Annotated in this window: 52 protein-coding genes and 1 tRNA gene (2 of these 53 only partly in view); 14 read left to right on the top strand and 39 right to left on the bottom strand. The window is 71.5% G+C overall.

Going from position 1 to position 54,803, the window contains the following annotated elements; genetic code table 11:
- The 9 genes in view from hisIE to ACSQ1L_RS06920 are tightly spaced (at most 33 nt apart) and all read right to left on the bottom strand, a layout consistent with a single transcriptional unit that may run on beyond the window.
- Window positions 1-566: the 5' portion of a bifunctional phosphoribosyl-AMP cyclohydrolase/phosphoribosyl-ATP diphosphatase HisIE gene (hisIE, locus tag ACSQ1L_RS06960; RefSeq protein WP_435993316.1), read on the bottom strand. The gene continues 73 nt to the left of window position 1, outside the view; only the first 566 of its 639 coding nucleotides appear in the window; the start codon lies at window positions 564-566; the stop codon falls past the left edge of the window.
- Window positions 563-1,330 (bottom strand): imidazole glycerol phosphate synthase subunit HisF, encoded by a 768-nt coding sequence (hisF, locus tag ACSQ1L_RS06955; RefSeq protein WP_435993313.1) that lies wholly within the window; start codon window positions 1,328-1,330, stop codon window positions 563-565. The genes hisIE and hisF overlap by 4 nt, the downstream gene beginning before the upstream one ends.
- Window positions 1,327-2,061 (bottom strand): 1-(5-phosphoribosyl)-5-[(5-phosphoribosylamino)methylideneamino] imidazole-4-carboxamide isomerase, encoded by a 735-nt coding sequence (locus ACSQ1L_RS06950; RefSeq protein WP_435993311.1) that lies wholly within the window; start codon window positions 2,059-2,061, stop codon window positions 1,327-1,329. Before ACSQ1L_RS06950 ends, hisF begins: the two co-directional genes overlap by 4 nt.
- Window positions 2,058-2,660: an imidazole glycerol phosphate synthase subunit HisH gene (hisH, locus tag ACSQ1L_RS06945; RefSeq protein ID WP_435993309.1), complete on the bottom strand. Its 603-nt coding sequence runs from the start codon at window positions 2,658-2,660 to the stop codon at window positions 2,058-2,060. Before hisH ends, ACSQ1L_RS06950 begins: the two co-directional genes overlap by 4 nt.
- Complete coding sequence (gene hisB, locus ACSQ1L_RS06940; protein WP_435993307.1) at window positions 2,657-4,099, bottom strand: imidazoleglycerol-phosphate dehydratase HisB; 1,443 nt, start codon at window positions 4,097-4,099, stop codon at window positions 2,657-2,659. The genes hisH and hisB overlap by 4 nt, the downstream gene beginning before the upstream one ends.
- The gene (gene hisD, locus ACSQ1L_RS06935) at window positions 4,096-5,403 is read right to left on the bottom strand and encodes a histidinol dehydrogenase (protein ID WP_435993305.1); all 1,308 of its coding nucleotides are present in this window, start codon (window positions 5,401-5,403) and stop codon (window positions 4,096-4,098) included. Before hisD ends, hisB begins: the two co-directional genes overlap by 4 nt.
- Entirely contained in the window at window positions 5,403-6,284 is an 882-nt protein-coding gene (gene hisG / locus ACSQ1L_RS06930; RefSeq protein ID WP_435993303.1) for an ATP phosphoribosyltransferase, read from the bottom strand. The genes hisD and hisG overlap by 1 nt, the downstream gene beginning before the upstream one ends.
- Window positions 6,285-6,289: 5 nt before the next feature.
- Window positions 6,290-6,601 carry a YerC/YecD family TrpR-related protein gene (locus ACSQ1L_RS06925; RefSeq protein WP_435993301.1) on the bottom strand — a complete coding sequence of 104 codons (312 nt, stop codon included), beginning with the start codon at window positions 6,599-6,601 and terminating at the stop codon, window positions 6,290-6,292.
- A gap of 33 nt (window positions 6,602-6,634) precedes the next feature.
- On the bottom strand, window positions 6,635-6,823 hold the full coding sequence (locus ACSQ1L_RS06920; RefSeq protein WP_435993299.1) for a hypothetical protein: 189 nt from the start codon (window positions 6,821-6,823) through the stop codon (window positions 6,635-6,637).
- Between the two features lie 117 nt (window positions 6,824-6,940).
- Between ACSQ1L_RS06920 and ACSQ1L_RS06915 the strand changes: the two genes are divergently transcribed.
- The gene (locus ACSQ1L_RS06915; protein ID WP_435993297.1) at window positions 6,941-8,152 is read left to right on the top strand and encodes an NAD(P)/FAD-dependent oxidoreductase; all 1,212 of its coding nucleotides are present in this window, start codon (window positions 6,941-6,943) and stop codon (window positions 8,150-8,152) included.
- A 7-nt stretch (window positions 8,153-8,159) separates the two neighbouring features.
- On the opposite strand, the gene ACSQ1L_RS06910 is transcribed toward ACSQ1L_RS06915, so the two are convergent.
- The gene (locus ACSQ1L_RS06910; RefSeq protein WP_435993295.1) at window positions 8,160-9,512 is read right to left on the bottom strand and encodes a putative bifunctional diguanylate cyclase/phosphodiesterase; all 1,353 of its coding nucleotides are present in this window, start codon (window positions 9,510-9,512) and stop codon (window positions 8,160-8,162) included.
- Between the two features lie 132 nt (window positions 9,513-9,644).
- Here ACSQ1L_RS06910 and ACSQ1L_RS06905 point away from each other — a divergent pair, with 132 nt between their 5' ends.
- The gene (locus ACSQ1L_RS06905; protein WP_435993292.1) at window positions 9,645-11,894 is read left to right on the top strand and encodes a TonB-dependent receptor; all 2,250 of its coding nucleotides are present in this window, start codon (window positions 9,645-9,647) and stop codon (window positions 11,892-11,894) included.
- 8 nt (window positions 11,895-11,902) lie between these two features.
- Window positions 11,903-12,580 carry a Fe2+-dependent dioxygenase gene (locus tag ACSQ1L_RS06900; RefSeq protein WP_435993290.1) on the top strand — a complete coding sequence of 226 codons (678 nt, stop codon included), beginning with the start codon at window positions 11,903-11,905 and terminating at the stop codon, window positions 12,578-12,580.
- Between the two features lie 6 nt (window positions 12,581-12,586).
- Here the strand turns inward: ACSQ1L_RS06900 and ACSQ1L_RS06895 are convergent, their stop codons facing one another.
- From ACSQ1L_RS06895 to ACSQ1L_RS06865, 7 genes are read right to left on the bottom strand one after another with little or no spacing between them, the layout of a single operon-like run.
- The gene (locus ACSQ1L_RS06895) at window positions 12,587-13,960 is read right to left on the bottom strand and encodes a sulfite reductase subunit alpha (RefSeq protein WP_435993288.1); all 1,374 of its coding nucleotides are present in this window, start codon (window positions 13,958-13,960) and stop codon (window positions 12,587-12,589) included.
- On the bottom strand, window positions 13,957-15,033 hold the full coding sequence (locus ACSQ1L_RS06890) for an FAD:protein FMN transferase (protein ID WP_435993286.1): 1,077 nt from the start codon (window positions 15,031-15,033) through the stop codon (window positions 13,957-13,959). Before ACSQ1L_RS06890 ends, ACSQ1L_RS06895 begins: the two co-directional genes overlap by 4 nt.
- A 14-nt stretch (window positions 15,034-15,047) precedes the next feature.
- Window positions 15,048-15,848, bottom strand: coding sequence for a DUF4198 domain-containing protein (locus ACSQ1L_RS06885; RefSeq protein WP_435993284.1), 801 nt, complete (start codon window positions 15,846-15,848; stop codon window positions 15,048-15,050).
- A gap of 11 nt (window positions 15,849-15,859) precedes the next feature.
- Window positions 15,860-16,366 carry a DUF2271 domain-containing protein gene (locus ACSQ1L_RS06880; RefSeq protein WP_435993282.1) on the bottom strand — a complete coding sequence of 169 codons (507 nt, stop codon included), beginning with the start codon at window positions 16,364-16,366 and terminating at the stop codon, window positions 15,860-15,862.
- 39 nt (window positions 16,367-16,405) lie between these two features.
- Window positions 16,406-17,056 carry a PepSY-associated TM helix domain-containing protein gene (locus tag ACSQ1L_RS06875; RefSeq protein ID WP_435993280.1) on the bottom strand — a complete coding sequence of 217 codons (651 nt, stop codon included), beginning with the start codon at window positions 17,054-17,056 and terminating at the stop codon, window positions 16,406-16,408.
- Window positions 17,057-17,096: 40 nt separating this feature from the next.
- Window positions 17,097-19,115, bottom strand: a complete 2,019-nt coding sequence (locus ACSQ1L_RS06870) for a TonB-dependent receptor (RefSeq protein ID WP_435993278.1) — start codon at window positions 19,113-19,115, stop codon at window positions 17,097-17,099.
- A 43-nt stretch (window positions 19,116-19,158) separates the two neighbouring features.
- Entirely contained in the window at window positions 19,159-20,565 is a 1,407-nt protein-coding gene (locus tag ACSQ1L_RS06865) for a glutamate ligase domain-containing protein (RefSeq protein ID WP_435993276.1), read from the bottom strand.
- 95 nt (window positions 20,566-20,660) lie between these two features.
- On the opposite strand from ACSQ1L_RS06865, the gene ACSQ1L_RS06860 reads away from it, so the two are divergent.
- The gene (locus tag ACSQ1L_RS06860; RefSeq protein WP_435993274.1) at window positions 20,661-21,482 is read left to right on the top strand and encodes an LD-carboxypeptidase; all 822 of its coding nucleotides are present in this window, start codon (window positions 20,661-20,663) and stop codon (window positions 21,480-21,482) included.
- A gap of 57 nt (window positions 21,483-21,539) precedes the next feature.
- Window positions 21,540-22,487: an aspartyl protease family protein gene (locus tag ACSQ1L_RS06855; RefSeq protein ID WP_435993272.1), complete on the top strand. Its 948-nt coding sequence runs from the start codon at window positions 21,540-21,542 to the stop codon at window positions 22,485-22,487.
- On the opposite strand, the gene ypfJ is transcribed toward ACSQ1L_RS06855, so the two are convergent.
- The 5 genes from ypfJ to ACSQ1L_RS06830 form a co-directional block, all read right to left on the bottom strand.
- Entirely contained in the window at window positions 22,484-23,332 is an 849-nt protein-coding gene (gene ypfJ / locus ACSQ1L_RS06850; RefSeq protein ID WP_435993270.1) for a KPN_02809 family neutral zinc metallopeptidase, read from the bottom strand. The two genes, ACSQ1L_RS06855 and ypfJ, sit on opposite strands and share 4 nt — an antisense overlap.
- A gap of 76 nt (window positions 23,333-23,408) precedes the next feature.
- Complete coding sequence (locus ACSQ1L_RS06845; RefSeq protein ID WP_435993268.1) at window positions 23,409-23,792, bottom strand: hypothetical protein; 384 nt, start codon at window positions 23,790-23,792, stop codon at window positions 23,409-23,411.
- A 49-nt stretch (window positions 23,793-23,841) separates the two neighbouring features.
- Window positions 23,842-24,501, bottom strand: coding sequence for a class I SAM-dependent methyltransferase (locus ACSQ1L_RS06840; RefSeq protein WP_435993266.1), 660 nt, complete (start codon window positions 24,499-24,501; stop codon window positions 23,842-23,844).
- A gap of 11 nt (window positions 24,502-24,512) precedes the next feature.
- On the bottom strand, window positions 24,513-25,058 hold the full coding sequence (locus tag ACSQ1L_RS06835; protein WP_435993264.1) for a hypothetical protein: 546 nt from the start codon (window positions 25,056-25,058) through the stop codon (window positions 24,513-24,515).
- A 5-nt stretch (window positions 25,059-25,063) separates the two neighbouring features.
- Window positions 25,064-25,999: a fatty acid desaturase family protein gene (locus tag ACSQ1L_RS06830; RefSeq protein ID WP_435993262.1), complete on the bottom strand. Its 936-nt coding sequence runs from the start codon at window positions 25,997-25,999 to the stop codon at window positions 25,064-25,066.
- Window positions 26,000-26,144: 145 nt separating this feature from the next.
- Here ACSQ1L_RS06830 and ACSQ1L_RS06825 point away from each other — a divergent pair, with 145 nt between their 5' ends.
- Genes ACSQ1L_RS06825 through ACSQ1L_RS06815 form a run of 3 tightly spaced genes read left to right on the top strand, consistent with a single transcriptional unit; the run spans window position 26,145 to window position 27,716 of the window.
- On the top strand, window positions 26,145-26,552 hold the full coding sequence (locus tag ACSQ1L_RS06825; protein WP_435993260.1) for a hypothetical protein: 408 nt from the start codon (window positions 26,145-26,147) through the stop codon (window positions 26,550-26,552).
- Window positions 26,549-26,746: a helix-turn-helix transcriptional regulator gene (locus tag ACSQ1L_RS06820; protein WP_284220220.1), complete on the top strand. Its 198-nt coding sequence runs from the start codon at window positions 26,549-26,551 to the stop codon at window positions 26,744-26,746. Before ACSQ1L_RS06825 ends, ACSQ1L_RS06820 begins: the two co-directional genes overlap by 4 nt.
- A gap of 34 nt (window positions 26,747-26,780) precedes the next feature.
- Complete coding sequence (locus tag ACSQ1L_RS06815) at window positions 26,781-27,716, top strand: alpha/beta fold hydrolase (protein ID WP_435993258.1); 936 nt, start codon at window positions 26,781-26,783, stop codon at window positions 27,714-27,716.
- Here ACSQ1L_RS06815 and ACSQ1L_RS06810 read toward each other — a convergent pair.
- The 5 genes from ACSQ1L_RS06810 to arsH form a co-directional block, all read right to left on the bottom strand.
- Entirely contained in the window at window positions 27,713-28,582 is an 870-nt protein-coding gene (locus ACSQ1L_RS06810; RefSeq protein ID WP_435993256.1) for a PdaC/SigV domain-containing protein, read from the bottom strand. The two genes, ACSQ1L_RS06815 and ACSQ1L_RS06810, sit on opposite strands and share 4 nt — an antisense overlap.
- 11 nt (window positions 28,583-28,593) lie before the next feature.
- Complete coding sequence (locus ACSQ1L_RS06805) at window positions 28,594-29,637, bottom strand: UbiA family prenyltransferase (protein ID WP_435993254.1); 1,044 nt, start codon at window positions 29,635-29,637, stop codon at window positions 28,594-28,596.
- Window positions 29,638-30,351: 714 nt separating this feature from the next.
- Entirely contained in the window at window positions 30,352-32,307 is a 1,956-nt protein-coding gene (locus tag ACSQ1L_RS06800; protein ID WP_435993252.1) for a M1 family metallopeptidase, read from the bottom strand.
- A gap of 91 nt (window positions 32,308-32,398) precedes the next feature.
- Window positions 32,399-33,649, bottom strand: coding sequence for a multidrug effflux MFS transporter (locus ACSQ1L_RS06795; RefSeq protein WP_435993250.1), 1,251 nt, complete (start codon window positions 33,647-33,649; stop codon window positions 32,399-32,401).
- A gap of 81 nt (window positions 33,650-33,730) precedes the next feature.
- On the bottom strand, window positions 33,731-34,456 hold the full coding sequence (gene arsH, locus ACSQ1L_RS06790) for an arsenical resistance protein ArsH (protein ID WP_435993248.1): 726 nt from the start codon (window positions 34,454-34,456) through the stop codon (window positions 33,731-33,733).
- A 22-nt stretch (window positions 34,457-34,478) separates the two neighbouring features.
- Here arsH and ACSQ1L_RS06785 point away from each other — a divergent pair, with 22 nt between their 5' ends.
- Genes ACSQ1L_RS06785 through arsC form a run of 3 tightly spaced genes read left to right on the top strand, consistent with a single transcriptional unit; the run spans window position 34,479 to window position 36,300 of the window.
- Window positions 34,479-34,829 carry an ArsR/SmtB family transcription factor gene (locus tag ACSQ1L_RS06785; protein ID WP_435993246.1) on the top strand — a complete coding sequence of 117 codons (351 nt, stop codon included), beginning with the start codon at window positions 34,479-34,481 and terminating at the stop codon, window positions 34,827-34,829.
- Window positions 34,830-34,832: 3 nt separating this feature from the next.
- The gene (arsB, locus tag ACSQ1L_RS06780; protein WP_435993244.1) at window positions 34,833-35,900 is read left to right on the top strand and encodes an ACR3 family arsenite efflux transporter; all 1,068 of its coding nucleotides are present in this window, start codon (window positions 34,833-34,835) and stop codon (window positions 35,898-35,900) included.
- Window positions 35,890-36,300, top strand: a complete 411-nt coding sequence (gene arsC, locus ACSQ1L_RS06775; RefSeq protein ID WP_435993242.1) for an arsenate reductase (glutaredoxin) — start codon at window positions 35,890-35,892, stop codon at window positions 36,298-36,300. Before arsB ends, arsC begins: the two co-directional genes overlap by 11 nt.
- Here the strand turns inward: arsC and gltB are convergent.
- The 3 genes from gltB to ACSQ1L_RS06760 all read right to left on the bottom strand — a co-directional run bounded on the left by gltB (window position 36,297) and on the right by ACSQ1L_RS06760 (window position 42,465).
- A complete protein-coding gene (gltB, locus tag ACSQ1L_RS06770; RefSeq protein WP_435993240.1) occupies window positions 36,297-40,790 on the bottom strand; it encodes a glutamate synthase large subunit in 4,494 nt (1,497 codons plus the stop codon). The genes arsC and gltB overlap by 4 nt on opposite strands.
- Window positions 40,787-42,220, bottom strand: coding sequence for an NAD(P)-dependent oxidoreductase (locus tag ACSQ1L_RS06765; RefSeq protein WP_435993238.1), 1,434 nt, complete (start codon window positions 42,218-42,220; stop codon window positions 40,787-40,789). The genes gltB and ACSQ1L_RS06765 overlap by 4 nt, the downstream gene beginning before the upstream one ends.
- A gap of 160 nt (window positions 42,221-42,380) precedes the next feature.
- Window positions 42,381-42,465: transfer RNA gene (locus ACSQ1L_RS06760), tRNA-Leu, on the bottom strand.
- Between the two features lie 189 nt (window positions 42,466-42,654).
- Here ACSQ1L_RS06760 and ACSQ1L_RS06755 point away from each other — a divergent pair.
- Window positions 42,655-43,704 (top strand): S41 family peptidase, encoded by a 1,050-nt coding sequence (locus tag ACSQ1L_RS06755; RefSeq protein ID WP_435993236.1) that lies wholly within the window; start codon window positions 42,655-42,657, stop codon window positions 43,702-43,704.
- Here the strand turns inward: ACSQ1L_RS06755 and ACSQ1L_RS06750 are convergent.
- The 8 genes from ACSQ1L_RS06750 to ACSQ1L_RS06715 all read right to left on the bottom strand — a co-directional run bounded on the left by ACSQ1L_RS06750 (window position 43,701) and on the right by ACSQ1L_RS06715 (window position 50,109).
- Complete coding sequence (locus tag ACSQ1L_RS06750) at window positions 43,701-44,708, bottom strand: fumarylacetoacetate hydrolase family protein (RefSeq protein WP_435993234.1); 1,008 nt, start codon at window positions 44,706-44,708, stop codon at window positions 43,701-43,703. The genes ACSQ1L_RS06755 and ACSQ1L_RS06750 overlap by 4 nt on opposite strands.
- Before the next feature lie 45 nt (window positions 44,709-44,753).
- Window positions 44,754-45,455 carry a hypothetical protein gene (locus ACSQ1L_RS06745; RefSeq protein ID WP_435993232.1) on the bottom strand — a complete coding sequence of 234 codons (702 nt, stop codon included), beginning with the start codon at window positions 45,453-45,455 and terminating at the stop codon, window positions 44,754-44,756.
- Window positions 45,456-45,570: 115 nt separating this feature from the next.
- Window positions 45,571-45,843 carry a hypothetical protein gene (locus ACSQ1L_RS06740; protein WP_435993230.1) on the bottom strand — a complete coding sequence of 91 codons (273 nt, stop codon included), beginning with the start codon at window positions 45,841-45,843 and terminating at the stop codon, window positions 45,571-45,573.
- Entirely contained in the window at window positions 45,834-46,346 is a 513-nt protein-coding gene (locus ACSQ1L_RS06735; RefSeq protein WP_435993228.1) for a methyltransferase family protein, read from the bottom strand. Before ACSQ1L_RS06735 ends, ACSQ1L_RS06740 begins: the two co-directional genes overlap by 10 nt.
- Entirely contained in the window at window positions 46,343-47,419 is a 1,077-nt protein-coding gene (locus tag ACSQ1L_RS06730) for an isoaspartyl peptidase/L-asparaginase family protein (RefSeq protein ID WP_435993226.1), read from the bottom strand. Before ACSQ1L_RS06730 ends, ACSQ1L_RS06735 begins: the two co-directional genes overlap by 4 nt.
- A gap of 25 nt (window positions 47,420-47,444) precedes the next feature.
- Entirely contained in the window at window positions 47,445-48,167 is a 723-nt protein-coding gene (locus ACSQ1L_RS06725) for an ABC transporter ATP-binding protein (protein WP_435993224.1), read from the bottom strand.
- On the bottom strand, window positions 48,164-49,165 hold the full coding sequence (locus tag ACSQ1L_RS06720; RefSeq protein ID WP_435993222.1) for a FecCD family ABC transporter permease: 1,002 nt from the start codon (window positions 49,163-49,165) through the stop codon (window positions 48,164-48,166). Before ACSQ1L_RS06720 ends, ACSQ1L_RS06725 begins: the two co-directional genes overlap by 4 nt.
- Complete coding sequence (locus tag ACSQ1L_RS06715) at window positions 49,150-50,109, bottom strand: hypothetical protein (protein WP_435993220.1); 960 nt, start codon at window positions 50,107-50,109, stop codon at window positions 49,150-49,152. Before ACSQ1L_RS06715 ends, ACSQ1L_RS06720 begins: the two co-directional genes overlap by 16 nt.
- A 231-nt stretch (window positions 50,110-50,340) precedes the next feature.
- Here ACSQ1L_RS06715 and ACSQ1L_RS06710 point away from each other — a divergent pair, with 231 nt between their 5' ends.
- Window positions 50,341-52,281 (top strand): peptide MFS transporter, encoded by a 1,941-nt coding sequence (locus ACSQ1L_RS06710; protein ID WP_435993218.1) that lies wholly within the window; start codon window positions 50,341-50,343, stop codon window positions 52,279-52,281.
- 89 nt (window positions 52,282-52,370) lie between these two features.
- On the opposite strand, the gene ACSQ1L_RS06705 is transcribed toward ACSQ1L_RS06710, so the two are convergent.
- Window positions 52,371-54,470 (bottom strand): TonB-dependent receptor plug domain-containing protein, encoded by a 2,100-nt coding sequence (locus ACSQ1L_RS06705; protein WP_435993216.1) that lies wholly within the window; start codon window positions 54,468-54,470, stop codon window positions 52,371-52,373.
- A gap of 264 nt (window positions 54,471-54,734) precedes the next feature.
- On the opposite strand from ACSQ1L_RS06705, the gene ACSQ1L_RS06700 reads away from it, so the two are divergent.
- On the top strand, window positions 54,735-54,803 hold the 5' portion of the coding sequence (locus tag ACSQ1L_RS06700; protein WP_435993214.1) for a hypothetical protein. Its footprint extends 90 nt past the window's final position; the window shows 69 of its 159 coding nt (coding positions 1-69); it begins with the start codon at window positions 54,735-54,737; its stop codon lies off the right edge, out of view.

Genomic DNA, 54,803 nt, shown 5'->3' with positions numbered 1-54,803 from the left:
AACACCATGTGACGGGCCCGCAGCAACACCAGCAGATGATAGACCAAATCCGCGGCCTCGGAGGCGAGTTCCGAATCCGGCCCGGCCGCGCCGGCCAAGGCGGTCTCGACGCCCTCCTCGCCGACCTTCTGGGCCGCGCGTTTGGGGCCCTCGGCGAGGAGGCGGGCGGTCCAGCTGTCGGCGGGATCGGCGGCGGCGCGGGCGGCGATGGTGGCTTCGAGGCGGGCGAGGCGGCCGAGGCCGGGGGCGTCCTCGTCGCCGAAGCAGCTGACGCGGTTGAGGTGGCAGGCGTTTCCGACCGGGCGGACCTTGAGCACCAGGGCGTCGGCGTCGCAGTCGGGGGTGATGGAGACGACGCGCAGCCGGTCGCCCGAGGTCTCGCCCTTGCGCCAGCGGCCGCCCCGCGAGCGCGAGAAGAAGGTGGCTTCGCCGGAGGCCAGCGTCTCGTCGAGGGCGGCGCGGTTCATGTAGGCCAGGGTCAGCACCTGAAGGGTGGCGGCGTCCTGTACGACGACCGGGATCAGGCCGCCGGACTTGTCGAAATCCAGCTGGTCGGGATCGATCAAGGCCGCACCTCCACGCCGCTGTTGATGAGAAACGCCTTCAGGTCCGGAATGGCCAGCGATCCGGTGTGGAAGACGCTGGCGGCGAGGGCGCCCGAGACGTTGGCCTGCTGGAATGCGTCGCGGAAATGGGCGGCCTCGCCCGCGCCGCCCGAGGCGATCAGCGGAATGGTCAGGCGTTCGCGAGCGGCGGACAGCTGGACGATGTCGTAGCCGCGGCGGACGCCGTCCTCGTCCATGCAGTTGAGGACGATCTCGCCGGCGCCGAGCTGTTGCGCCTCGACGATCCAGTCGAGGGTGCGGCGCCCGGCGCCGCGACTGGCGGAAGGATCGCCGGTGTACTGGTGGACGACCCAGTTGTCGCCGGCGCGCTTGGAGTCGATGCCGACGACGACGCACTGGGCCCCGAAACGGGCGGCCAGTTCGGAGATCAGTTCGGGGCGTTCGAGGGCGGGGGAGTTGATCGAGACCTTGTCGGCCCCGTGGTCGAGGCAGCGACCGGCCTGCTCGACCGAGCGGATGCCGCCGGCGACGCTGAACGGGATGTCGAGCAGGCGGGCGATGTCGCGCACCCAGCCGTAGTCAAGGGTGCGGCCCTGCGGGCTCGCCGTGATGTCGTAGAAGACCAGTTCATCGGCGCCCTGGTCGCGGTAGCGGGCGGCCAGATCGGCGGCGTCGCCCATGTCGCGGTGACCCTCGAAGCGGACGCCCTTGACCACGCGGCCGTCCTTGACGTCGAGGCAGGGGATGATCCGGCGCGCGGTCATGAGCGGGCCGTCTCCAGCGCCTGCTCGAGGGTGAAGCGGCCCTCGTAGAGGGCGCGGCCGACGATGGCTCCGGAGGCGCCGACGGAGCGGGCGCCGGTCAGGTCGGAGAGGTCGGCGACGCCGCCCGAGGCCTGCAGCCACAGGTCGGGGCGGCGCAGGTGGATCTCGGCCAGCAGGTCGAGGTTGGGGCCGGTCAGGGCGCCGTCGCGGCCGACGTCGGTGACCAGCAGGTGTTTCGCAGTTCCGGGCGGGTAGCGGTCGAGGGCGGTCCAGAGGTCGACGGAGGCGGCCTCGGTCCAGCCCCTGAGGGCGGGGATATACCGGTCGCCGTCGGCCTTTACGTCGATGGCCAGGGTGATGTGGTCGGGGCCGAAACGCTCGAGCCAGCCGATCACCGACGCGGGATCGGAGACGGCGAGGGAGCCGACAACGACGCGGCTGACTCCGGCCTCGAGCAGGCGCTGGACGTCGTCCGCCGAGCGGACCCCGCCGCCGGACTGGATGCGGATGTCGATGGCGGCGGCGAGGTCGCCGATCAGGCCGTGCTGCATGGCGCGTCCCGCCTCGGCCCCGTCGAGGTCGACGATGTGGGCCCAGTCGGCGCCGGCGGCGCGGAAGGCGGCAAGGCGGGCGGCGGGGTCTTCATCATAGCGGGTGACGGCGTCGAAGCGGCCGTGCATCAGCCGCACGCAGACGCCGCCCCTCAGGTCGATGGCCGGATAGACGATCATGCCGGCAGCTCCAGGAAGTTGCGCAGGATGCGGGCGCCGGCGGCGGCCGAGCGCTCGGGGTGGAACTGGCAGCCCCAGCGGTTGGCGCTGCGGACCACGGCCGGGATCGGAACGCCGTAGTCGGCGCGGGCGAGGGTCGCGTCGCCGTCGGGGCAGACGTAGCCGTGTACGAAATACGCCCAGGCGCCGTCGTCGAGTCCGTCGAGCAGCGGATCGGGCTGGACCAGCGACAGCTGTGACCAGCCCATGTGCGGGACCGGGCGGTCGGCGGCGGGAGCCAGGGCGCGGACGGTTCCGGGGATCAGGCCGAGCATGGCGACGCCCTCGCCCTCCTCGCTGGTCTCGAACAGCAGCTGCTGGCCGAGGCAGACGCCGAGCAGGGGGCGGGGGAAGGCGCGGATCGGCTCCATCAGGCCGAGGTCGGACAGGCGGGCCATGGCGTAGCCGGCGGCGCCGACGCCGGGCAGGATCAGGCGTTCTGCGTCGGCGACCTCGACCGGGTCGGCGGTCAGCCGGACTGTGGCGCCGAGCCGCTCGAGGGCGAACTGGACCGAGGCGACATTGCCGGCGCCGTAGGCGAGGACGGTGACGGCGCTCACAGCACCCCCTTGGTCGAGGGAACAGCCTCGCCCTCGACGCGGATGGCCTGGCGCAGGGCGCGGCCGAAGGCCTTGTAGACGGCCTCGGTCTTGTGGTGGTCGTCGTCGCCGGTGACCGAGACGTGGACGGCCGCGCCCATGGCCTCGGCCAGCGAACGGAACACATGGGCGGTCAGGTCGGTGCGGTAGTCACCGATGAAGGGGGTGCTGAACTCGCCCTCGAAGACAGGGTAGGGACGGCCGGACAGGTCGATGGAGACAGACGCCCGGGCCTCGTCCATCGGCAGGACGAAGCCGTAGCGGGCGATGCCGCGCCGTTCGCCGAGGGCCTGTTTCAGGGCCTGGCCGAGAGCGATGGCCGAGTCCTCGATGGTGTGATGCGGGTCAGTGTGCAGGTCGCCCTCGCACGACAGCCGGAGCGAGAAGCCGCCGTGGGCCGCGATCTGCTCCAGCATGTGGTCGAAGAAGCCGACGCCGGTGGCGATGGCGACCGGGCCGGGCGCGTCGAGATCGACGGCGCAGACGATGCGGGTCTCCTTGGTGTCGCGGACGGACTGGCCGGTGCGGTGCGGCCGGGTCGGGGCCGGAGCGAGGTCGAGGGCGGCCAGCAGTCGGTCGTTGACCTCGACCCGGGCCGAGACGGGCAGGCGCAGGCGGTCGTCGGCGCGCCCGGCCGGGACGCCGTAGCGGGCCAGGGCGACCAGCACGGCGTCGGGATCGGCGGGGCGGGCGATGATGACGGGGCCGAACCCGGGCTCGACGACCATGACCCGCGACACAGCCTTGGCCAGCCGTTCGCGTTCGGCGCGGACAAGGGCGATCCGCTGGTCGGTCTCCATCTGCCGGGAGGGGTCGAGGGCCTGAAGGGCGAGACGGATGGAGACCTCGGGAAGGGCCCAGGGCTCCAGGACGCCGGCGAGGCGGGCGAGGGTTCCGGGCTGAGCCAGGGCGGCGCCGACGCGGGCCCCGGCGAGGCCGTGGGCCAGCGACAGGCTGCGCAGCACGACGAGGTTGGCGTGGTCGTCGAGGATGGAGGCGGCGGAGGGGGCGTCGGCGAACTCGGCGAGGCCTTCGTCGACGACCAGCAGGGCGGGCGCGACGCGGGCGGACATCTCGGCCACCGCTTCGGGCGAACCGAGCGCGCGCAGGATGACGGCGCCGGTTTCCGCACCGGGCGTGGGGCGGGGGTAGAGGGCGGCCAGGGCGCGGTAGGGCTCCGCGTCGGGGGCCTGGACGGCGAGGCCGTCGCGGGCGGCGAGGCGGAAGACCAGCTCCAGCCCGTGGGTCAGGCCGCGGACGGGGAGGACCCGGTCCCCCGGGACGCCGTAGATCTCCGCCATGCGGGCGGCGAGGGCGCGTGGTTCGGCCGGATAGCGGTCGAGGCCGTCGCCGCCGGAGACCAGAGGCGCGAAGGGGGCGGGGAGGTTGCTCAGGCTCATCCCCCGCTCCTCAGATCGGCGGCCCGGGCGTGGGCTTCCAGCCCCTCCAGCCGGGCGAGGCGGGCGGCGACGGGGGCGAGCTGCCGGGCCCCGGCCTCGGTGACGGACTGGACCGACATGCAGGTCATGAAGCTGGCCGTGGTGATCCCTCCGAGGGTGCGGGCGGCGCCGTCGGTGGGCAGGACGTGGCTGGGACCGGCGGCGTAGTCGCCCAGGGTCTCGGCCGCGAAGGCGCCGACGAAGACGGCCCCGGCGGCGGTGATGCGGTCGACCAGGGCCTCGGCGTCGACGGTCTGCAGGGCGAGGTGCTCCGGGGCGTAGAGATTGGCCACCTCCACGGCCTCGGCCATGTCGCGGACGCGAATGGCGCGCCCCTCGGTCAGCGAGGCCCGGGCGATGTCGGCGCGGGGCAGGGTTTCGAGCTGGCGCTCCACCTCGGCGAGGATGGCGTCGATGTTGGCGCGGCTCTCGGAGACGAGGATGACCTGGGCGTCGGCGTCGTGCTCGGCTTGGCTGAGCAGGTCGGCGGCGGCGATCTCCGGATCGGCGTCGCGGTCGGCGATGACCAGCAGTTCGGATGGGCCGGCGGGCATGTCGACGGCGGGGCCGCGGGGGAGGGCGGCGGCCTGCTTCTTGGCCTCGGCGACGAAGGCGTTGCCGGGGCCGAACAGCTTGTCGCAGGCCGGAATCTCGCCGTCGTCCAGCACGACGCCATAGGTCAGGGCGGCGATGGCCTGGGCGCCGCCGATCAGCCAGATGGCGTCCAGCCCCGCCTCGGCGGCGGCGTAGACCATGGCGGGGTGGACGCCGCCGTCCTTGCCGGGCGGGGTGACGACGACGCGCTCGCGCACGCCGGCGACCTCGGCCGGGATGGCCTGCATCAGCAGGGAGGAGAACAGGGGCGCCGTCCCGCCGGGAACGTAGATGCCGGCGGCGCGGATGGGCCGCCAGACGAGGCGCGAGCGGACGCCGGGGGTGGTCTCGAAGAAGGGGGTGTCCTCCGGCCGGGTGGCCTGATGGAAGACCCGGACGTTCTCGGCGGCGATGCGCAGCGACCGGGTGGCGGTCGGCGGCAGGGCGTCGCGGGCAGCGGCGACGGTCTCGGGGGTGATGGCGATGCGGCGGGGCGCAAAGCCGTCGATCTTCACGCTCCAGTCGGCGACGGCCGCTCCGCCCCGGGCGTGAACGTCGTCGAAAATCTTGCGCACCACGTCGACGACGTCCTGCTGGCTGCGGCGGGCGGGGCGGGCCAGCGCCTCGCGGCGGCCGGCGGCGTCCAGCGTGCTCCAGTCTATCCGGCGCATCACATCATCTTCTCGATGGGCAGGACGAGGATGGCCGAGGCCCCCGCGGCCTTGAGCTTCTCCAGCGTCTCCCAGAACACCGCCTCCTGGCAGACGGCGTGAACGGCCACGGCGTCGTCGCGGCCGGACAGGGGCATGACGGTGGGCGAACCGGCGCCTGGCAGGATGGCGGTGATCTGATCCAGCGCGGAACGAGGCGCATTGAGCATGACGTATTTGGCGCCCTGGGAAGACACGACGCCGGCCATCCGCTCGATGATGCTGTCCAGCAGGTGTTGCAGACCCGGTTCGGGCGCGACGGACGACCGGATCAGCACGGCCTGGCTTTCCAGCACCGTCTCGCGCGGGCCGAGGCCGTTGGCCTCGAGCGTGGCGCCGGTCGAGACGAGGTCGCAGATGGCGGCGGCGAGCTTGAGGCGGGGGGCGACCTCGACGGCGCCGCGCATGGTGACGATCTCGGCCGCGACGCCGCGGTCGTCGAGGAAGCGACGCAGGATTTTCGGATAGGAGGTGGCGACGCGCAGGCCCTCGAGCGAGGCCGGGCCGTCGTAGGCCAGGGTCGGCGGCACGGCGATCTTCAGGGTGCAGCGGCCGAAGCCGAGCGGCATGATCACCTCGGCCGTCGGCCCCCCGTTGCGGGCCTCCTCCAGCACGTTCTCGCCGACGATGCCGAGGTCGCAGACGCCGTCGGCGACGAAGGTCGGGATGTCGTCGTCGCGCACCCGCAGCAGGTCGATCGGATAGTTCTCGACCCGGTAGAGCAGGTCGTTGTTCCCCTTGACCACGCGCAGGCCGGCGTCCCGGACGAGGTCGAGGCTGCGGTCGGCCAGGCGGCCGGATTTCTGGACGGCGATGCGGAGCCGCCCCTGAACGGTGCTCATGGCGATCAGGCCTTCAGCCGGTCGAGCACGAGCCGATAGCCCTGGTGCGGCATTTCCCTGAGGAAGCGGGCGACCCGCACGACGGTGGTCGGGCTGGCTTGGGCCGCGGCGGCGATCTCGCGATACGACTTGCCGCCGGCGTCGAGCAGGCGGGCCACCTCCCAGCGCTCGGCGAAGGCGCGCATTTCCGCCGGGGTGCACAGGTCGGCGAGGAAGGCGTCGACCTCGTCGCGCGTCTTCAGCGACAGCAGGGCGTCGTAGAGGGCGACGCGGCTGCGTGCGGTGGCGGCGGCGTTGCGGGGGAGGGTGTCGGTCATGGCGCGTTCCACTATGCTGTAACAGTGGAACGGTCAAGGGGCCCTGTCGGACTCCCTGTCGTCATCGTCGGAATTCGCCGCCAGCCCGTCCAGCTGGTCGATAAGGCGGGCGTGGTGTTTGGCGACCGCCGCCCGCGCCGAAGCCACCTGCCAGGGCAGGGATTCGCAGGCCATCTCCGCATCGTCCTCGGAGAAGGAAGCCGGCTCGGGCGGGACGTTCATGTGTACGCTACTGGGAAGCCAGGTGGCTCGGTTAGGGCCTGCAACCGTGCCGAACCGGTTTTGTTTCCCGCAGAATCAGGGTTTTCCGACCGGTGTGTTTCGCCTACCTCGACCGTCATGGCCAATAGAGTGGTGATCATCGGCGCGGGGCACGCGGGAGGCACGGCGGCGGCCCTGCTGCGGCAGTACGGCTTCGAGGGGCCGATCCTGCTCGCGGGCGAGGAGGGGGCGGCGCCGTACCAGCGGCCGCCGCTGTCGAAAGCCTGGCTGAAGGGCGAGACGGATCTCGAGGGCCTGCTGCTGCGGCCAGAGAGTTTCTACGCCGAGCACGACATCGAACTGCGGACGGGGGTGACGGCGACGGCCGTCGATCCGGCGGCGAGGACCGTGAGCTTCGCGGACGGGACGATGGAACGGTATGACGCGCTGATCCTGGCGACGGGGTCGACGGCGCGGAAGCTGGCGTTGCCGGGGGCGGACCGGCCGGACCTGCTGGAGCTGAGGACGCTGGCCGACGCGGAGAAGCTGAAGGCGGCGCTGGGCCCGGGGCGGCGGCTGGCGGTGGTCGGCGGCGGCTATGTGGGACTGGAGGCGGCGGCGTCGGCGCGGGCGCTGGGGGCCGCGGCGGTGGTCATCGAACGGATGGACCGGGTGCTGGCGCGGGTGGCGTCTCAGACGCTGTCGGACTTCTTCACCCGCTATCACCGGGACCATGGCGTCGAGGTGCTGACCTCGGCCGAGGTCACGGGCTTCGAGGACGGCGGCGTCCGGCTGGGGGATGGAAGGCTGGTCGAGGCCGACGTGATCCTGGTCGGAGTCGGCGCGCAGGCGTGCGGCCGGCTGGCGGCGTCGGCCGGGCTGGCCTGCGAGAACGGGGTGGTCGTGGACGAGACGGCGCGGACGTCGGACCCGGCGATCTGGGCTATCGGCGACGTGACCTTCCGGCCGATTCCCGTGCACGGCGGGCGGCGGCATCGGCTGGAGAGCGTGCCCAATGCGCTGGAGCAGGCCAAGCAGGCGGCGGCGGCGATCGCCGGACGCCCCGCGCCGGCGCCCGAGGTGCCGTGGTTCTGGTCGGACCAGTACGACGTGAAACTGCAGATCGCCGGCCTGCCCGACGGGGCCGACCGTCAGGTGCTGCGCGGCGATCCGGCGGCGGCGGCCTTCGCCGTCTTCCACCTGGCGGGCGACCGGATCGTCTGCGTCGAGGCGGTCAATGCGCCCGCCGAGTTCATGGCCGGACGCCAGATGATCGGCCGGGCGACGGCGGTGGACGCGGACCGGCTGGCCGACATGGGCGTGTCGATGAAGGCGGTGGCGGCGGCCTGAAACCGGCTCAGGCGGCGACGACGCCGGCCTTCCGCGAGGACCCTTCCAGCCGCTCGACCAGGGCGGCGAACGACATCGGGCGGCCGATCAGATAGCCCTGCGCCATGTCGCAGCCCATGCCGCGCAGCAGGGCCAGGGCGGTCGGGGTCTCGACGCCCTCGGCGGTGACCTTCATGCCGAGACCGTGGGCCAGGTCGATGGTCGACTTGACCAGCAGGGCGTCGCGGGCCGAGTCGTCGAGGCCGAGGATGAAGCTCTTGTCGATCTTCAGTTCGTCGGCGCGGATCTGCTTCAGATAGGTCAGGGACGACAGGCCGGAGCCGTAGTCGTCCAGCGACACCGATATGCCGGCCCCGGCGAAGCGGTCTAGGATGCGCAGGGCCATTTCCGGATGGGCGACCACGGCGGTTTCGGTGATCTCGAAGCACAGGCGGGCGCCGGAGGCCTCGACGGCGGCGAGGGCGAAATCGGCGAAACTCTCGTCGGACAACAGACGTCCCGACACGTTCACCGACACCATCAGATCGTGCCCCGCGCGAGCGAGCGCCGCCTGGTCCTGGATGGCCTGGCGGATGACCCATTCGGTGAGCGGGCGGATGTGGCCCGTCTCCTCGGCCATGACCACGAAGACGTCGGGCGGGACGCAGCCGCGCCGCGGGTGGGTCCAGCGCGCCAGGGCCTCCACGGCGGTCACGCCTTCGGCGCGGAAATCATATTTCGGCTGGTAGTTCAGCGAGAACTCGCCGTTGTCGAGCGCGGCCATCAATTCGCTGATCAGCGACAGATTGCCGGCCGGGTCGCCGTAACGGACGGCGTCGAAACCCATGGCGCGGCGATGGGCGGCGCGAGCCTGGTCGACGGCGATGGAGGCCCGGTCGACGGGCGAGGTCACGGTCCGGTTGGTCAGGCCGCTGCGGCCAAGACCGGCGGTGAGGCTGATATCGACCGGCGCGCCGTTCAGGATCACCGGGGCCTGGGCCGCCTCGCAGAGCCGGATGGCGGTCTGGACCGCCGCGTCGTCATCCTCGGCGTGGAGGACGAGGCCCAGCACGCCGGCGCCGACACGGGCCACGGGCGTCCGGGCGAGGTTCGAGAGCCGGCGGCCGACCGTGGTCAGCAGGCCGGCCACGGAATCGTAGCCGATGGCGTTGCGCAGCAACTCGAACCGGTCGATGCCGAACAGAATGACGTAGACGGGCGTGTCCCCGGCGGCGGCGCGTTCCAGCGACAGACGGTTCCCGAGACCGGTCTCCTGGTCATGCAGGGCCATGTGGGTCAGGCGCGCGTCGTGGTCGTGCGGAACGGTCCGGCCGGAACGCGGGGAGAACAGCGCGGACAGGAACGCGAACGAACGGCGCATGCCCTGCGCATAGCCCAATGTGATGAAGCGCACGTAAACCGTACTTAGTTGAGAACAGCTCGCAATAGTTCTTGCGCAACACGGCCAAGCTGATATTGCGAGCGCATCGCAATATCAAACAAGGCCCACCCCATGCTGTCCGGTCCCGACGCCCTTCGCGCTCTCCTGTTCGCCTCCAGCGCCGCCGGGATGCTGATGGCGGGGCCGGCGCTGGCCGATCCGGGACCGGACGCCGATCCGCAGGACGCCACCAACCTCGGAACAGTGACCGTGACCGGGGACCCCGCCCGCCGTGAGCCGCAGTCGCCGGAGTTCGTCGCGCCGCTGGTCGACACGCCCCGGTCGGTGACCATCATTCCGCAGCAGATCATCGAGCAGACCGCGGCGACCTCGCTGCAGGACATCCTGCGCACCTCGCCGGGGATCACCTTCGGCGCGGGCGAGGGCGGCCAGCCGCTGGCCGACCGGCCGTTCATCCGCGGCCAGTCCTCGGGCAACAACGTCTTCGTCGACGGCGTCCGCGACAGCGGCGGCCAGCAGCGCGAGGTGTTCAATCTCGAGCAGGTCGAGGTTATCAAGGGGCCTGACGCGGTCTACTCCGGCCGCGGCTCGGGCGGGGGCAGCATCAACCTGAGCTCCAAGGCGCCGCGCCTGACGAACTTCAGCCGTTTCGGCCTGGGAGCCGGGACCGACGGCTATCTGCGCGGGACCGTCGACCAGAACTGGGGCCTCGGCCAGACGGCCGGACTGCGGTTGAACCTGATGGGCGCGCAGGGCGACGTGCCGGGCCGCGACTCCGTCGACTACGACAAATGGGGGCTGGGCCTGTCGGGCGCGATCGGCCTGGGATCGGCCACCACGGCGACGCTCAGCTACTACCACCTGACCTCGAACCAGATGCCGGACTACGGCATCCCGCTGTTCACCAAGATCGGGGTGCGGACGACCGACAGCGGCGTATTGGACGTGCCGTATGACAGCTTCTACGGGCTGGAGGCGCGTGATTACCTCACCAACGAGGTCGACAGCCTGACCCTGGAGCTGGAGCACCGGATCAATGGCAGCCTGTCGATCCGCAACGTCACCCGCTATGCCGAGACGCTGAACGACTATGTCGTCACCAACCCGGGCGACGGCGGGCGGATCGACACGGGCGGCGTGGCGCTGATCGGCGGCGAGTACTGGATGAAGCGGGCCACCAAGTCGCGCTGGAACCCCGCCGCGACCTTCGCCAACGTCGTCGACCTGTACGGCAGCGTCGACGCCGGCGGCCTGACCCACAATTTCGACGCCGGGGTCGAGTTCAGCCGCGAGATCAACCGCAACGCCTCCTATAGCGTCGCCACCAGCAGCGGAACGGTCTGCCCCGCGCCGCTGACCGGCTTCGACTGCACGCGGGTCTATGCGCCGAACCCGTCTGATCCGTGGACCGGCACGATCACCCGCGGAACCGAAATCCACGCCAACACCAACACCCTGGGCCTGTACGCCTTCGATTCGATCGAGTTCGGGGAGCGGTGGCTGCTGAACCTAGGCGTGCGGCACGATTCCTACGACGTGGACGGCACCGTCCTGCCCCGTGGGGCCGCCGTTCCGACCACTGAAGAAGGCTCGTGGGACTTCGTCAACTATCAGGTGGGCCTGGTCTACAAGCCGACGGCCCACTCGAGCCTCTACGCCTCGTGGGCGACGTCCTCGACGCCGCCGACGGTGTCAGGCGGCGACCAGAACGGCGTCGGCGGCGAGGGCTCCGGCAATCTGTCGGGCGAGCTGCTCGATCCGGAAGAGACCGAAAGCTTCGAGATCGGGGCCAAGGCCAATCTGTTCAACGACCGGCTGGCCGTGTCGGGCGCGGCCTTCATCCTGAAGCGCGAGAACGCCCAGATCCAGGTGTCGCCCGGGGTGTTCGAGCAGGCCGGCGAGGCCGAGGTGAAGGGGGTCGAACTGGGCGTGTCCGGCAACATCACCCGCCAGTGGCAGGTGTTCGGCGGCTACACCTGGATGGAGTCGGAGCTGGTGTCGGGCGCCTACAACAACGTCAACGTCGGCGATTCGCTGGCCAATACCCCGGAGCATTCGTTCAGCGTGTTCAGCACCTACCGGGTGACGCCCAAGCTGAGCCTCGGCGGCGGGGTCTACTATGTGTCGGACAGCTTCGGCGGCAACCAGGGCGGGGCCGGGGGCGGGGCCAACGAGGTCTACGCGCCGGCCTACACCCGGGTGGACCTGTTCGCCTCCTACGACCTGACCGACCGCGCCTCGCTGCAGCTGAACGTCCAGAACGCGGGCGACGAGGACTACATCCTGCGCACCAACGGCGTGCACCACGCCGACGTCCCGCCGGCCCGGCAGGCTATCCTGACGCTGAATCTGCGCTACTAGACCGGGCCATGCTGCTCCACATCCCCGGCGTCTTCAGCAAGGACGAGGTCGCGACCCTGCGGTCGCGCCTGGACGCCGGGCCGTGGGCGGACGGCAATGCGACCTCGGGCCACCAGTCGGCGACCGCCAAGGTCAACCGCCAGCTGCCCGAGGACTCGGCCGAGGCGCGCGAGGTCAGTGCGCTGGTGGTGCAGGCGTTGAACGCCAATCCGATGTTCGTGTCGGCAGCCCTGCCGCACACGATCTTCCCGCCGCTGTTCAACGCCTACGAGGGCGGCGAGCATTTCGGGACGCATGTCGACAATGCCATCCGGCAGCGGGGTCACATGCGCATCCGGAGCGATCTGTCGGCGACGCTTTTCCTTGCGGAACCAGAGACCTACGACGGCGGCGAGCTGATCGTCGAGGAGATGTACGGGCCTCAGCCGGTCAAGCTGCCGGCGGGGGATCTGGTGCTGTATCCGTCCAGGAGCCTGCACCGGGTGACGCCGGTGACGCGCGGCAGGCGGGTGGCGAGTTTCTTCTGGATTCAAAGCCTTGTGCGCGACGACGCGGACCGCGAGACGCTGTTCCGGCTGGATGTGGCGATCCAGCGGGTCAATGCGGAGAAGGGGCCGAAGGACCCGGCGGTGCTGGAGCTGACGGCGGTCTACCACAACCTGCTGCGGCGCTGGACCGAGGTCTGACCGCGCCTAGTAGACGTCGCGCCGATAGCGGCCGGTTTCGGTGAGCGCGAGGAGGCGGTCGGCGCCGAGGGCGGTCTCGAGCGCGGCGTGGACGCCCTGCGACATGCCCTCGAGACTGCCGCAGACGAGAATGGCGGCGCCGTGATCGACCCAGGCGGCAAGTTCGTCCGTGTGCTGAGCGATGAGGTGCTGGACGTAACGACCGTCGCCGGAGTCACGCGAGAAGGCGCGGTCGAGGCGGGTCAGCAGGCCCGAGGCGACGGCGGTGCGGAGCTCCTCGTCGAGGAAGGCATCGTGGGCCGAGGTGCGCTCGCCGAACATCAGCCAGACCCCGCCGTGCGACCGCTGCGCCCGGGCGCGCCAGTGGGCGCGCAGGCCGGCGAGGCCCGTGCCGTTGCCGATCAGGATCAGCGGAACTCCGGGGGCCGGGCCGTGGAAGCCGCGGTTGGTGCGGACCCGCATCTCGACCGTGTCGCCGACCGCGAGATCGCGGGTCAGCCAGCCGGAGGCCAGGCCGGGCGAGCCGTCGGGGCGGGTCATGCGGCGGACGATGAACTCGACCCGGCCGTCGGCGGGCAGGGAGGCGACGGAGTATTCGCGGCTGCCCGGCGAGGCCCCCGCGTCGGGCGCAGGCAGGCCGATCTCGGCGATGTCGCCGGCGACCCAGGCGGGGCTGTGGTCGACCGGCTCGAAGGCCAGCAGCCAGGCCTCGCCGCCGGGGCTGCCGGGGTTCAGGTGCGTCCGGGCGGCGAGACGCCAGCGGTCATAGGCGGGCGGCGTCCAGTCGGCCTCGACGGCGTGGCCGGTGACGGCGCCGAGCTGGTGCTGCCAGTGGCGGATGGCGCCGGCGTCGCCGTTGTCGACCTCGACGCGGTCGAACAGGGGCGAGGCGCCCGAGCGCTGGAGCCAGAGGTCGAGGGCGCGGCCGAAGCCGCAGAAGTCGGCATAGGTGCGGTCGCCGAGCGCCAGCAGGGCGTAGGAGAGGCCCGCGAGGTCGGCGGGGGCCGTCATGTGGCGGCGCATGAACCCGGACATGGGGTCGGGCCCGTCGCCCTCGCCGGTGGTGGCGGCGATGATCAGGACGCGGCCCGCGGCCTTGAGGGCGGGCGGATCGAGGTCGCCGAGCGGGACCACCCGGGCGGGGACGTCGGCCCGGGACAGGCTGGCGGCCGTCATCCACGCCAGCTCCTCGGCGTGGCCGGTCTGGCTGGCGAAGGCGACGAGCAGGGCGTCGGCTCCTTTGTGCGGGGCGAGGGTCGCGGCCCGGGCGGCGGCGGCGCGGCGGGCGCGGGCGCGGCCCCGGACGACCGCGGCGACGATCCCCAGCCACAGGGCGACGGCGACGGCCGCCCACAACCAGCGCAGCGGGTCGGCGGTCACCTGCCCTCGTCGAGCATGGCGGCGAAGGCGGGTGTGACCGTCTCGGTCAGGCCGTCCGGGCCGCGCACCACGAAGGCGGCGGCGATGGCCATGGCCTCGGCGAAGGCGGGGCCTTCCTGCGGGCCCATGACGGTCAGGGCCGTGGCCATGGCGTCGGCGTAAAGGGCGGTGTCGGCGAGCACGGTGACGGAGGCGACGCCGTTGTCGACCGGACGGCCGGTGCGGCCATCGAGGGTGTGGCTGTAAGCCTGACCGTCGATCTCATAACGGCGGACCCAGTCGCCGGAGGTGGCCACCGCGAGGTCGAACAGGGCGGCGACGGTGCGCGGACCGGGGGCGCCGGGGGCCTGCTGCAACTCGGCCCACCACGGGCGGCCGTCGGGCTTGACGCCGGCGCCGCGCAGCTCGCCGCCGATCTCGACCAGATGGCAGGTCGCGCCCATGGCGGTCAGCCGTTCCGAGACCTGGTCGACCGCATGGCCCTTGGCGATGCCGGAGAGGTCGAGCCTGACCCCGCCGAGCTGCTGCACGCCGCGGGCGTTACGGTTGAGGCGCAGCCGGCCCCAGCCGCCGAGGGCGCGGGCGGCGGCGATCTCCTCTTCCGACGGCGCGATGAGCCGGCCGGAGGCGTCGAGCGGGCGAGGGCCCGGCGGGCCGAAGCCCCACAGGTCAACCAGCGCCCCGATGGTTGGGTCGACCGCGCCGTCGGTGTCGTCGGCGAGGTCGAGGGCGGCGTTGAGCAGCGCCCAGAAGGGTTCGGACACGGCCCAGAAGCCGGCGGGTGCGGCGTTGAAGCGCGACAGCTCCGAGCGCGGCTCCCAATGGCTGAAGAGCAGGACGATGCGGCCCAGCTCTTCCTCGATGGCCGTCTGGAAGGCGGCGCGGTCCAGACCTGGGGGTGGAACGAGGCGGACGGCCCAGGTCGTGCCCATGCTCTCGCCGGCGAAGTCCTGGATCAGGTCCGACGGCGGGCGCGTCGGCTCCCGCCCGTGAGTCGGGATCAGCACGCGGTTGTGGGCGCGGGGCCCGGCGTCGCCGATCACGACCGGCGGCGGGGCCGAGCGGCCGGACAAGGAGGGGCCGTCGGTCAGGGCAGGACTTCCATGACGGCCACATACTGGGCGTTGGCGGCGATCGTATCACCCGCGGCTGGGGTGCGGACCGAAGCGTTGAGCCAGTACATGCCGGGCTCGGGCCAGGTGACGGTGAAGGCGCCGTCGGGGCCGGTGGTCACGGTCATCTCTTCCGGATTGTCACGGTAGCGCGTGCCGCCTCGCGCCACAGTGACCTCGACGCCCCCGGCGGGGAGGCCGTCCATCGAGAGCTTGAAGGTGGCGGGTTCGCCGGCGACCAGGTCGTTGGGATGGGTGACCGGAATCAGGATCAGGCCGTCGGCGGGGTTGGTGAAGACGGTGTCGGTCGGGGCGCCGAGCGTGACGAAGGTCTCGATCCGGTTGGAGGTGCGGGTGGCGACGACCTCGGTGGCGTCGGCCGGGATCGCGCCCGGGAATTCGGCGGCCTGACCGCGCCAGCGCTTCTGTTCGCCGTTCTGTTTGTAGGTGGCCATGACGCCGCTCATCACGTTGGCGACCTTCCAGGTGCCTGGCTGGGTCAGGTGCAGGTCGAACGACGAGCGGTAGCGGGCGCGGATCATGTTCTCCGGCTGGGCGGTCGAGCCGTCCGGCGCGGTGATGACCAGACCGGCGAGATTCATCGGGGCGTGGTCGGGAATGAACACTCCGTTCGACATGCCGGCGTCGAAGCCGACCCAGGCGTCCGCGCCCGACAGGACCGTCGAGGTCGGGGTGAGCCAGGCGCGGTGGGCCTGGGCCGACATCGGCAGGGCCAGGGCCGCCAGGGCGGCGACGAGGGCGATCGACTTCTTCATGGCGGTGTTCCTTAGCGGGTGACAGTGACGCTGACGGCGCCGAGTTCGTTGGAGCCGGCGGCGCGGGCGGTGTTGGGCGCGCCCCAGCGGAACGGTATGCGGACGGATTCGCGGCCGCCCAGTTCGCGGGCCGCCTCGACGACCATGACGTAGTCGCCGGCCGGCAGGTTGGAGAGACGGGCGCCCCGCACGGTGACGGTGTGGCGGCCCGGGGCCTTGGTGGCGCTGGAGACGCCGTCGGCGGGCAGGGCCAGCGAGCGACCGCCGCGGCGCCACCACGTGCGCATGTCCTTCAGCCAGTCCTTGCCCTCAGCGGTGTTGGCGACCTCGTACCAGACGGCGAGGGTGCGCACGGCGGTGTTGTCCGGCCGTTCGATCCACACGGCGACGTAAGGCCGATGGTAGGCGGCGACCGACAGGCGCGGAATCTCGACCGAGACAGTGAGGTCGGCGGCGAAGGCCGGGGTCGCGGCGGCGCCGGCGACGGCGGCGGTGGCGGCGAGGGTGAGCTTACGCATGGGACACTCTTGGCGGATCAGAGGGCGGGTCGGCTGGGGTCAGTGAATGAACAGCAGGGCGATGACGGCGGGGATCAGCAGGCCGAGGCCGAGCAGGGGCCAGGTCGAGGGGCGCTGACGGGCGTGCATCCAGGTCAGGGCGAAGCCGGTGGCGGCGAAGACCACGCAGGCGGCGGCGAAGACGTCGATGAACCAGTACCAGACCGGGCCGGTGTTGCGGCCCTTGTGCAGGTCGTTGAGCCAGGCGACGGCGCCGCGGGTGGTGCGTTCGCGCAGGGCCTCGCCGGTGGCGCGGTCGATGGTCAGCCAGCCGTCGCCGCCGGGTTCCCGCAGGGCGACGTAGATCTCATCGGCGGTGGTTTCGGTGGGGCGGCCGGCGATACGGACCTTGAAGGCGTCCGAGGCCCAGCGGGCGACAGCTTCGGGGACCGGGTCGATGGTCTCCGCCGGGAAGGTCTCGAGCCGTTCGAGCAGGGGCGCGGGCAGGGTGGCGGTCTGTTCGACCGTCACCGGCTCGGCGGGAATCTGGGCGGCGTGGTTGAGGGTGATGCCGGTGACGGCGAACAGCAGCAGGCCGATCAGGCTGAGGGCGGCGGAAATCCAGTGCCACTGGTGCAGCTGCTTGAGCCAGAACGAGCGTCTGGCGTTCAGGGCCTTCGGGGGCCTGGCGGGAGCGGTGGCGTCGGTCACCTCCGGCTTGTGCCGAAGTTGCGAACGGTTTGCAATAGCATCAACGCGACAGTCTGACGCCCAGGCTCAGGGTGCGGGGCGGGCCGAAGCCGGAGACGCCGTCGCCGGTCTCCGACACCTCCACCTCCGCGTCGAACAGATTGGCGGCGGCCAGCCAGACGGTGGCTGACGGGGTCACCGCCCAGTCGGCGCGGAGATCGACGGTGGCGGCGGCGTCGAGGGCGCGGCTGTTGAGGTCGTCGTCGAAGCGGCGGCTCTCCCAGCGCAGATCGGCGGCGAGGGCGAGGCGGTCGACCGGGCGCCAGTCGAGCCCGGCGACAGCGCTCCAGATCGGGGCCTGGGCCGGGCGCAGGCCGGTCAGCTGCGGGGCCAGGACGCCGCCGTCGACGCGGGCGTCGGTGGCCGACAGGGCGGCGCGGACGGAAAGGACTTCGGTCAGCTCGAGGCGACCGTCGATCTCCAGCCCGGTGGCCTCGATGGTCCCCGCGTTCATGCGCTGGCGCAGCACGCCGCCGGCCGGGACGAAGCCGGCGCGGGGGAAGGTTCCGGGGCCTTCGCCGAGGGTGACGTTGACGATGGCGTCCTCGATCTCCGTCCAGAAGGCGGTCGCGGTCAGGGAGGCCCGGTCGCCGGTCCAGGCCCAGCCGGCCTCGATCCCGGCGAGCCGCTCGGGAACGAGGGCGGCGTTGGCCTCGGTGATGTCGTTGCCGACGCGGAAGGGACGGTGCAGCTCGTTGAGGGTGGCGGGGCGGAAGCCGGTGTAGGCGGCGAGGCGCAGGGACTGGCCTGACCCGATTTCGCGGCGAGCGGCGAGGCGGGCGCTGACCACCTCGCCGGAGCGGTCGGGGTCGGCCTCGTCGAGGGTCGGCAGGCCGGTGGCGAGGTCGGTCTCGTAGCGGCGGCCGTTCTCGTTGCGCCACGAGTCGTAACGCAGGCCGCCGGCGACCAGCCACGGTCCGGCGCTCCACGCGCTCTCGCCGTAGACGCCGGCGACCGAGGTCTCGCCGCCGGCGATGCGGCCGCGGGTGAAGCCGGCGCCGAGGTTGCGGAACCGCTCGCGGGTCTCGCCCTCGTTGAAGCGGGCGTCGGCGCCGAACTCCCATTCCAGCCGTCCGCCGAGCAGGGGCAGCGAGGTGCGGCGCAGGGCGGCGTTGGCGCCCCAGCCGGTGGCGGGGGTCCCGTACTGCTCGGCCGCGGGGCGCGCCGACGAGCGGTCATCGGCCACGGCGACGAAGGTGTTGGTCATGTCGCTTTCACGGCGCCAGAGCTGGACCCTCCAGCCGGGACGGACGCCTTCCGGCGCGAGGACGGCGGTGGCGCTGACGGCGTTTCCGCTGGCGCTGGCCCGGCTGTTCTCCACGCCGGAGCCGCGTTCCTCCTCGAAGGCCGAGGCGCGCAGGGACACGACGGCGGCGGCGACGGGGATGTCGGCGCGGAGGGCGGCGCTGTGCACTTCGAGGTCCAGCGGCCTGTCGGCGGCGCCGGCCCCGGGGCCGCGCACCGGCACATAGCCGTCGCTGGTTTCGTAAAGACCCGAGGCGACTACGCGCACGGGGCCGAGGTCGGCGCCGCCCGACGCGGCCAGGCGGGCGCCGCCGCGCTCGGCGATCGAGGCGTCCAGCACGGCGCCGCCGTCCCGCTCGCGCAGCTGTATCACGCCGGTCAGGGCGCCCGCGCCGTACGGTCCGGCCCCGGAGCCGCGCACGATGTCGAGGCCGGACAGGCTCTCGGTCGGGATCTGGGACCAGATCACCCAGCCGCCGAACGGATCGTTGAGCGGCACGCCGTCGAGGGTGACAAGGGTGCGCCCGGCGCCCGACGGGGCGATGGCGCGCAGGCTGATCCCCTGGGTGGTCGGATTGGCGGCGAGGCTGGTGGTGCGGCGGAACAGGGAGACGGCGGGGACCGTGGCCAGTGCCTCGTCCAGCCGGTGCTGGTCGCGCAGGTCATGATCGTCGAGCCGGATGACCGAGAAGGCGGCCTCGCCGGCGGCCGGCGGCAGGCGGGCGCCGGTGACGACAACTTCAGGCAATTCGGGCGGCGGCGGGACCTGGAGCATCAAGCGCTACAATACACCGGCGGCGGAACGGTTGCCCCCGGACTCATCCCAGTCGGCGCAGCAGCTCGGAGGCGAAGGTCGACAGGGTGTCGTCCCGCGCGCCCATGACGACGATGCGGTCGCCGGGGCGGGCCAGCTCGATGAGGCGATCGCCGCAGGCCTCGCGGGTGGGCAGGGCCTCGGCGTGGCGGCCGGCGGCGCGGATGCCCGAGGCGATGTCCTCGCTGCCGACGCTGCGATCGGTGGTGCCGCCATAATAGACAGGTTCGGGCATCAGCAGGACGTCGTCCGGCCGCAGCAGGCCGGTGAAGCCGTCGATGAATTCGGTCTTCATCAGCCTCAGCGGACCGAAGCCGTGCGGCTGGAACAGGATCAGCAGGCGGCCGTCGAAGGCGTGCAGGGTCTTGAGGGTGGCGGCGATCTTGTCGGGGTTGTGGGCGAAGTCGTCGATGACGGTGACGCCGTGGGCCGTCCCGACCACCTCCATGCGGCGGCGGATGCCGGAGAAGCTCTCCAGCGCGGCGACGGCCTGGTCGAGCGGCACGCCGATGGCGCGGGCGGCGCCGAGGGCGGCGAGGGCGTTGGCGACGTTGTGGGCCCCGGGAACCTGCAGGGTGACGAAGGCGTCGCCTCCCGTGGTGAGCTCGGTGAGCCGGAACCGCATGCCGGTCGGCAGCGGATCGAGGTCATGAGCGGAGAGGTCGGCGGTCTCATTGCCGAGCGCGAAGGTGACCACGGCGGCGCCGCGTCCAGTCTCGACCATGTGCTGGGCGAGCGCCGCCGTCTCGGGATTGTCGAGATTGAGCACGGCCGTGGCCGAACGCGCGGTGAAGCCGCCGAACAGGTCGCGCAGCTCCTCCATCGACTTGTGATCGAGCGAGATGTTGGAGACCACCGCCACGGTCGGGTCGTAGCGGGCGATGGAGCCGTCGGACTCGTCGACCTCGGAGACGAACAGATCGCGGCCGCCGATCAGGGCGCTGGCGAAGGGATGGTCGGCGTCGGCGAAATTCTTCATCACCGCGCCGTTCATGACGGTGGGCTCGCGCCCCGCCTGGTGCAGGATCCAGGCGATCATGCCGGTGATGGTCGACTTGCCACTGGTGCCGGCCACGCCGATCGAGGTCGGGGCGGCGTTGAACAGCTGGCTGAGCAGTTCGGGGCGGGTGACGATGCGGGCGCCGGCGCGCCTCGCCGCGCCGATGTCGGGGACGGTGTCCTCGATGGCGCCGGTGGCGACGACGATCTGGTCGGGACGGGTGACGCCGGAGCCGTCCTGCGGGTGCAGGGCGACGTCGTGGGCTTGCAGCCAGGCGAATTTCTCGGGGGTGCGGCCCTGGTCGCGGGAGCGGTCGGAACCCTCGATGCGGCCGCCCTGGGCCTGGACGATCATGGCCAGGGGCAGCATGCCCGAGCCGCCGATGCCGCAGAAGAAATAGTCGTTCGCCATGACGGCTGAGTAGAGGCAGGAGACGACGAGGGGAAGGGATTGGTTCGACGGCCCGGCGCGGACTATGAAGGGGGCGTACAGTCCGGGGGCACGCTTTGAAGATCGGCATCGTCAACGCCAGTTCGCGCTTCAGCCGGGAGCGGGCGGACGCGGTCCACGCGTGGTTCGCGGAGCACGTGCCCGACGGCTCGATCAAGGTGGTGTTCCACCCGGCCAGCTTCGGCAAGCACGGGCATTTCGGCGGCGACGACGCCAGCCGGGCCGCCGCCTTCGTCGAATACGCCAACGATCCGCGGCTGGACGCGGTGTGGTTCGCGCGCGGCGGCTACGGCTCGTGCCGGATCGCCGAGGCGGTGCTGCCGCGGCTGGAGCCCGTGGCGCGGAAGAAGCGGTATCTGGGATATTCGGACGCCGGAACCTTGCTCGCGGGGCTCTACAAGGCGGGCTTTCCGCATGTGGCGCACGGGCCGATGGCCTCGGACGCGGTGCGCAACGACGCGACGGCGTGGCGGGCCCTGAACTGGCTCAAGCGCGGCGACCCGTCGTCGTGGGAGCCGTCGCTGCACGAGGATCCGCGCCCGGCGGCCGCCTTCAACCTGAGCATCATCGACGCCCTGGTCGGGACGGCGCTGGAACCGGACCTGTCCGGCCACGTGCTGATGCTGGAGGACGTTTCGGAGCCGCTGTACCGGATTGACCGGATGATGTTCCACCTGACCAGCCAGGCCTCGATCCGCAAGGTGGCGGGCATCCGGCTGGGGCGGGTTTCGGACATCGTCGAGAACGACCCCGACTTCGGCCTGACCCCGGAAGAGATCGCCCGCTACTGGTGCCAGCGCTCGGGCATTCCGTATCTGGGCGCCGCCGACATCGGCCACGACCGCGACAACAAGGTGGTGCCGTTCGGACCGCGCTAGGGGCGCGACAGCGGTGACGCTGGCGCGCGCGGCGACGCCGCGCCATGTTCGCCGGGCATGAACCGTCGCAACTTCCTGATCCGCGCCGCCGGGCTGGCCGCCGTCGTCGGCGGCGCCTGGTGGATTCGCGAGACCCTGCTCTGGCCCGATCCGAATCTGAGCTTCGCGGACGGCGGGGCGACACCGTGGCTGCCCTATGCGCGGCGGGCCAATGTGCCGACCGTGGCGGTCCGGGTCGCCGGGCGCGAGGTGATCGCCCTGATCGACACCGGAGCGCAGTATTCGGTCATCGACCGGAGGCTGGTCGAGGCCCTGCCGCCGCAGCAGCGGTCGATCTTCGAGATGCCGCTGGTCGCCTATGGCGTCGGCGGCGGGACGCAGATGGGGCGGGGCACGACCGTGGACGTCGACCTGCCCGGGCTGGGCATCAGCAAGCTTCGGGCGGCGATCCTGGACCTGGGGCCGCTGGCCTCGCACGGCGGGCTGAACACGCCGCTGATCCTCGGCCGCGACATTCTCGAGCATCTGGTGCTGGCGCTCGATCCGGCGCGGCGGCACGTGCGGCTGATCGCGCGCGAGGCCTTCGTGCGGCCGCCCGATCTGGCCCCGGCGATCGTGAGGCGCTCGGGCGGCGGGCTGATCGCCGAGGTCACGGTCGAGGGCGTGATCGTCAACGCGGTGGTGGACACCGGCGCTTCGTCATTGCTGGCGCTGGACAAGACGACGGCGCAGGCCGCCGGCCTGCTGGACGGACGGCGGCAGGACGTCGGGACCAGCCTCGTGCTTGGCGGGGCCATGCGGGCCGCCGTGGTCGAGGCGCGCACGGTGACCTTCGCCGACCACCTGTACCGGCGGGTGCAGGTCGGGGTGTTCGACCAGCCGCCGCTGCCGAACTTCCCGGGCGCGCTGGTCGGCATGGAGGCGTTCGCGGCTCGCCGGGTGGCCTTCGACCTCGGGGCCAGCACGCTGCACGTGTCGCGGCCTCTGGACCTGACGGTGAACTAGAACGCCGAGAAGGTGTCGCAGGCGGCCGGGTCGCCGGTCTGATAGCCGCGCCGCAGCCACTCGGCCCGCTGAGCCGACGAGCCGTGGGTGAAGCCTTCGGGCACGACCTGGCCGCCCTGGCGGCGCTGCAGGGTGTCGTCGCCGATGGCCGAGGCGGTGCGCAGGCCTTCCTCGATATCGCCCGCCTCCAGCGCCACCGCGCCATTGGAGACGGCGGCGGCGTTGGCGGCCCAGACGCCGGCGTAACAGTCGGCCTGGAGCTCCAGCGCCACGGAATAGCGGTTGGCCTCGGCCTGACCGGAGGCGCGCTGCTGGGCCTGCTGCACCTGCTGCGAAGCGCCGGTCAGGGTCTGGACGTGGTGGCCGTATTCATGGGCGATGACGTAGGCCCGGGCGAAGTCGGCGGCCGAGGCGCCGAGCTGGCTCTCCATCTGCCGCCAGAACGACAGGTCCAGATACACCCGCCGGTCGCTGGGGCAGTAGAACGGCCCCATGGCGGCCTGGCCGAAACCGCAGCCGGTCGAGGTGCCCTGCTCGTAGATCACCACCGTCGGCGGCTCATAGCCCTGAAGCTTCGTCTTCCAGACGTCGTCCACATTCGTTCCGATGACATCGACGAAGGCGCCGGCCTGATCCTCGGGACTGCCCTGGGTCCCCTGTTCGGCGCTGCCGACGCCGCCGAGTTGGCTGGTGATCTGCTGGGTGGTCTGCGGATCGATGCCGAAGACGAAATAGCCGATCGCCGCCAGCACAAGGGCGCCGATGCCGCCCCCGGCGATGCCCGCCCCGCCCAGACCGCGCCGGTCCTCGATGTTGCCGCCGCGTCGTCCGCCCTGCCAGCGCATGATCCGTCCCTCGTGCCTTTGATGCCAAGCGAAGCAGGAACGCAGCTGTCAGGGAAGAGATGCAGGGCGAAAAGCTTCAGCGGGCCGGGCGGTCGAGCCAGGCGTCGATCTGGGTGATGCCGGCGGTCGTGGCGCGACGACGTTGGGCGGCGGCTTCGCGCAGGGCGCGCTCTTCCCCGGGCGAGCGGAGGAGGCGGTCGGCGGGCGGCTGGATCGGCTCCGGCCGGCGGGCGGCCTCAAGCTCGAGCCGGTTCAATCGGGTCTCGAGCTGGAGCTGGCGCGCGAAGGCTTCGCGCTGGTCGGCGCGGGCGCGCAGCCGCTGCATCTCCTGGCGGTGCTGGTCGGCCTGATAGCGGTGCGGATCGACGCTCACGCCGGGGGGCGGCGGCCACGACTGGGCCTGCACCGGAGAGGCGACGGCGAGGGCGGCGACGGCGAGCAGGGCGCGGACGACGGTCATGCCGACAAGATGGTCCCGCCGCCGCCGATCGCCAAGCGTGGCCGAAGCCTCAAGACCTTGCGGACAGCATCCAGACGCGAGTGCGCTTGACGGCGGAGTCCTCCAGCTCGCGGGTGATCGGAACCTCGTATTCGGCCAGCAGGTCGAAGCCATGCTTTGGAAAATAGGTCCGCAAGGGATCGCCGACGAGGACGCGGACGCCGCGGTCGGCGGCGGTGGAGAGCCAGGCCAGCACGCGTTCGGCCATGGGCCGTTCGTAGAAGACGTCGCCGGCGCAGATGACGTCGACGTCCGGCGGCGGGGTGTCCAGCAGGTCGCCGTCGGTGAAGCCGAGCGCGACTCTGTTGGCCCCGGCGTTGAGGGCGACAGCGGCGGCGCAGAACGGGTCGATGTCGGCGCAGAGGACCGAGGTCGCGCCCGCCTTCATGGCGCCTATGCCGACGAGGCCGGAGCCGGCGGCGAAGTCGAGCACACGCTTGCCGGCGACCTCATCGGGGTGGTCGAGCAGCCAGCGGGCCAAGCCCTGGCCGCCGGCCCAGGCGAAGGCCCAGAAGGGTGGCGGCAGGCCCATCTCGCCCAGTTCGTCCTCGGTCAGACGCCAGATCGGGGTGACCTCGTCGGCCAGCCACAGCGAAATCTCCGGCGCGTGCGGCACGGGCTGGAGGCGGGTGTTGGCGAGGATGAAGGCGGCGGGGTCGGGGATCGGCATCGACCCCCGCCTTACAGGGTGTGGGCGCGGCGCCAATCCTCATTCTGGCGGGCGGCCCGCCCGGTCGGCTCGAGAAAGCCGAGGCGGCGCAGCTCGGCGATCGAGGCGGCGGCGGAGGTGTGCGGGATGAAGACACCGCCCTCCTTCTCCCACAGGTGCTGGAATTTGACGGTGTCGTCGACAAGGGCGTCGCCGGGGTGGCAGTGCTCACGCTTGAGGGCGGACGAGGTGGTGATCACCTCAACGCCGGGGAAATGCCGCGCGGTCCAGCGCCGCTTCTGCGGCTCGGCCCAGGCGCCGCGCGGCAGGCCGGTCAGGATGACGGGCTCTCTGTGGCGGACGGCCTCGAACAGCGCCATCGCGTCCGGCATCAGGTCGAGCGTGTTGAAGAAGTCCGGCGTCGACGCCAGCCGGGCCCAGAAGGCCTTGAGGCCGAAGCGTTGTTCAAACCGGCGCGACGGCATGCCGAGCACCGCCTCGGCGCCCTTCTCGAAATCGGCGAGAACGCCGTCGCAGTCGAGGTAGATGCGGGCTTCGGGGCGGGGCTCGCGGGCCATGACGGTCAGCCGGCGCCGCTGGCTGATTTCAGCACCTGCAGATAGCCGCCCGCGACCTCCATCCGCTCGGCTTGCGGCTTGCCGTGCACCGCACGGTGCAGGGCCGGGAGCTTCCAGCAGGGGACGTGCATGAACAGGTGGTGCTCGGCGTGGAAATTGACCCAGTAGGGGGCGATGAAGACCCGCTCCCACCACGCGGCGCGGGTGGTGCGGGCGGCGCGGAAGGCGTCGTCGGCCGAGCCCTCGACACAGGCATGCTCTGCGATGTTGCGCAGCCGGGTGACCATCGGGAACCACGTCGCCAACGGAAGGAGCCACAGGGCGAAATACGCCCACCAGACGCCGGCGAGGACGGCCGCCAGCAACAGGCCCGCATTGACGAACAGGAAGGGGGCCACCGAGCGGCCGGTGACGACGGCGCCCTCGGCCATGTCCTCATCGCGCTGCGAACTGAAAGCCTTGAAGGCGAACAGGACGCGCTGCTTGAAGAAGGTCTGGCCGGTCAGGTCGCGGATGATCTTGCGGCGCAGCGAGGCGCGGGTGACGGGGAAGGGAGCGGACAGGACGAGGTCGGGGTCCTCGGCCTGCTGAGCGTATTTGTGGTGGCTGAGGTGATAGGGCCGGTAGAGCACCAGCGATGCGCCGACCGGCACGGCGCACAGCCAGTGGCCCAGGAAATCGTTGAGCCGGGCGTTCGGCGACAGGCCGCCGTGGGCCGCCTCGTGCATCAGGATGGCGAGGCCGAGCTGGCGCGTGCCGATGACGGCGACGCAGAGGGGGATCAGGATCGGCCAGACAACCCCGGCCGCCGCCGTCAGCAGGATCACGCCCCAGCAGTGAAGGATCAGCAGCGGACCCGCCCAGGCGCGGCGCGTCTGGAACGGCGCCCACTCGTCGGGGGTGAACAGGTCGGTCGGACGGGCGCGGGGCGCGGCGGGCATGGACGACAGGATACGCCTCGGGCGGGGCCTCGAAAAGCGGAGCAGGCCATCCCGGGACGTGTCAGGCATGGCTGACGAAAAGTCAGGTTGACACGACATATCCTTGATGTGAGGTTGGCCTGACATCAAGTCAGGAACACACGACATGCTTTCTCTCGCGAAATCCAACACCACGGCCGCGGGACGCAAATACGTCTTTCGCACCGTGGCCTTCATGGGCGGCTATACGGCGGTCAATGTCGCAGCCATCTTCGGCGCCTTCGACGAGATCATTGGCAAGCCCGTGGCCTGGGGGCTTGCGCTCGCGGTGGCCGCGCCGGTCGCAGGGCAGATCTGGGCGACCCTGTCGCTGATGCGCGAGTCGGACGAATACGTTCGAGCGATGGTGGCCAAACAGTTCATCATCGCCGCCGGCCTGGCCATGGCCCTGGCGACCGCCTGGGGCTTCGGCGAGAGCTACGCCGGCGCCTACCATGTGCCGGCCTGGATGATCTATCCGCTGTTCTGGGCCTGTTTCGGCCTGATCGCGCCGTTCGTGAGGAGCAGCCGATGAAGAACCGGCTGAAGCTGCTGCGGGTCGAGCGCGGCTGGACGCAGGAACAACTGGGTCAGGCGCTGGGCGTGTCGCGGCAGGCCGTGAATGCGCTGGAGACCGAGAAGCACGATCCGTCGCTGGACCTGGCCTATCGCATCGCCGTGCTGTTCGCGCGGCCGGTGGAAGAGATCTTCGACAATCCGCACGCCTGACAGACGTCAGGATAACCTTACAAGGAGAACGACCATGATGTTCATGTCCCGACATGGCGGCGGTCGCGCCCTGCGCGTCTTCGCCCTCGCATCCGCGATCGCCGTCGGCGCCGGCGCGATCGCCCTGGCCACCCGCGCGGACGCCGCGATCCAGGCTCCGGCCGCCTTCGTCTCCGACCGGTTGTCGGTCGAGGTGGTGGGCGGCGGGCCGGATGTGATCCTGATCCCCGGGCTCGCCTCGTCGCGGGAGGTGTGGCGGGCCGAGGCGGAACGGCTGAAGGCGACGCACCGGGTGCATCTGGTCCAGCTGGCGGGGTTCGCGGGCGAGCCGTGGACGCATGGCGACGGGGCCTTCGTCGAGCCGGTGGTCGATGAACTGGCGCGATATGTCCGCGAGGCCGGGCTGGAGCGGCCGGCGGTGATCGGCCATTCGATGGGCGGGCTGGTCGGCGTGCTGCTGGCGCAGGCGGAGCCGGAGCTGGTGGGCCGGGTGATGAGCGTCGACAGCCTGCCGTTCTTCAGCGCCATGTTCGGGCCGCAGGTGACCCCCGAGAACGCCCGGCCGTTCGCGGCCCAGGCGGCGGCGGGGATCCTCGGCGCCGACGAGGCCGGCTTCCGGGCGCAGCAGGCGCAGACCGCGGTCGGCATGGTCCGCGATCCGGCCACCCGGGACGCGATGGTCGAGTGGTCGATGGCCTCGGACCGGCAGGCGATGGCGGCGGCGATCCGCGACGTGATGACCACCGACGCCCGCCCCGGGCTGGCGGCGATGACCACGCCGGCATGGGCCGTCTACGCTTCCGACGCCGACGGCGGTGCGCCGGCGGCGGGCGCAGACGCCCTGTGGGGGCGGGAGTACGCGGCCCTGCCGGGGGTGAAGCTGGTCCGGGTCGACGGGACGCGGCATTTCATCATGGCCGACCAGCCGGCGCGGTTCGCCGAACTGGTCGACCAGTTCCTCGCGGACTAGACGGCGGGCGCCGGGGCCGGGGCCGGGGCCGGGGCCGGGGCGGGCGTGACGTCGCCCGCCTTGACCAGCTGGCCGCCGAACTCGCCGGCGTAGGCCGGGACCAGCAGCGAGCGGAACACGGCCGCCGGGACGGCGATCTCGTAGCCGCCCTCGACATAGGGCCCGGCTTGGTAGGGGCCGATCAGGAAGGTCAGGCCGGCGGCCTTGCCGGCGACCGTGCCCGGGGTCAGCACGAAGGCCGTCGAGGCGGCCCGGGGACAGGCGAAGGGCTTGCTGGCGAAGGTGATCGACGGACCGTCCGGCACGCGGGCGCGCTTGGCGGAGTTGAGGGCGGTGCACAGGGCCTGGTCGAGCGCGGTCAGGTCTGCGCCCCGGCGGAGCAGGTCGGCCAGGCCGATCTGGCGTTTCAGCGCCTTGTCCCACAGGACGCCGCTGGTCAGGGTGTTGCCGTGCGCCCCGCCCGAATAGTCGTAGGCGGTGCGCTTGAGGCTGAACAGCTTGGTGGTCTCGGCGGCGGCGGTGACGGTGACGGTGTTCTCGTATTTGGGGCGGTCGGGTTCGGCGCCGGCCTCGGTGCGGTCGCTCTGGGCCCCTTCGGTGAACTGGCGCAGCTTGCGCACCTCCTCGGCGTAGAGGCGGGCGTGAAGGTCGGTCTGCGGCTTGATGGCCTCGGGCAGGGTCAGTTTGACGTCGGCGTAGGGGGTCTTGTCCTCGAAGTTCATCGGCGCGGCGGCGTCGGCCGGGGTGACGGCGGCGGTGGAGGCGGCGGCGGGAGCGGGCGCCTCGCCCGGCTCGCGATCGCGGTTGCACGCGGTCAGGGTCGCGGCGAGGGCCGCGGTGAGGAGCAGCAGGCGGGGAGCGGTCATGGCGGAATCCTTCACAGCGGAAGCTGTACCGAGCCGAGAATGATGGCGAGAAGCAGGATGAGCCCGGCGTCGCGATTGGATTTGAACAGGCGCAGGGCGAGGGCGGGGTCGTCGGGGCGGACGTCGCGGACCTGCCGGAACAGGTGGGCGGCCCACGGCAGCAGGGCGACGTAGAAGACCGGACCGAGGCCGGCGGTCAGGCCGGCGAGGACGGTCAGGGCCACCGTCGCGAGATAGAACAGACCGACGCCGTTGCGGACGCCGGCGCCGAGGCGGCGGGCCGAGGACTTCACCCCGACCATGGCGTCGTCCTCGATGTCCTGCAGGGCGTAGATGGTGTCGTAGCCGAGGGTCCAGAAGACGCCGCCGAGGTAGAGGAGGAGGGCAGATGGCCAGAGCAAAAGTAGTGGAGGGGATGCGAACTCGTAGGCGCAAGGCGGCGGCGGACCATCGCCGGCCCAGATGCAGAGACTTGTCGCCGCCCCATGCAGAGCTGCAACCGCCGACAGCCCTGAAAGCGCCGCCGCGAAGCCCATCAGCGCTCCCCAGTTGAAGGTCAGGCCGAGCCAGGCCTGGGGCCACCAGGTGATCCGTTTCATGAAGGGATAGGCGGCGACGAGGGCGAGGGAGGCGACGCCGAGCAGGACAGCGGTCAGGTTCAGGGTCAGCAGGATCAGCAGGCTGATCAGGCTGCAGCCGATGACGAAGGCCCAGGCCTGTTTGACCGAGATGCGGCCGGACGGGATGGGACGCAGCGCCGTGCGGGCGACCTTCGCGTCGATGTCGCGATCGACGATGTCGTTGAAGGCGCAGCCGGCGGCGCGCATCAGACAGGCCCCGAGGGCGAAGCCGAAGAACAGCCAGACGTCATAGGCGTCGGGCGTCCTGCGATACTGGCTGAGCGCCAGGGCGATGCCCTGCCAGCCGGGCAGGAGCAGCAGCCAGATGCCGATCGGCCGGTCGAAGCGGCCCAGCTTGAGCCACGGCTTGAGCCCCTCCGGCGCGCGGCGGTCCACCCAGTTCGATCCGGCGTCGGGAAGCGGGGCGGAGGTCATGGCGGAGGTTGTAGCGGGTTTGAGGGGCGTGGGTGAAGGGGAGAGGGCATGGCTGATCGCCGCTTCGTTCCGAAGCGGTGTGGGGAGGGCGCGGGGCGGCCGGGCCTCGCCCGGTGCTGTTGTAGTGTTACCGTTTCGACGAGGGGGACGCCCCGCGTGGCCGTTATCCACTCGCCCCGCCGGCTGGCGGCCCTTCTCGGGCCTCACCGGCGTCCCGGACCGCCCCTTGCGGGAAGGCCGGAAGGCGGAACGTGCTGACCGTGTTCAGTCAATGTAGCGGTTCCATCCAAAGGCGCGCGGCGAGCAAGCGGGCAGGATCCATCCCTGCCCTCGAGGACCCCCGGGCTCTCCTCCGCCCGGGCTTCATCGATCGACCACAGCCCGCCGCCATCGAGGAACGTGGATCCGACGCCCTCCCCGTCGACGGGATGGGCAGGAGTGTACGGGCGGTTCTTCCTGCGGCGGGAAGATTGGGTTGAGAATCCGCGATGTCGTTGAAAAGGCCGGAGATTATTTTCTGAACCCGACTATAGATCCGCGAACTGTAAGCACAGCGTCACGGCTCCCTTTTCCCCCCTGGGGGAGAAGGTGGGCGGCGGAGCCGCCCGGATGAGGGGGCCGTTCGAGGTGACCTCGCCGCCAGCCGGCCGCTAGCCGACATCCCCCTCATCCGCCCCTCCGGGGCGCCTTCTCCCCCGGAGGGGAGAAGGAAAATCAGTTCGGCCGGCCCACCACGTCGTCGACCGAGCCGGTGGTGACCGGGTGGTAGCCGGGACGGGCCGTGGCGTAGATGCGGCGCGCGATGGGCTGGCCCCAGTCGCCCTGGGCCCAGAGGCTCTCGAACAGCGGCAGGACGAATTTGCGTCGGCCCTGGGTGGTCAGGAAATGCTCCAGCGTCGGCACGGCCGCCTGGTAGCGATGGGCGACGGCGATCTGAAGCCAGGCGAAGACCACCTCGGCGTTGCCCTCCTGACGCAGCTTCAGGGTCGACTCGAGGTCGGCCAGCTGGGCGTCGGTCAGCCAGCGTCCGCCCGCGGGAACCGAGGCGGGACGCCAGCCGAGGAAGCGCTGGCGCTCCTGGGTCGACCAGCCGCTCCACGGGACGGCCGAGGCCGGGCCGCCGAGGGTGAAGGCGCGGGCCGCCGCGTCGACCGGGACGAAGGCGTTCGAGACCGGGGCCACGGCGTTGGACGGCAGGCCGGGCTGGTAGATCCAGTTGTCCAGCTGCAGCCGGGCCTCAAGCGCCGCGTCGCCCTGGATCAGGTGCTGGCGGATGTCCTTGAGGAAGCCGACGTCGGTCATCGGGGTGAAGGCGTTGCGTTCGAAATAGCCCTTGAGCCAGGCGTCGAAGCGCTCGCGGCCGACGGTGGCCTCGATGGTGCGCAGGAAGGCGGCGCCCTTTTCGTAGGGGATGTCGCTGAGGCCGTCGTCGGGGTCGCGGCCGGTCAGGTCGATGTGCAGCCGGGTGTCGGCGGCGGGCAGGTCGCGCAGATTGGCCTGCAGGTCGCTCCAGCCCAGCGACTGGAGCATCAGAGCCCTCTCACGGCCGTAGAGGGCCTCCATGATCCGGTTCTCGAAATAGACGGTGAAGCCCTCGTTCAGCCACATGTCCGACCAGGTGGCGTTGGTGACGAGGTTGCCCGACCACGAGTGGGCCAGTTCATGCGCGACCAGCGAGACCAGCGACTGGTCGCCGGCGATGATGGTCGGGGTGGCGAAGGTCAGGCGCGGGTTCTCCATGCCGCCGAAGGGGAAGGAGGGCGGCAGGACCAGCAGGTCGTAGCGGCCCCAGCGGTAGGGGCCGTAGAGCTTCTCGGCCGCGTCGACCATGTCGGCGGTGGAGACCAGTTCGTCGTGGGCGGCCTTGAGGCGCGACGGTTCGGTCCACACCCCGGAGCGCTCGTCGAAGGCGGCGAATTCGAGGTCGCCGATGCCGATCGCGATCAGATAGGGCGGGATCGGATTGGTCATGCGGAAGCGCCAGGCCTTCTGGCCTTCGCCGGCGCTTTCGCCCTCGGGCGTCAGGTGCTGGGCGCTCATCACCACGGTCAGGTCGGCCGGGGCGACGATGCGGGCCTCATAGGTCTGGCGGATGCCCGGGCTGTCCTGTGTCGGCACCCAGGTGCGGGTCAGGATGGCCTGCCCCTGGCTGAACAGATACGGCTTCTCGCCCCCCGCCGTCTGGCTGGGGGTCAGCCACTGCAGGGCCGAGGCGTCGGGCCGGGTGGCGTAGTCGATGACGATCTTGCGGCTCTCGCCGGCGGTGAAGGGGGGGAAGGTCACCGTCAGCGACTGGCCGAGAATGGGATCGGCGGCGCCGAGGACGAACTGAAGCGGCTGGCCGGCCTCGTCCTTGACCGAGCGGATGTCGAGGTTGCGGGTGTCGAGCACCACCTGGGTCGCGCCCGGCTCGGCCATCACCGTCAGGGTGGCCGTGCCCGACAGGATCTTGCGCTCGAAGTCGGCGGTCAGGTCGAGGGCGACGTTGCGGACCCGGGCGATCTCGGGCTGGGCGTAGGAGTGGACGTCGCGGGCGTAGGTGATCGGGGCCGTGGCCGACGCCGGCAGGGGCGGCATGTCCGACTTGACCTCGGCGGGCTGGCCGCATCCGGCGAGCGCGGTGGTCAGGGCGAGCGCGGAGACGAGGCCGGCGAGGGTCGTGCGGGTCATGGGTCGTTCCTCATGCGGTCCGGTCTCGCCCGGGTGAGGACGGCCGGAATCTTCTGGCAGGGCCGGACAACGCCCCGCCCGGCGCAAAAGATCAAGCCCTCGCCGGCGCCGGCTCCGGGTTGCGGGCCTTGAACAGCCGGCCTTGCTCGGCGATCAGCACGAAGACCAGGGCCGTGAGGCCAAGGCCGGTGAAGCCCAGCGCCATGGGGGCCACCGACCCGTTGAACTGCTGGCCGATCAGGAAGCCGAGCAGGGACCCGAAGGTGGTCGAGATGAAGCCCTGTGCCGAGGAGGCGGTGCCGGCGATATGGCCCATCGGCTCCATGGCCATCGAACCGAAATTGCCCGCGATCAGGCCGAAGCAGAACATGGTCAGGCCCTGCAGGATGGCGAAGGTCCAGATCGTTTCGTATCCGGCCAGGGTCACGGCGGCATGGATGGCGGCCATGGTGATGAAGCCGAGCAGGGCGGTGTGCGAGATCAGGCGCGAACCCAGTTTCTCGACCAGGCGGGCGTTGAGCAGCGAGGCCACGGCGATGCCGCCGGCGACGAGGGCGAAGACGGTGGTGAACAGCTCCGGCGCCTCGAACACGTCGAAGAAGATTTGCTGGCTGGAGTTGATGAAGCCGAACAGGGCGCCGGTGATGGCGGTCATGGCCAGGGTGTAGCCGATCGACTGACGGTTGGTGACGGCCTCGCGGAAGGCGGCGGCGATGCGGCCGACCTGGATCGGCATGCGGTCTTGCGGGTGCAGGGTCTCGGGCAGGCGGATCCCCGCCCACAGCATGAAGGAGCCGCCCGCCAGGGCAAGGACGCCGAAGATCCACGGCCACGGGGCGACGGTCAGGACCAGCTGGCCGAGGGTCGGGGCGATGATCGGGATGCCGAGGAAGACCAGGAAGCTGAGCGACATCACCCGGGCCATGGTCCGGCCGCTGTAGCGGTCGCGCACGATGGAGACGGCCAGCACCCGCAGGGCGGCGGCGCCGAGGCCGGTGCCGACGCGGGCGGCGATGAGCAGTTCGAAGGTCGGGGAGAAGGCGGCCAGCACGCTGAACAGGACGTAGAGCGACAGGCCGGCCATCAGCACCGGCTTGCGGCCGTAGCGGTCGGCGAGCGGTCCGTAGATCAGCTGGGCCACGCCGAAGCCGAGCAGATAGGCGGTGATGATCCACTGGCGGCTGTTTTCGGCCACGACGCCGAGGGCGTCGCCGATGGCGGGCAGGGCCGGCAGCATGGCGTCGATGGCGAGCGCGTTGAGCGCCATCATCATGGCGATCAGGGCGACGAACTCGGGGAAGGCCGGTCCCTTGAAGGCGGGCGCGGGCGTGGGGGAGGTCATCCGGGGCCAGATGCGGACGAGGACGGCCCGGCGCAACCGCAGGAGCGTGAAATAACCGCAGGGAAACGCGATGTGAGCCGGTCAGCCCGCCGAATGGAGCGCGGCGGCGGCGACGCGGTCGCCCTCGAGGACACGGCCGGCGGCGCGGCGTTCACTGTAGCGATCCACCAGATAGTCGGAGCGATCGCGGGTCAGGAGGGTGAATTTCACCAGCTCCTCCATCACGTCGACGATGCGATCGTAATAGGCCGACGGCTTCATGCGGCCCGCCTCGTCGAACTCCTGCCAGGCCTTGGCGACGGAGGACTGGTTGGGGATGGTGATCATCCGCATCCAGCGGCCCAGCAGACGCAAGCCGTTGACGGCGTTGAACGACTGGGAGCCGCCCGAGACCTGCATGACGGCCAGGGTGCGCCCCTGCGTCGGGCGGACGCCGCCGCTGCTGAGCGGCAGCCAGTCGATCTGGCTCTTCATCACGCCGGTGACCGCGCCGTGGCGTTCGGGGCTGCACCAGACCTGGCCCTCGGACCACAGCGAGAGGGCGCGGAGTTCCTGGACCTTGGGATGGTCGGCGTCGGTGGCGTCGGGCAGGGGCAGGCCGCGCGGGTCGAAGACGCGGGCCTCGCAGCCCAACCGGCGCAGGATGCGGGCGGCCTCCTCGGTCGTGAAGCGGCTGTAGGAGCGTTCGCGCAGGGAGCCATACAGCAGCAGGATACGCGGGGGGTGGGTCGCGCGGCCGGACGGCTCGAGACGGACGGGGTCGGGCAGGGCCAGGACGCGGGCGTCGAACAGGTCTTGATCGGACATTAGTTTCCGGTATTCCAGAAATATGGAAATGACAACCGCCGTCTCGAGCCTGTCCGCCCTCGCCCATGAAGGGCGGCTGAGGGCCTATCGCCTGTTGGTGCAGGCCGGCCCCGGAGGGTTGGCGGCGGGCGAGGCGGCGCGGCGGCTGGAGACGCCGGCAAACACCCTGTCGACGCATCTTGCGGTGCTGGGCCATGCGGGGCTGGTGCAGTCGCGGCGGGACGGGCGGTCGGTGATCTATTCGGCGCGGTTCGACCGGATGGGGGAGCTGATGGCCTATCTGGCCGAGGACTGCTGCGGCGGGGCGGCGGAGGTTTGCGGTCCGGTGGCGGCCGCCGCGGCGCGGTCGCGCTGCCTGCCGACGGGAGCCTGAGCCATGTCGATCTTTGAGCGCTGGCTGAGCCTGTGGGTCGCCCTGTGCATCGTGGTCGGGATCGGTCTCGGCTGGCTGGCGCCGGACGTCTTCGCCCTGATCGCGCGGGCCGAGGTCGCGCGGGTCAACCTGCCGGTCGCCGGGCTGATCTGGCTGATGATCATTCCGATGCTGCTGAGGGTCGACTTCGCCGCCCTGGGGCAGGTGGGGCGGCACTGGCGCGGCATCGGCGTGACCCTGTTCGTCAACTGGGCGATCAAGCCGTTCTCGATGGCGCTGCTGGCGTGGCTGTTCATCGCCGTGCTGTTCCGGCCGTGGCTGCCGGGCGACCAGATCGACAGCTATATCGCCGGCCTGATCATCCTGGCGGCGGCGCCGTGCACGGCCATGGTGTTCGTGTGGAGCCGGCTGACGAAGGGCGAGCCGCATTTCACCCTCAGCCAGGTGGCGCTGAACGACGCCATCATGGTGGTCGCCTTCGCGCCGATCGTCGGCCTGCTGCTGGGACTGGCGGCGATCACCGTGCCCTGGGACACGCTGCTGCTGTCGGTCGGGCTGTACATCGTGCTGCCGGTGATCGCGGCGCAGGTCGCGCGGCGGGCCGTGCTGGCGCGGGGCGGGGAGGCGGAGCTGGAGCGGTGGCTGGCGCGGCTCGGGCCGCTGTCGATCGCGGCCCTGCTGGCGACGCTGGTGCTGCTGTTCGGGTTCCAGGGCGAGCAGATTCTGGCTCAGCCGCTGGTGATCGGGATCCTGGCCGCGCCGATCCTGATCCAGGTCTATTTCAACTCGGGCTTGGCCTATCTTCTGAACCGCGCGACGGGCGAGGCGCATTGCGTGGCCGGGCCGTCGGCGCTGATCGGGGCGTCGAACTTCTTCGAACTGGCGGTGGCGGCGGCGATCAGCCTGTTCGGCCTCAACTCCGGTGCGGCGCTGGCGACCGTGGTCGGAGTGCTGATCGAGGTGCCCGTGATGCTGTCGGTGGTGTGGATCGTGAACCGGTCGAAGGACTGGTATGAGGCCGGACCCGCCGTGCGCCGCAACTCTTCGAAGGACCGCCGAGATGACCGATAGCTTCCCCGTCACCGTGTTTCACAACCCCGCGTGCGGCACCTCGCGCAATGTGTTGGCCATGGTCGAGGCGGCCGGCTACCGGCCCGAGGTGGTCGAATATCTGAAGACCGGATGGGACGCGGACCAGTTGCGCGGCTTGTTCGCCGAGGCGGGGCTGACGCCGCGCGAGGCGCTGCGCGAGAAGGGGTCGCCGGCGGCCGAACTGGGTCTGCTCGAGGCGGGCGTGAGCGACGACGCGATCCTCGCGGCCATGGCCGAGCATCCGGTCCTGGTGAACCGTCCGATCGTGAAGACGCCGAAGGGCGCGGCGCTGTGCCGGCCGTCGGAGCGGGTGTTCGACCTGCTGGAGCGGACGCCGGACCAGTTCGTCAAGGAGGACGGCGAGGTGGTGAAGGGCTAGGGCGCGCGGCCGAGACGGCGGGCGTCCACCGAGACGCCGTCTTCGGCCACCGGCAGGACGTGGCGGAACTCCCGGAGGGCGGCGGGCCAGCGCTCGAGCAGGCTGCGCGCGAGCGGCGAGCCGGTCTCGGCGGCGTGACGCGCGACCAGCGCCTGCAGGCGCACAGCGGCCTCGCCGACGACCTTGCCCGGGACGACCGAGGCGGCGTTGAGGCGGTCCTGCGCCGCGCCTTCGGGATCGTGGACGAAGGCCTCGCCGCCGGACATGCCGGCCCCGAAATTCCAGCCCGTCGCGCCAAGGATCACCACCACGCCGCCGGTCATGTATTCGCAGCCGTGCGCGCCGCAGCCCTCGACCACGGCGGTGGCCCCCGAGTTGCGGACCGCGAACCGCTCGCCGGCCGCGCCCGCCGCGAACAGGGCGCCGGAGGTGGCGCCGTAGAGGCAGGTGTTGCCGATCAGGGCGGCGCCGGCGGCCCATGACGGCGGGCGGACGATGATCTCGGCCCCCGACAGGCCCTTGCCGACATAGTCGTTGGCCTCGCCGTCCAGTTCGATGCGCAGCCCCTTCATGCCCCAGGCGGCCAGCGACTGGCCGGCGGCGCCGCGCAGGTTGAGGGTCAGATGGCCGTCGGGCAGGTCAGAGCCGAAGCGGCGCACGATGTGCGAGGACATCCGGGCGCCGATGGCCCGCTGGGTGTTGGCCACGGCGTAGGTCAGCTGCATCTTCTCGCGGCGCTCGAGGAAGGGCGTGGCGTCGCGCTCAATCTGCGCGTCAAGGGCGTCGGGCACGGCGTTGCGGGGCGCGCCGGCCGGGCGGCGCTGGTCGCCCTCGCCGACCCGGACCAGCAGCGGGTTGAGGTCGAGGTCGTCCAGCTGGGCCCCGCCACGGGAGACCTGGCGCAGCAGGTCGGTGCGGCCGACCGCCTCGTCGAGCGAGCGCAGGCCGAGCGAGGCGAGCACCTCGCGGGTCTCCTCGGCGATGAAGCTGAACAGGTTCACCACCTTGTCCGCCGTGCCGGTGAACATGGCGCGCAGGCGCTCGTCCTGGACGCAGACGCCGACGGGGCAGGTGTTGGAGTGGCACTGGCGCACCATCAGGCAGCCGACCGCGACCAGGGAGGCGGTGCCGATGCCGAACTCCTCGGCCCCGAGCAGGGCGGCGACGACGATGTCGCGGCCGGTCCTCAGGCCGCCGTCGGTGCGCAGGCGGACGTGGCCGCGCAGGCCGTTGAGGCTGAGCACCTGATGGGCCTCGGACAGGCCGAGCTCCCACGGCAGGCCGGCGTGCTTGATCGAACCGAGGGCGGAGGCGCCGGTGCCGCCGTTGTGGCCGGCGATCAGGATGACGTCGGCCCGGGCCTTGGCGACCCCGGCGGCGACCGCGCCAATGCCGGACTGCGCGACGAGTTTCACGGTGACGCGGGCGTCGGGGTTGATCTGCTTCAGGTCGTAGATGAGCTGGGCGAGGTCCTCGATCGAATAGATGTCGTGGTGCGGCGGCGGGCTGATCAGGCCGACGCCCGGCGTCGCGTGGCGCATGCGGGCGATGAATTCGGTGACCTTGAAGCCGGGCAGCTGGCCGCCCTCGCCGGGCTTGGCTCCCTGGGCGACCTTGATCTCGATCTCGCGGCACTGGTTCAGGTATTCGGCGGTGACGCCGAACCGGCCGGAGGCGATCTGCTTGACGGCGCTGTTCGGATTGTCGCCGTTGGGACGCGGCGAATAGCGCTCCGGGTCCTCGCCGCCCTCGCCCGAGACCGAGCGGGCGCCGATGCGGTTCATGGCGATGTTCAGCGTCTCGTGCGCCTCGGGCGACAGGGCGCCCAGCGACATGCCGGGGGTGACGAAGCGCTTGCGGATTTCGTTGACGCTCTCGACCGCCTCGATGGGGATCGGGACCGCCTCGCGGAAGTCGAGCAGGTCGCGCAGGGCGACGGCGGGCAGGTCGCGGGCGCGGCGGCTGTAGGCCTTGAAGCGCTTGTAGTCGTTGCGGGTGGTGGCGTCCTGGAGCCGGTGGATCATCTCGGCGTCCCAGGCGTGGGTCTCTTCGCCGGCGCGGATGCGGTGGGCGCCGCCGATGCGCAGGCCCGGCCGGGGCGCGCCGAAGGCCCGGGCGGCGCGCCCCGCGGCCTGGGCTTCGAGGCCCGCCAGCCCGATCCCCGAGATGCGCGAGGTCATGCCGGGGAAGAATTCGGCGACCAGCGCGCGGCTGAGGCCCAGCGCCTCGAACTCGCCGGCCCCGCGGTAGGCGGAGATGACCGAGATGCCCTTCTTGGCGAGGATCTTCCTCAGTCCGCTCTCGATGGCCTGTTTGTGGTTGAGGCAGGCGTCGCGGAGGCTCAGGCCGGGATAGCGGCCGCCGTCGAGGCGTTCGAGGAAGCTTTCCTGCGCCAGCCAGGCGTTCACGGCGGTGGCGCCGCAGCCGACCAGAACGGCGAAGGCGTGGGCGTCGATGGCCTCGGCCGAGCGCACCACCAGCGAGCAGAAGGTGCGCTGGCCCTCGTCGACCAGCCGGCCGTGCACGGCGGCGGTGGCGAGGATCATCGGGATCAGGGGGCGGTCGGCCGCCGCGTGTTCGTCGGTCAGGACGATCAGGGCGGCGCCGTTGCGGGCCGCCGTCACCGCCTCGTCACGGATGCGGTCCAGCGCCGCCTTGAGCGCTTCACCGGGCCGGGCGCCGGCCGGGGCCGGGAAGGTGCAGTCGATCAGGGTGGTGGCCCCGGCGCCGACCACGTCGAGCATCCGCTCGTACATGCCGGTGGTCAGCACCGGGCTGTCGAGCACGAAGACCCGGGTCTGGGTCTCGTCCTGGGCGAGGATGTTGCCGAGGTTCTTGAAGCGGGTGCGCAGGCTCATCGCCCCCGCCTCGCGCAGGGAGTCGATCGGCGGGTTAGTGACCTGGGCGAAGGCCTGGCGGAAATAGTGGGAGAAGGGTCGGGTCTGTTCGGACAGCACGGCGGGCGGAGCGTCGTCGCCCATGCTGGCGACGGCCTCTTTGCCCTCGCCGGCCATGGGGTCGAGCAGGGCGTCGATGTCCTCCTGGGTCCAGCCGACGGCGGCCTGGAAGCGGGTCAGCGCCTCGCCGGAAAGGCCGCGCGGTTCGGGTCCCGGGCCGATGCGCGGCTCCAGCTCGACCATGTTGGACAACCAGTCGCGGTAGGGATGTTTCGCCGCCAGCCGGTCGATGGTCTCGGCCTCGTCGTAGAGTCGGCCGGCCTCCAGATCGACGGAGATCATCCGCCCGCCGCCGATGTGCAGGCGACGCGCGATCCGGTCGTCGGGCACGCCGGTCATGCCGGCTTCGGAGCCGCAGATCAGCAGGCCGTCGGTGGTCTCGGCGGCGCGCAGGGGGCGCAGGCCGTTGCGGTCCTTGCCCGCCACCACCCAGCGGCCGTCGGTGGCGCAAACGGCCGCGGGCCCGTCCCACGGCTCCATCACCGCGTTGCAGTAGGCGTAGAGGGCGCGGTGGTCGTCGGAGATCAGGCCCTCGATCGGGGCCTCGGGCATCAGCAGCGCCTTGACCATGGGTGCGGACCGGCCGGCGTGGACCAGCACCTCGAAGACGTTGTCCAGCGCCGAGGAGTCGGACGCGCCCGCCTGGATCACCGGCTTGACCGTGGCGTCGTCGGCGCCGAAGGCCGCGGCGGTCATGCGGATCTCGTGGCTGCGCATCCAATTGGCGTTGCCGCGCAGGGTGTTGATCTCGCCGTTGTGGGCCAGCATCCGGAACGGCTGGGCCAGCCGCCATTCGGGGAAGGTGTTGGTCGAATAGCGCTGGTGGAACAGGGCGACGTTGGCCTCGACCCGGGGATCGTTGAGGTCCGGGTAGAAGTCGGCCAGGGCCTCGGCCAGCATCATCCCCTTGTAGATCACCGACCGCGCCGACAGGGAGCAGATGTAGAAATGCTGCAGGCCCGCCGCCGTGGCGCGCGCCTCGATGCGGCGGCGCAGCAGGTAGAGGGTGCGCTCCAGCTCCTCGCCTGACAGGCCCTCCGGGGCGCTGAGCATGATCTGCTCGATCTCGGGGCGGGTGGCGGCGGCCCTCTCGCCCAGCACCTCGACGCGGGTCGGCGCCTGACGCCAGCCGTAGAGCCAGAAGCCGGCGGCCAGCACCTCGCGCTCGACGATGGTGCGGGCCTGCTCCTGGGCGCCCAGGTCGAGGCGGGGCAGGAAGATCATCCCGACCGCCAGGGCGCCGGGGCGCAGGTCGTGGCCGAGATCGCGGACCTGGGCCTCGAAGTAGGCGCGCGGCAGGCCGATGAGGATGCCGGCGCCGTCGCCGGACTTGCCGTCGGCGTCCACCGCGCCGCGGTGCCAGATGGCCTTCAGCGACTTCAGGGCGAGGTCGACGACCTCGCGTCGGGGTTGGCCGTCGATGGCGGCGATCAGGCCGACCCCGCAGGCGTCCCGCTCGGAGGCGGGATCATAGGCGTGGGCGTCGATCAGCGTCTGGCGGTCGGCTTCGTAACGGCGGGGATCGAAGGTCATGCGGCGGCCTGTTGGCGCGAGGTCAGCCAGGCGTCGATCTCGGCCGCGGCGTCCTGCCCGTCCTTGACCGCCCAGACCACGAGGGAGGCGCCGCGGACGATGTCGCCGGCGGCGAACACGCCCTCCAGCGTCGTGGCCTTGGTGCGGCCGGCGGTGCGCAGGGTCCGCCAGTCCGTCAGGGCCAGATCGGGCTCGGCGAACAGGGCCGGCATGTCCTCGGGTTCGAAGCCGAGGGCCTCGATGACCAGGTCGGCGGGCAGGTCGAACTCGCCGCCGGGGACCGGCTCGACGCTCCAGCGGCCCTCGGCCGACTGGGCCGCCAGCGCCATGCGCTGGGCCCGGACGCCGGTCGCCCGGCCGGCCTCGCCCAGCACGGCCCGGGGCGCGGCCAGCCATTCGAAGACGACGCCCTCCTCCTCGGCGTGGGCGACCTCGCGGGCGCTGCCCGGCATGTTGTCGCGATCGCGACGGTAGAGGCAGGTCACCGAGGCGGCGCCCTGACGCACGGCGGTGCGGACGCAGTCCATGGCCGTGTCGCCGCCGCCGATGACCACGACGCGCTTGCCGGCGGCATTCAGCGCGCCGCTGTCGAAGGCCGGGACGGCGTCGCCGAAGCCCTTGCGGTTGGAGGCGATCAGATAGTCCAGCGCCGCGACCACCCCGTCCGAGCCGCAGCCGGGCGCGGTCAGCCGGCGGGCCTGATAAACGCCGGTGGCGACGAGCACGGCGTCGTGCGCCGCGCGCACCTCGGCGAAGGGCAGGTCGACGCCCACCTCCACGCCGAGCCGGAAGGTCACGCCGCCGTCGGCGAGCCGGTCGAGCCGGCGCTGCACCACCGGCTTCTCCAGCTTGAAGCCGGGGATGCCGTAGGTGAGCAGGCCGCCGGCGCGGTCGTGCCGGTCGTAAAGGGTCACCGCATAGCCGGCCGAGCGCAGCCGGTCGGCGGCGGCCATACCCGCGGGGCCGGCCCCGACGACGCCGACGGAGCGCCCGCGCTCGACCAGCGGCCGGACCGGCGTCACCCAGCCCTTGTCGAAGGCCATGTCGCCGAGCCAGCGCTCGACCGAGCCGATGGTCACCGTCTCCCAGCCCGACCGTTCGAGCGTGCAGGCGCCCTCGCAGAGCCGGTCCTGCGGGCAGATGCGGCCGCAGATTTCGGGCAGGGTCGAGGTGGCCTCGGCCTGGCGCCACGCCTCCTCGAAGCGGCCCTCGGCGGCCAGCTTCAGCCAGTCGGGGATGTTGTTCTCCAACGGGCAGCCGGTCTGGCAGAACGGCACGCCGCACTGGGCGCAGCGGCTCGACTGGCCGGCGCCCGCGGCGGGGGTGAAGTCGGCCTGGATCTCGCCGAAGCCGCCCACGCGTTCGTCGGCCCGCGCCTTTGCCGGGGCGGTTCTGGGGATGATGACAAAGGTCTGGTTCGCTGACGCCACGGAAGCCCTCTTCGCACTTGCACAAAGATTAGGGGGCGGGAGTCTGGTTGGCAATTTCCGTGCGTTCGGCGCGCGACCGCCGGAAAAATGGGGTGAAAAGCTGCTCGCATCCGCGTCGAGATCGGGAAAATCTTCCGTTCAAGCGCTTGGGGGCAGAGGATGGTGCGGGCGGTCGGGCTCGAACCGACACTCCTTTCGGAACCGGATTTTGAGTCCGGCGCGTCTACCAGTTCCACCACGCCCGCACAGGCCGTCTGGGTCTCTCGGCAGGCCGGACAGGTAGCGCGGGCCGCAGGGAGAGGCAATCGGGGAAAAGCGTGCGGGCCTCGACATGGCGCGCCTTCCAGACGGGCGCGAACCTTTCGAAAGCTTAACCTCGCGCCTGCATCCGCAACGCGCCGTCGTCGCCTCCTGAGCGGGCAAAGGAGACGACGATGAAGCTGAGACATCTGATGACGGCCGTGCTGGGCGGGGTGGTGCTGTCCTGCCAGGGACCGGCGGCCGTGCTGGCGCAGGAGGCCGCGGCGTCGGGGATGACGGCGCCGAATCCGCACGCGGCGATCACCGGGGCCCACCGGGTGCGGGCGCTGGACACGCTCGACCGGCGCCTGGCGCACTATGTGATGCACGAGCGCACGCCGGCGATCCGGGCGCGGCTGGCCGGGCGGCGGGCGGCCTATCTTGAGCTGGCCGATCCGGAAGCCTTCAGGCAGGCGATCAACGCCGACCTGCTGGCGGCATCGGGCGACAAGCATCTGCAGGTGTGGATCGAGCCGCGCAGCCGTGACGACGCCCTCGCCGAGGGCCCGCCGCCGACCATGGAGCAGATGGGCGCGGAGGAGGCCCGAAACGGCTTTGGCGTGCGCGAAACGAGAGTGCTGGAGGGCGCGGTGGGCTATCTCGATCTGGCCTATTTCAGCGGCCATCCGGATGCGGGCGCGGCCATCGACGCGGCGTTGGCGACACTGGCGGGATCGCGGGCCCTGATCCTCGACCTGCGCCGCAACGGCGGCGGTGGCGAGGCGGCGCTGAAGCGGCTGATGGGCCATCTGGCGCCGGAGCCGATGCGGCTGGAGGACATCGTGATGCGCCGCTGCGCACCCGATCCGGCCGATCCCGAGGGCTGTATCCAGGACGGCTCGCGCGATGTGCAGGAGCGCTACGCCGACACCGTCGCCGCCCCGGCCTTCCCGACCCAGCCGGTCTATGTGCTGACCTCGCGGGACAGTTTCTCGGCGGCCGAGGCGGTGGCCTACGGGCTGCAGGCGACCGGGCGCGCCGTCGTCGTCGGCGAGGTCACGGGCGGCGGGGCCAATCCGTCGATGACCATGGATCTGGGCCCATGGTTCACCATCGTCATGCCGTTCGGCGAAGCCCGGCATCCGGCGACCGGGACCAACTGGGAAGGCGCCGGCGTGCAGCCGGACGTGGCCGTGCCGGCCAACCGGGCGCTGGAAGAGGCGCTGCGGCGGCTGGAGACCTAGACCGCTTCCACCGTCTGCTCGATGGCCCCGAAGATGGAGTGGTGCTGGTCGTCCAGCATCTCGATGCGGACGGTGTCGCCGTGCTTGAGGAAGGGCGTCTCGGGCTTGCCGCGCAGGAGGGTCTCGACGGTGCGGACCTCGGCGATGCAGGAGTAGCCGAGGCCGCCCTCGCTGACGGGCTTGCCGGGGCCGCCGCCGGCGTCGCGGTTGGACACGGTGCCGGAACCGATCACCGTGCCGGCGCACAGGGCGCGGGTCTTCGCCAGGTGGGCGATCAGGGTCCCGAAGTCGAAGGTCATGTCGACCCCGGCGTCGGCCTTGCCGAAATCGGCGCCGTTGAGCTGGACGTTCAGCTCGCCTTTCAGCTTGCCGTCGACCCAGCGCTCGCCGAGCGCGTCGGGGGTGACGAACACCGGCGACAGGGCCGAGGCGGGCTTGGACTGGACGAAGCCGAAGCCCTTGGCCAGTTCGGCCGGGATCAGGTTGCGCAGGGAGACGTCGTTGACCAGGCCGACGAGGCGGATGTGGGTCAGGGCCTCCTCGCGCGTCACACCCTGGGGCACGTCGCCGGTGACGACCACAACCTCGGCCTCGAGGTCGCAGCCCCAGGTTTCGTCCGCGAGCGGGATCGGATCGCGGGGGCTGAGGAAGCCGTCGGAGCCGCCCTGGTACATCAGCGGGTCGGTCCAGAAGCTGTCGGGCATTTCGGCCCCGCGCGCCTTACGCACCAGTTCGACGTGGTTCACATAGGCCGAGCCGTCGGCCCACTGGTAGGCGCGGGGCAGGGGCGAGGCGGCCTCGCGCTCGTGGAAGCGGCCGCGCGGCACGCCGCCGTGCTCGAGGCTTTCGGACAGGGCGCGGAGATCGGGCTCGACGCGGTCCCAGTCGTCGAGCGCCGCCTGCAGGGTCGGGGCGATCAGGAAGGCGTCGGTGAACCAGGCGAGATCGCTGGAGACGAGGACGAGGCGGCCGTCGCGGCCATGCTTGAGTGAGGCGAGTTTCATGCCTCAGGCTTAGGCGGTTTCTCGCGCTGGGGAAACAGCGGCCTGTCAGTGATGGCCGCCGCCACGGCCGGCGCGCGGGCGCGGCGGACCGGGGTCGCAGAGCTCGGTGACGACGGCGCGCATGTCGGCCTCGCGCGCCGGGCGATGGCGCCAGTAGTCGTTGAAGTCCGCCACGGCCAGTCGCAGGGCGTGGTTGCGCTCGCGGGTGGCCATCGGTCGCCTGCCGGCCCTGGGCGACGGGCGCATGGGAAGGGCCGCGGGGGACTGGATCGAGACAATGGTGACGGCGGCGGCGGACGCGGACGGCGTGGCGGCTTCGCGGTCCGCCGCCGCCGTCTCGTCCTCCGGCGGGTGATTATGGGCGGCCTGCCCGTCCCCGACCTCGCGCTCGCCCTCGAGGGCGAGGTGGAGGGCGTCGACGCGCCCGGTCAGGTCGCCACCGAAACCGAGCGTCTTGCCGAGGCGGGCGCGCAGCACGCGATCCAGCTCCGAGGCGCGGGCGGGCAGGGCTTCGGTGTCGGCCTTCATGGCGGCTTTGGCGGCGTCGTCGATCGCCTTCCAGATGGCCGCCGCGGCGTCCGGGCGGCCGGTTCGGGACCGGGCGCCGAAATAAAAGCCGGTCAGCAAGGCGGCCGCGAGCGCCAGAAGGACAGCGCCCCAGAAAAACGGATCGGCGCCGATCATGACCGTCGGGTCGAGCGGGGCGCCGGCCGTATCGACGGTGGCGAAGTCGTCGCCGTAGGACATGGGGCTCCCCGCTGGAACGACCGCCGTTCGCGGACCGCCCATCTTGCTCCGGCCGTGTCGCTTGGCAACGGTAAAGGTTAACGGCGACGCGAATTCGCCCGGTACGGGAATTCGGTCAGTTGGGCGTGATCAGCGCCTTGGCCTCGGCGCCCGTACGGGCGCCGACGTCGCGCACCTCGACCTCGACCGAGACGGCGCCCTCAGGCTCGTGGGCCCACAGGTAGCGACGCTCGATCTCGACCTCCCGGCCGGACGGGGCGAAACCGGTGAAGCTGTCGCCCCAGGGCGTGATGGCCTTGATCTCGGGCCAGGCCAGGGCGCAGGCGGCGTCCAGCTCCTCCATGGCCATCAGGGACAGTTCGTCGCGCGGGTCGGGCGCTACAGCCATCGCCGCACCCGGGCGCGATAGGCGTCGTAGTCGGCGCCGAACCTGGCGGACAGATAGCGCTCCTCGCGCTGGATGACGAAGCGGTCGACGACCCACAGGCAGGGGAGCAGCAGGAGCAGGACGAGGACGCTGTCCATGGCGAGGGCCAGACCGGCGTAGGTGATGGCGAAGCCCAGGTAGATCGGGTTGCGGCTGAAACGGTAGAGGCCGTCCGTGGCGAGGACGGTGCTCGGCTTCCACGGCTCGACCGCCGTGCCGAGGCGGCGGAAATAGCCGGCGGCGGCGCCGTCCAGCAACAGGCCGCCGATGATCAGGGGCAGGGAGACGATGCGGCGCACCTGGGTCTCGAGGCCGAAGCCGAGACCGAGCCAGCCGGCCGCCTCCGGCCCGACGACTTCGGGCGTGGCGGCGAAGCGGAAGATCGCCCAGCCGAGCAGCAGGAAGCCGATGTAGATCAGCGGCGGCGGGGCGATGACGCCGGGGATGTCGCGCGAGCCGCTCACGGCTGGAGCGCCTCGTCGCCGTAGATGGCGACCCGGGCCGGCTCGCTGGACGAGACGGCGCCGCGATACATGCCGGAGGTGTTCATGGCGAAAGCCGGCTCGCCCTCCAGTCCCATGACAATGACGCCGCCGTCACCCTGGATGGAGCCGACGTCAGCGATCTCGGCGTCCGCAGCGGCCTGGACGTCGGCGCCGGCGGCGGTGCGGTGGCAGATGTCGCGGGCCACGGTGGCGCGGATGAAATACTCGCCCGAGCCTGTGGCCGAGACGGCGCAGCCGTCGGCGTTGGAGGCGTAGGTGCCGGCCCCGATCACCGGCACGTCGCCGACCCGGCCCCAGCGCTTGGCGGTCATGCCGCCGGTCGAGGTGCCGGCCGCGAGACGGCCCTGGCTGTCGAGAGCCACGGCGCCGACGGTCCCGAATTTACGCTCGTTCAACGGGGGCGCCGGGAGATCGGACGAAGCCTGCGGGCCGGGCGCGCCTTCGGGACGCGCCGGGATGGGGAGATTCTGCCGCTCGAGGGCGCTCACCAGCCCCCGCCAGCGGCGCTCGGTAAAGAAGAAGGCCGGCTCGACCTGCTCCAGCCCGACCGAGGCGGCGAACGTGTCGGCGCCCTCGCCGATGAGCATGACGTGCGGCGACTGCTCCATGACGGCGCGGGCGGCGGCGATCGGGTGGCGGGTGGTGGTCAGGCCGGCGACGGCGCCGGCGGTGCGGTCGGCGCCGTTCATGATCGCCGAGTCGAGCTCATTGCGGCCGGCGGCGGTGAAGACCGCGCCCCGGCCGGCGTTGAACAGGGGATCGTCTTCCATGATCTGGATCGCGGCCTGCACCGCGTCCAGCGATGAGCCGCCGGCGGCGAGCACGGCCGAGCCGGCCTCGAGCGCCTTGTGCAGGGCGGCGCGGTAGGCGGCGTCCTGCTCCGGCGTCAGGCTGTCGCGTTCGATCACGCCCGCTCCGCCGTGGATGGCGAAGGACCAGCGCGCGGGCTCCTGAGCCGATTCCTGGGCGGCGGCGGGGGCCGCGATCAGGGCGAGGGCGGCGGCGAGGGGGATCAGGCGGATCAGGGTCATGCCGCAGGGTCGGCCAAGCGCGGCCTCAACTCAAGGCCTGACCGCAGCAGGGACAGTCGGGCGTCTCGACGCCGAACAGGGCGCGGATCCGGTCAGGGCCCAGAGCCTCTGATGGCGCGGCGGTCTCGATCCGGTCCGGGCCGACGGCCAGAACCCGGTCGGCGCGGGACGCGAACGGCAGATGATGGGCTGAGGCCAGCACGACACGGCCTTCCGCGGCCAGCGCGCGGATCGCGGTCTCGACGGCCCGGGCGTGGGCGGGATCAAGCAGGGCGAGCGGTTCGTCGAGCAGGCAGACGGGGGCGTCCTGGACGAACAGGCGGGCGATCAGGACCAACTGTTGCTGGCCGCTGGACAGGCGGTCGAACGGGCGCCCTGCGAGGTCGAGGACGTCGAGCCGGGCGAGGGCCGCGCGGGCGGCCTCGACATCGTCCGGAGTCAGGCCGGGCGCCCAACGCCGTCGTCCGGCGCGGCCCAGAGCGGTCAGGTGCAGGGCGGTGAAGCCGGCGGACACGGCGCCGGGCGGCGGCAGATAGGCGACGGCGCCGGGGCGATCGATGCGGCCGCCGAGCGGCGGGATCAGGCCGGCGATGGTCTTCAGCAGGGTGGTCTTGCCGACGCCGTTGGGGCCGATCAGGGCGACGACCTCGCCCGGGCGCGCCGTCAGGTCGAGCGGCGGCAGGCGGAAGCCGGGGCCCCCGCGAGGGGGACGGCCCGCGACCAGCGCCTCGAGGACGAGCGGGCTCACGCCCGCCTCGAAGTGGCGATGAACAGGATCAGGAAGGTCGGGGCGCCGACGGCGGCGGAGAGCAGGCCGACAGGCAGCTCGGCCGGGCCGAAGGCGGTCGACAGCCGGTCGATCAACAGGGCGAACAGGGCGCCGACGGCCATGGACGCGGGGATCAGCCGCCCGGCCCGCTCACCGACGACTCGCCGGGCGGCGTGCGGCGCGAGCAGGCCGATCCAGCCCACCACCCCGGCTACGGCCACGGCGGAGGAGGTCATCAGGGCGGCGGCGGCGAGAGCCAGAAGGCGCAGCGGCGCGGCCCTCAGCCCGAGCGAGCGCGCCTGCTCGTCGCCCAGTGACAGCACGTCGAGCCGGAAGCCGAGCCACAGCAGGGTCGCCGCGCCGAGGCCGACCGGCGCGAGGGCGAGGGCGGCCTCGCCCGCCGTGGCGCGGGTGAAGGAGCCGAGCAGCCAGTAGGTGATCGACGGCAGCTGCGAATAGGGTTCGGCCGCGATCACCACCAGGCCGAGCCCGGCGGAGGCGAGGGCGCCGGCGACGATGCCGCACAGGATCAGAGCCAGGCGGCCGTCGCCGCTGCGGGTCAGGGCGGCGCAGGCCACGGCGACGGCGCCGGTGGCGAGGCCGCCCGCGAAGGCGGCGCCCTGCACCAGCACCGCGCCGGCCCCGAGCAGAAGAGCGAGGGCGGCGCCGAAGCCCGCGCCGGAGGTGACGCCCAGCAGATCGGGCGACGCCAGTGGATTGCGGAACAGGATCTGGAAGCCGGCCCCGGCCCCGGCGAGGGCCGCGCCGCAAGTCATGGCGGCCAGCAGGCGGGGGCCGCGCAGGGCCAGCGCCAGCTCGGCCTCGGGCGGCCCCGATCCGAACAGGGCGGCGGCCAACGCGTCGGGCGGGGCGGCCAGCGGACCGGTGGCCAGCACCGTCGCCGCTCCGGCCAGCGCCAGCAGGACCAGGGCCAGCGGAGCCGCCCATGCCCGCGGCGCGATCAGCGAATCCACCATGGTCGGGGGATCTCGGCGGGGGCCATGCCGTACAGGCGGCGGCTGAGCAGGGTCAGGTCCATCCAGCCGCCCTCGGGATCGGCCAGCCAGGCGCAGCCGAGCAGGCGATTGACCGACGGCGGCCGGTCGACCCAGCCGAACGGCGTCGCCGGCAGCAGCAACAGCGCCCGTCGCCCGCCGCCGCGCCGCTGTCGCCACACCGGATCGTCCGCCGCCGCCCGGGCGAACGCCGGATCGAGGGTGACGATGGCTTCGGGGTCCCAGGCCGCGACCTGTTCGCGGGTGACGCGGCCGATGTGGCGCGAGCCCTCGGCGACGTTGGTCCAGCCGGCCCCCTCCAGCACTTCGGTGGCGAGGGCTCCGCGAAAGCCGGTCTCCAGTCCGTCATTGCCGCGGGCGTAGTAGAAGGCGGGCCCGGCGGGGGCGCGGCGCCAGCGCTCGATCACCTCGCCGGCGGCGTCGGCCAGCGCCTCCGCCCCGGGAGCCGCGTCGAGCAGGCGGCCGGCTTCGCGAAAGGCCTCGGGGATGCGGGGCAGGGCCCCGTCGATCAGCCGCCAGTCGACGCCGAGCCGGGCCCGCATGCGGGCGGCCAGTCCCTGGTGTTCCGGATCGGCGTCACCGTAGTCGATGACCAGCCGCGGTTTCAGGGCGGCGATGGCCTCGGGCGAGGCGGGGCGGCCGCCGCTGGCCAGCGCTCCGGTCTCGGGCAGGGTGGCGGCCAGCGCGGGCAGGGCGGCGAGGGCGCGGCCGTCGGGCTTGCGCGGCCAACCGGCGAGACGCTCGCGGGCGATGGCCCAGATCAGCAGGGCGGCGGGCTGGCCGGCCGCGACCACATCGCGTCCGCGCGGGGGCGGACGGACCGGGGAGCCGCAGGCCTGCTGGCTCAATCCGGCGGCGGCCGCGCCCAGTCCCAGCAGCACGGATCGCCGCCCCGGAGTGGTCATGAGTCGATTCCCGTTGTTCCACCCCATCCTGCCGCGCCGGGCCGGCGTCCGCCACCTCACGCTCAATTTGCCCTTAACCCTTGTCCGGTTTTGCTCAGCGTGCTGCTTATGCAGCCTCGCGCGTCAGGTGGGCGCTGCAATTGGGAGTGAGCCGTTGAGTAGAACGGATGGAGGGAGCGCCGTCGTGGCGCGGACCGGACCGCTGGTCCGGCGAGCGGGGGGAGACACCGCATGAACATCGTCATCATCGCCGGTCTGATCATCACGCTGCTGACGGGCGTGCCCGTGCTGATGCAGATCCTGAAGCATCACCCCAAGGGGCTGATCATCCTGTTCTTCGCCGAGATGTGGGAGCGGTTCTCCTACTACGGGATGCGCGGCATCCTGATCTTCTTCCTGACCCAGCATTTCCTGTTCGACGACGCCGCGGCGAGCGCCACCTACGGCTCCTACACCTCGCTGGTTTATCTGTTGCCCCTGCTCGGCGGCATCATGGCCGACCGCTACATCGGCACGCGCAAGGCCATCGCCTTCGGCGCGGTGCTGCTGGTGGCCGGTCACGGCATGATGGCCTTCGAGGGGAGTCCGGCGACCGAAACCCTGACCTACGCCGGCGCCCAGTATGAAGTCGTCAGCGAAGGCCGCGGCGCGGCGCGCGAGGTCGGCATCATGATCGACGGACAACGCTACGACTTCGGCCCGGCCGAGAACGGGGGCATCGAACTGGCTGGCCTGCCGGCCGATGCGGCCGTGCCCGCGGTTCTGGACCCGGGCTCCTATTCGATGACCCAGACCGTCGACCAGAACGGCGTCAACATCTTCTACCTGGCCGTCTCCCTGATCATCATGGGGGTCGGCTTCCTGAAGCCGAACATCTCGACGATCGTCGGCCAGTTGTATCAGCAGGGCGATCCGCGCCGGGATTCCGGCTTCACCCTCTACTACTACGGCATCAATCTCGGGGCCTTCTGGGCCGCGGTGCTGTGCGGCCTGCTGGGCCAGACCGTGGGCTGGTGGGCCGGCTTCGGCCTCGCCGGCGTCGGCATGGCGCTCGGCCTCGTGGTCTTCGTGCTCGGCAAGCCGCTGCTGCAGGGCAACGGCGAACCGCCGAATCCCGAGTTGATCAAACGCCCGGTGCTGGGACCGATCAACCGCGAGTGGCTGATCTACATACTCGCCTTCCTCGGCGTGGGCGTCGTCTGGTTCATGGTCCAGCGCAACGCCCTGGTCGGCTCGGTGCTGAGCATCTCGACGCTGCTGTCGCTGGCGCTGATCGCCTGGATCATCACCTTCGTCTGCAAGACCTGGGTGCAGCGTCAGCGGATGATGCTGGCGGTGGTGCTGATCTTCGGCGCGGTGGTGTTCTTCACCCTGTTCGAACAGGCCGGCACCTCGCTGAACCTGTTCGCCGACCGCAACGTGGACCTGACCATCACCCCCGTGGCGATGCAGTTCCTCGGCATCACCATCGGCACGCCGGCCCAGCTGACGGCGGCCGGCATCACCCCCTCGGGCTTCTGGATCGACGCGACCATCACGGCCGCGCAGGTGCAGTCGTTCAACGCCGGTTTCATCCTGATCTTCGCGCCGATCTTCGCGGCGATGTGGGCGTGGCTGGCCAGCAAGAAGATGGATCCGAACCCGACCATGAAGTTCGGTCTCGGCCTGGTGCAGGTCGGCCTCGGCTTCCTGGTCGTGGTCTGGGCCGCCGGTTCGGGCATGGTCAACAGCGCCTTCCAGATGCCGCTGATCATGCTCGCCCTGCTGTACATGCTGCACACCACCGGCGAGCTGTTCCTGTCGCCCGTGGGCCTGTCGGAGATCACCAAGCTGTCGCTGCCCTCCGTGGTCAGCTTCATGATGGCGGTGTGGTTCCTGGCCAGCTCGATCGCCCAGTTCGTCGGCGGTCGTATCGCCGGCCTGATGGGCACCGAAACGGTCGGAGGCCAGGTGCTCGATCCGCAAGGCGCACTCGCCACCTCGCTCGACGGCTTCGGCAAGCTCGGCTGGTGGGGCGTCGGGATCGGCGTCGGCTTCATCCTGATCAGCTTCCTGATCAAGGGTTGGTCGCACGGCGCCAATGACGCCGACAACCATCCGGGACCGAGCGTCACGGACCGCGGCCAGGAGGACGGCAACGTCGCCCGGCCGGGAGACAGCACCCTCGCCTGATCCGGCGACCGGCTGAAACAGGAAGGGCGGAGCCTCGCGGCTCCGCCCTTTTTTTTGGCGCTGTCGGCCCTCGGCCTGCCTGGGCGCGGTCAGAAGCTCCTGCGCATCTGCAGGAACAGCCACGGGCTCATCTTCGTGCGGCGCACTTCGCGGAAAGCCACCGGGGCCACGTCGCGCGGACCGGCGTAGATGTCGCGATCGTAGCCGCTCTCCCGGTCGGTGGCGTTGCCGATGTCCAGCCGGATCGTCGTGTCCGAGGACGGCTTCCACTGGCCGTACAGGGTCACGAACGGCTCGTTGTAGAAGGCCCGGATCTCGCGGACGCGGAAGAGACGGCCCTTGTCGACGTTGCAGCCGTGGTCGAAGCCGTAGGAGTATTTCCCGCCCTGAAGATCGTGGTTGAAGGCGACGCCGCAGCCGAAGGCCTGGTTGCCCTGGAAGCGGCGGGTCTCGCCGGTCAGGGGGTCGGTCACCTCGGTGTGCGCCCAGCTGCCGCGGGCCTGCAGGCGGGCGTTGGGGATGCCCAGCCTGTCCATCGGCAGGGTCAGGCGGACCTGATACTGGTCGAACGAGCCGTCGCCGACGTTGCCGACGCCATCGAAACCGCCGACCAGCGGAATGATGTCGATGACGTCCTCGACCTCGCCGTGCGCCGCCGACAGCTCCAGCACGCCCTCGCCCCAGAAGCGGCGCTCGTAGACGGCCTCCAGGATGGTGGTCTTGTCGGGTTCGAGATCGGGGTTGCCGCCCTCGACCTGGCCGATGTCGATGTCGGCCGAGGCGACGAAATCGCCGAAGTCCAGCTGACCGACCTCGCGCTCGGCGCGGAAGCGGAACTGGTGGCCGGTCCACGGGGTCCAGGTCAGCTGCACCCGCGGCTTGGGATAGACGAAGGATTTGGTCAGGTCGCTGTCGCCGGACTGGCTGATCTCGGAGACCTCGACCCGCAGTCCGGCCTCGAAGGTCAGTTTCGGGTTGGGTCGCCAGGTCGCCTGGCCGAAGGCCTCGCCGCGCAGTTCCTCGACCTTGACCGAAGCCGAGGGCAGGGGGATGGCCACGCCGTTCTCCTCATAGGCGGTGGCGCTGTCGAGGAAGTTGTAGGCCACCTCGCCGCCGCTTTCGAAAGCCCAGCGGTCGTTGGGCCGGAAGCGCAGCACGGCGCGGCCGATCGATTCGCCCGAGGTCGCGTCCGCCATGAAGGTCGAGCTGTTGGCGCCGCTCTCGGACACGCCGACATAGTCCTCGGTCGAGTAGCGCTGCAGGCCGACCAGTTCGAGGCCCGTCCGGGGCGACAGGTCGCGGGTCCAGTTCAGGCCCAGTTCGCTGTTGATCGAGTCCGATTCCTCGACATTGAAGCTGTCGACGCCGGCGCCGGAGCGGATCAGCACGTCCTGCTCGTTTTCGCGGCCGAACCAACCAAGCAGGCCGTTGACCTTCAGCTTGCCGCCGGCGAACGGGCGCTGGACCGCCCCCGTGCCGTGGATATCGCGGAACCGATCCCACAGCACCAAGTCGGCGTCCTGGATCAGGGCGCCCGAGGAATCGTAGCGGCGGCGGAAGCCCTCGCCCGTGCCGTCGGTGCGGTCGGTCGTGGCGCTGAACGACCCTTCGATGGAGTTGTCGCCCTCGCGACGCGAGTACTGGCCGGCGAGGATCGGGCCGAGGTAGCCGTCCGGATAGATGTAGCTGTTGAACTCCAGCACCCGCTCGACGGTGACGGTGCGGCGCAGGACGACGTTGGCGACGACCGACTGCCCCTGCATGTCGATGCCGGGCGCGCCGCCGCGGATCAGTTCGATGCGCTCGACGCTGTCGGCCGAGATGCGGCGCAGCACCCGGTCGAGGCTGTCGCTCTTGGATGAGGGGCGATCGCCGTCGATCAGCACGTTGCCGGCCGCGCCGGCGAAGCCGCGGGTGCCGGTGTTGCCGGTGTCGAGCCCGAAGCCGGGCAGGCGCGCGATCATGTCCAGCGCTGTGTCCGGACGGGAATCGGCGAAGAAGGCCGGCTCGAAGACCAGCACGCCCCGCTGGGCGGCGTCGACCTCGGGCGCGGACTGCGCCGGGCCGGTCGGGACGGGCGCCTGGGCGGCGCTCTCCGGCGTGGGCGATTGGTTCGGCGTGGTCTGCGCCATGGCCGGGCCGGCCAGCACCGACAGGGCGGCGGTCGCCAGCCAGATGGTCTTCGTCATTGGTCCCTCTCCCATTTGCGCGGACGGTGCCTCCGCGCCCGGGACGGCTCCAGTTACAAGCCGGACAGGTGGATTAATTCGCGGACAGGCTTGCGGCGGCGAGGCGGCCTGATCCGGTCAAGACCGCGGGCCGGGTCAGGAACTACGCCGCTCCGATGCACGTTTTAGATCATGGGCGCCGCGTTACGGAGCCCCGATACAGCGAGGTGTGTGATGCGCTCACGCCAACTCCATATCCCTCACCTTCGGTCGCGCAAGACCGCCGTGACAGGTGAGGCGGAACACCATCACAGCTCGACGAGCCAGCGCTTCTGGCGGGTCGAGCGAGCCATC

Source organism: Brevundimonas sp. LjRoot202 (assembly GCF_964253355.1).
GTDB lineage: Bacteria > Pseudomonadota > Alphaproteobacteria > Caulobacterales > Caulobacteraceae > Brevundimonas.
Note: the sequence above shows the minus strand (reverse complement) of the source record. Positions and strands in the feature narration are given on the sequence as shown.

Excerpts from the sequence above, each read along its gene's own strand:
- hisF (WP_435993313.1), bottom strand. The coding sequence starts at position 1,330 with ATGACCGCGCGCCGGATCATCCCCTGCCTCGACGTCAAGGACGGCCGC.
- ACSQ1L_RS06950 (WP_435993311.1), bottom strand. The coding sequence starts at position 2,061 with ATGATCGTCTATCCGGCCATCGACCTGAGGGGCGGCGTCTGCGTGCGG.
- hisB (WP_435993307.1), bottom strand. The coding sequence starts at position 4,099 with ATGAGCCTGAGCAACCTCCCCGCCCCCTTCGCGCCTCTGGTCTCCGGC.
- hisD (WP_435993305.1), bottom strand. The coding sequence starts at position 5,403 with ATGCGCCGGATAGACTGGAGCACGCTGGACGCCGCCGGCCGCCGCGAG.
- hisG (WP_435993303.1), bottom strand. The coding sequence starts at position 6,284 with ATGAGCACCGTTCAGGGGCGGCTCCGCATCGCCGTCCAGAAATCCGGC.
- ACSQ1L_RS06925 (WP_435993301.1), bottom strand. The coding sequence starts at position 6,601 with ATGACCGACACCCTCCCCCGCAACGCCGCCGCCACCGCACGCAGCCGC.
- ACSQ1L_RS06920 (WP_435993299.1), bottom strand. The coding sequence starts at position 6,823 with ATGAACGTCCCGCCCGAGCCGGCTTCCTTCTCCGAGGACGATGCGGAG.
- ACSQ1L_RS06915 (WP_435993297.1), top strand. The coding sequence starts at position 6,941 with ATGGCCAATAGAGTGGTGATCATCGGCGCGGGGCACGCGGGAGGCACG.
- ACSQ1L_RS06910 (WP_435993295.1), bottom strand. The coding sequence starts at position 9,512 with ATGCGCCGTTCGTTCGCGTTCCTGTCCGCGCTGTTCTCCCCGCGTTCC.
- ACSQ1L_RS06905 (WP_435993292.1), top strand. The coding sequence starts at position 9,645 with ATGCTGTCCGGTCCCGACGCCCTTCGCGCTCTCCTGTTCGCCTCCAGC.
- ACSQ1L_RS06900 (WP_435993290.1), top strand. The coding sequence starts at position 11,903 with ATGCTGCTCCACATCCCCGGCGTCTTCAGCAAGGACGAGGTCGCGACC.
- ACSQ1L_RS06885 (WP_435993284.1), bottom strand. The coding sequence starts at position 15,848 with ATGAAGAAGTCGATCGCCCTCGTCGCCGCCCTGGCGGCCCTGGCCCTG.
- ACSQ1L_RS06880 (WP_435993282.1), bottom strand. The coding sequence starts at position 16,366 with ATGCGTAAGCTCACCCTCGCCGCCACCGCCGCCGTCGCCGGCGCCGCC.
- ACSQ1L_RS06870 (WP_435993278.1), bottom strand. The coding sequence starts at position 19,115 with ATGCTCCAGGTCCCGCCGCCGCCCGAATTGCCTGAAGTTGTCGTCACC.
- ACSQ1L_RS06865 (WP_435993276.1), bottom strand. The coding sequence starts at position 20,565 with ATGGCGAACGACTATTTCTTCTGCGGCATCGGCGGCTCGGGCATGCTG.
- ACSQ1L_RS06855 (WP_435993272.1), top strand. The coding sequence starts at position 21,540 with ATGAACCGTCGCAACTTCCTGATCCGCGCCGCCGGGCTGGCCGCCGTC.
- ypfJ (WP_435993270.1), bottom strand. The coding sequence starts at position 23,332 with ATGCGCTGGCAGGGCGGACGACGCGGCGGCAACATCGAGGACCGGCGC.
- ACSQ1L_RS06845 (WP_435993268.1), bottom strand. The coding sequence starts at position 23,792 with ATGACCGTCGTCCGCGCCCTGCTCGCCGTCGCCGCCCTCGCCGTCGCC.
- ACSQ1L_RS06840 (WP_435993266.1), bottom strand. The coding sequence starts at position 24,501 with ATGCCGATCCCCGACCCCGCCGCCTTCATCCTCGCCAACACCCGCCTC.
- ACSQ1L_RS06835 (WP_435993264.1), bottom strand. The coding sequence starts at position 25,058 with ATGGCCCGCGAGCCCCGCCCCGAAGCCCGCATCTACCTCGACTGCGAC.
- ACSQ1L_RS06830 (WP_435993262.1), bottom strand. The coding sequence starts at position 25,999 with ATGCCCGCCGCGCCCCGCGCCCGTCCGACCGACCTGTTCACCCCCGAC.
- ACSQ1L_RS06825 (WP_435993260.1), top strand. The coding sequence starts at position 26,145 with ATGCTTTCTCTCGCGAAATCCAACACCACGGCCGCGGGACGCAAATAC.
- ACSQ1L_RS06820 (WP_284220220.1), top strand. The coding sequence starts at position 26,549 with ATGAAGAACCGGCTGAAGCTGCTGCGGGTCGAGCGCGGCTGGACGCAG.
- ACSQ1L_RS06815 (WP_435993258.1), top strand. The coding sequence starts at position 26,781 with ATGATGTTCATGTCCCGACATGGCGGCGGTCGCGCCCTGCGCGTCTTC.
- ACSQ1L_RS06810 (WP_435993256.1), bottom strand. The coding sequence starts at position 28,582 with ATGACCGCTCCCCGCCTGCTGCTCCTCACCGCGGCCCTCGCCGCGACC.
- ACSQ1L_RS06805 (WP_435993254.1), bottom strand. The coding sequence starts at position 29,637 with ATGACCTCCGCCCCGCTTCCCGACGCCGGATCGAACTGGGTGGACCGC.
- ACSQ1L_RS06800 (WP_435993252.1), bottom strand. The coding sequence starts at position 32,307 with ATGACCCGCACGACCCTCGCCGGCCTCGTCTCCGCGCTCGCCCTGACC.
- ACSQ1L_RS06795 (WP_435993250.1), bottom strand. The coding sequence starts at position 33,649 with ATGACCTCCCCCACGCCCGCGCCCGCCTTCAAGGGACCGGCCTTCCCC.
- arsH (WP_435993248.1), bottom strand. The coding sequence starts at position 34,456 with ATGTCCGATCAAGACCTGTTCGACGCCCGCGTCCTGGCCCTGCCCGAC.
- ACSQ1L_RS06785 (WP_435993246.1), top strand. The coding sequence starts at position 34,479 with ATGGAAATGACAACCGCCGTCTCGAGCCTGTCCGCCCTCGCCCATGAA.
- arsB (WP_435993244.1), top strand. The coding sequence starts at position 34,833 with ATGTCGATCTTTGAGCGCTGGCTGAGCCTGTGGGTCGCCCTGTGCATC.
- arsC (WP_435993242.1), top strand. The coding sequence starts at position 35,890 with ATGACCGATAGCTTCCCCGTCACCGTGTTTCACAACCCCGCGTGCGGC.
- gltB (WP_435993240.1), bottom strand. The coding sequence starts at position 40,790 with ATGACCTTCGATCCCCGCCGTTACGAAGCCGACCGCCAGACGCTGATC.
- ACSQ1L_RS06755 (WP_435993236.1), top strand. The coding sequence starts at position 42,655 with ATGAAGCTGAGACATCTGATGACGGCCGTGCTGGGCGGGGTGGTGCTG.
- ACSQ1L_RS06750 (WP_435993234.1), bottom strand. The coding sequence starts at position 44,708 with ATGAAACTCGCCTCACTCAAGCATGGCCGCGACGGCCGCCTCGTCCTC.
- ACSQ1L_RS06745 (WP_435993232.1), bottom strand. The coding sequence starts at position 45,455 with ATGTCCTACGGCGACGACTTCGCCACCGTCGATACGGCCGGCGCCCCG.
- ACSQ1L_RS06740 (WP_435993230.1), bottom strand. The coding sequence starts at position 45,843 with ATGGCTGTAGCGCCCGACCCGCGCGACGAACTGTCCCTGATGGCCATG.
- ACSQ1L_RS06730 (WP_435993226.1), bottom strand. The coding sequence starts at position 47,419 with ATGACCCTGATCCGCCTGATCCCCCTCGCCGCCGCCCTCGCCCTGATC.
- ACSQ1L_RS06720 (WP_435993222.1), bottom strand. The coding sequence starts at position 49,165 with ATGGTGGATTCGCTGATCGCGCCGCGGGCATGGGCGGCTCCGCTGGCC.
- ACSQ1L_RS06715 (WP_435993220.1), bottom strand. The coding sequence starts at position 50,109 with ATGACCACTCCGGGGCGGCGATCCGTGCTGCTGGGACTGGGCGCGGCC.
- ACSQ1L_RS06710 (WP_435993218.1), top strand. The coding sequence starts at position 50,341 with ATGAACATCGTCATCATCGCCGGTCTGATCATCACGCTGCTGACGGGC.
- ACSQ1L_RS06705 (WP_435993216.1), bottom strand. The coding sequence starts at position 54,470 with ATGACGAAGACCATCTGGCTGGCGACCGCCGCCCTGTCGGTGCTGGCC.